Below are 55029 nucleotides of genomic sequence, written 5' to 3' on the forward strand. Positions count from 1 at the left end.
GGTCCCACCCGTGGGTGAGATCCCAATTGAGTCCCAACGGTACTCGAAAGCCAAAGTCATCATTCCACTCAGCCCACCCACCTACGCCAACATACCAAGTCACAGGGGTATCTTGATTAAACGTGCCTTTTTTGGCGAGGTAATCAAATGCTAAACCATCATTACCAATCACCCCTCGGTACTGCTGATTCAATTCAATCACGACACTTAACTGCTGGTCAACTGCCATACCGACAGCAAGGTCGGTCTTTTGTTCTGCAGCTAGAGTAGCGAAAGGAAATAAACAAAGAGAAGCCACTAACCACTTTTTCATCTACACGTCCTATTAATAAAAAACAAAAGCTGTAAACATCGCCACAGCTCAGGTTTTGCGTTGCTCTGTAATATCAGTGATGCAATTTTGTCCGCATAGCCATATCGCCATGTCAGCCAACGGTTAGCCCTACGATAATTCGTTGCAAATGAGGTGGTGAAGATTCAGGGAAAGAGGTACCCAAATAACTTGGGTTGCTGGTAAACGGCAAATGAATGAATCCCCTTGAGTACAGATACACGATGTGAGGGTGCCTGGCAGGCGACTCAGTGAACAAACGTAGCCTGATCGCTGCAGCTTCAAGTAGGAAAGGAACAATAAAAAAGGAGGCCTCAGCCTCCTTTTGTCAATCAATGAGTGTTAGGGATTAACCGTGGTTACGGATCCACTCATCCATTTCAGTTTTTAGGTTGTCAGATTTAGTACCGAAGATAGCTTGAACACCACCTGCAACGACAACAACACCTGCTGCACCTAGCTTCTTCAATTTATCTTGGTCTACTGCTGCTGTGTCAGCAACAGCCACACGTAGACGTGTGATACATGCATCTAGACCTGTGATGTTTGCTTTACCACCGAACGCAGCAACCAATTCACCAGCAAGGTCTGAGCCAGAAGTTGCAGTTGCTTCTTCTGTTTCATCTTCACGACCTGGAGTCTTAAGATCCATCGCTTGAATAACGAAGCGGAATACTACGTAGTAGATAGCTGCGTAAACGAGACCAACACCAATCATCAGACCCATCTTCTGCGCGTTACCAGATAGAACTAGGAAGTCGATCAGACCGTGAGAGAATGAAGTACCGTGTACAAAACCTAGAGTGTTAGCAACAACGTATGCAGAACCCGCTAGTAGAGCGTGGATACCGTAAAGTACAGGAGCAACGAATAGGAATGAGAATTCGATTGGCTCAGTAATACCGGTTAGGAATGAAGTCAGAGCTGCTGACGCCATGATACCCATTACTTTCGCGCGGTTCTCTGGCTTAGCACAGTGTGCGATAGCGATCGCTGCTGCTGGTAGACCAAACATCTTGAACATGTAACCACCCGCTAGCTGACCAAAGCCATTGCCCGCAGCACGAGAAGCTTCATCTGCAACTAGGTAACACGTTAGAACACCATTTTGAGCTTCGCCTGCAGCGTTCACACAGCTACCCGCTTCGAAGAAGAATGGTACGTTCCACACGTGGTGCAGACCGAATGGGATAAGAGAACGTTCAACAATACCGTAGATACCGAATGCAACTTGTGGGTTCTGATGGGCAGCCCAATCAGAGAAAGAAGCAATAGCACCACCGATTGGAGGCCATACGATGGATAGTAGGATACCAAGAGCGATAGCCGTGAAACCAGTGATGATTGGCACAGCACGCTTACCAGCAAAGAAGCCTAGGTATTCTGGTAGTTGAATCTTGAAGAAACGGTTGAATGCCCAAGCAGCAACACCACCGACTAGGATACCACCAAGGACACCTGTGTCGATTTTTTCAACGCCCATTACGCCAGCCATAACTGCAAGTGTTGCTGTCATGATGCCGTAACCAACGATCGCAGCTAGACCTGCTACGCCGTCATTATTTGTAAAGCCAAGTGCAACACCTACAGCAAATAGTAGTGCCATTTGACCAAATACAGAACCACCCGCCTGCTCCATCAGATTTGATAAGATATCTGGAATGAAACTAAGGTCGGCAGCACCCACACCTAGTAGAATACCCGCAACTGGTAAAACTGATACTGGTAGCATCAGCGCTTTACCAACTTTTTGCAGGTTAGCAAAAAGGTTCTTAAACATGTTTATGCTCCTGATTAATTTATTAGTATTTTGGGTTCTAACGGCACACCCCCGTAGCCTAAATGTTAGCACCCTATGAAAATGTAACCACATGTTGCATTATATTTTCCGCCTCTAAATATATCTTGATGCCCCTCAAACTTTCTACAGAGTTACGAAAATTAGTTTCAAAACAAGTCACGGATCACACACAAATAAGCCTATCAATAGGCTCACATCAGATCATATATCATTGTTTTATATGAATTATTTTAATAACACTATTAATTTCGATGGGTAAATAAAATTGATTGCAATGTTATTTTTAGTAACAAAATTACATTTGATTAAATTTCGACAATTTCAATCAACAGATTTAGTTAACAAGAAAAATTAATTTACTTTATGGGGTTAAAAATAAAAAAAGAGAGCATTTGCTCTCTTTTTAATCAATATTTCTTTTTCTATCGCAAAAAAAGATTTTTAAAGTTTTGGGTGGTTTTTTCACCAACACTTGCTAAGGAAATGTTTTTAAGCTGTGCGATATATGCAGCAACTTCGATAACATAGGCGGGTTGATTCTCTTTGCCCCTATGAGGTACAGGTGCCAAGTACGGAGAATCGGTTTCGATCAACAACCGTTCCAAAGGAATGTGTTTTACAACCTCTTTAAGCTCCGTTGCTTGTCTGAACGTGACAATTCCAGAGATAGAGATGTAAAAACCGAGCGCCATTGCCGCTTCAGCAAAAGCAAGATCTTCGGTAAAACAGTGAATCACGCCACCGCATTTGTCTGCCCCCCCATTGTGAAGAATGGCTAAGGTATCTTCTCTCGCTTGCCTCGTATGGATAATCAGTGGCTTATTCAGCTCAACCGCGAGTGCAACTTGCTGTTCAAAACGTTCACGCTGCAATGCTTGCGTCTCTGGCTTATAGTGATAATCAAGACCCGTTTCACCAATAGCCACAACTTTAGAATGCGAGGCATAGGCTTTCATTTTGCCCAAGCAAAAGGGACTTTCCACGTCTAATGGGTGCACTCCACAAGAGGCGTGTACGTTGTCAAAAGGCTCAATGAGCTCAAGCATTTTTGGAAAAGAATCCAATGTCACACCGACAGACAGCAATTGCTCCACATTTACCTGCTTGGCTTTGTTGATCACGTCAGCAACATCTATGTGCAGATCATCGTAATTCAATTTGTCTAGGTGACAATGAGAATCTACAAACATAATGCCTCTCTAGTTTCGATTAACCAGTTGATGATCATCAGTTCTTCGTTTAAACCCGAAAACTGATGTAACTGTTGATTTAATTGATTGAGTTTTACCATTGAGGTTTGTAATCCGCTCAAAGGCAGTTGCCCTAGCGCGTGACTACCTTGCAATGTTTCTTCATTTTGCAAGCCAAAATGAACCTTCTGCGCATCAGAAAGCAGTAACCACAACCACGAGAGATTACGTAACGTCGCGGCTTGAATTGTCTGACATAGTGACACGTAGTCAGAATCCGCCTGAATTAAGAAATCCACAAACTGTCTTTCGAGTTTTTCATAGTGTTGAAACTCTGATTCTTTTGCCATGTGCATTGCCGTCACGGGCGAGTAATGAGCCAGTTTCAAAAAGGACTCATTCACGATGACCCCTTTTTGCTGCAACCATTGCATTGACTCCGAGACCGCAGGAGGCGTAATGCTCCACTGCTGACAACGGCTGATGATAGTGGGCAACAACCGTTTCTTATCGTGGCAAATCAACAAAAATAGGCAGCTCCCAGACGGCTCTTCCAATGTTTTCAACAACGCATTTGAAGCCGATTCGTTCATCGCCTCCGCAGGTTCGATAACAAACAAACGATATCCGTCCATTTGAGAAGATTCTTGTGCCTGACGGTTACATTGGCGTATCTGCTCAACAGTAATAGCCTTGCCTTCTTTCTCTGGCCTAATGAAATGAAGATCAGGATGGTTTTGCGACTTTAACAGCTCGCAACTATGGCAAAAGCCACAACCCTCATCAGGGTATGTCTTACACAGCAAAGCCGCCGAAAACTTTTCGATAAGCTCGTCAACACCGAGCTCAACGTCAGATTGCAACAAGATGGCACCAGGTAACCGCTGTGCCGACATGGCGGACTGCAGCCCTTGCCATGTCGATGCTAACCAAGGATAGTGTGTCAAAACCTTAATCCTGTAACTGTTCTAGCCAAAGGTTGAGCGCAGATCGAATGTCGTTTGCGACCTGCTCAATGCTTTGCTCTGCGTTAATCGTAACGATAGACGCATCGCTCTTCGCTAACTCCAAATAACGCTGACGTGTTCTTTCGAAAAAGCTGATGTCCATTTTTTCGATGCGATCGAGCTCTCCTCGCCCTCTCGCTCTCTCCAAGCCCACTTTAGGATCGATATCCATATACAGAGTAAAGGCTGGCTTAAACTCTCCTAATGCCGTGTCACGCAGATTTTTCATTAGTGTTGCATCAATTTGACGACCACCGCCTTGGTACGCTTGGGAAGAGAGATCATGACGATCACCCACCACCCACTTTCCTTCGTGTAGCGCAGGCTTAATGACATTCTCAACTAACTGAACTCGTGCCGCGTAGAGCAGTAGCAGCTCAGTCATGTCATGCAAATGCTCGCCAGGATGCTCTTCCTTCACCAGAGCTCGCATCTTTTCCGCCAAAGGTGTGCCACCCGGTTCACGCGTTTGCGCAATCTCATTAATCCCTGCTTGGCGTAATGTGTCCAAAACCGTTTGAATTGCCGTGCTTTTCCCAGCGCCTTCTAAACCTTCAATGACGATAAATTTTGCTTGCTTCATCTTTTCTTCAATTCCCGCAGATATGCTCTTACTGCTCTATTATGTTCAGCTAATGTTTTTGAGAACACATGCCCACCCTTACCGCTAGCGACAAAGTAAAGATAGCTGCTGTTCTCTGGATTTAATGCGGCTGCGATAGAGGCTTCTCCCGCCATCGCAATCGGCGTCGGTGGCAATCCGTTAATCACGTAAGTATTGTATGGCGTTGGCGTGCGAAGATCTTTCTTGCGAATGTTGCCATCGTAGGCCTCCCCCATGCCATAGATCACCGTAGGGTCCGTTTGCAAGCGCATTCGCTTATTTAAGCGGTTCACAAATACAGACGCAACTCGCTCTCTTTCTTCATCAATAGCCGTTTCTTTCTCAATAATGGAAGCTAAAATTAGCGCTTCATAACTGTTTTTTAGCGGCAACTTATCTTGACGCTGCTGCCAATGTTTATCCAGCACTCGATTTAACTTCTCATGTGCGCGTTTGAGTAACTCAACATCAGAAGTGCCGTAGGTATAGTGATAGGTTTCCGCAAGAAAAAGGCCTTCAAGCTTTTCATAGGGAATCTCCAGTCGCTTGGCAATTTCTGCTTCGCTCAAACCTGCCAATTCATGAACCAAATAAGGGTCTTGTGCCATCTGCACCATCCACTCTTGGAAACGACTTCCCTCGACAAATGTGATAGTAAATTGATGTTCTTTGCCAAGATTGAACACTTCCAACGCTTGATAAAGCGACATCTCTGATTCGATTTGGTAGGTACCTGCTTTTATTCGAGTAATTTCTGGGTAGAGTTTTGGAATTAAGCGCGCCAGAGATGTGGGTTCATCAATCCAGCCTTTCTCTGTCAGTATGGCCAATGTGCGGCCAAAACCACTTCCTGAAGGAATGGTGATGATCTCACTGCCCTCGAGTTTGAGCGGTTGGTTAACGTAGGTTTTGGTTTGCGAATATGCCCAAAAAGTAGCAACGCCTATCATCAACGCGGCAATAAAGAGCAGCCCTATTATTTTTTTTATCACGAGTTAAAAATTCCTTGAAAATATCGTGTTGTGGTACCAATTGGGTAACGGGTTTCGAGAATCTGATTGATCGGAGCAACACTCAGTAAAGAGTTGGTCATGAATACTTCCTCAGCCGCCAATAAAGAGGACAAGTCTGCTTTGATTTCCTGACACGCTATCGCACGACGTTGTGCTTCGCCCATCACCAAGCGACGCATCACACCAGATACGCCACTTAAAGTGAGATCGGGAGTAAAAAGTACGCCATTCTTAACCCAAAAAAGATTGGCTATTGTAGTTTCAATCACATGGTTTTGCACATTAATCGTCACCCCATCTAGGTAACCCAACGCATCGAGTTCCCCTTTGCAAAGAACTTGCTCAAGACGATTATTATGCTTGTGTCCTGCAAGAATAGGATTGATACCGAGTGGTGTTTGACACACACCGAGCTCTACACCATGTTGTTGCCATTGGGAATAATGAACAGGATAGGAAAAACTCGAGATGGTAACATTTGGCGTAGCAACACCACTGGGACTGTAACCGCGACCGCCTTCTCCGCGGCTAATGTGCAATTTCAACCCACCTCGTGCATCCGGTAACGCGGCCTGGTGTAGCCACTGTTCAACCAATGCCCAATCAGGGAGAGGAATAGAAAGAACCTGTAAGCACGCTTCCATACGTTCAATATGTAATGGCCAATGCTCGATTTGGCCATTCAATGTTTTCATGGTGGTAAAGCAGCCATCACCATACTGGAATGATCGGTCTGAGAGAGAAACTTCCGTTGCTACAACGCCATTGACCCAATACATGCTATCTATATCCCAATAAAAACAAAACGGCTTAATGCTAAGCATCAAGCCGTTTAAATACAAGTTTCAGAAACCTAAATGAGTGTTAGATTTTCTTAAATACGAGTGAGCCGTTTGTTCCACCGAAGCCGAATGAGTTACAGATCGCGTATTCCATATCCACTTTCTTCGCAGTATGTGGAACAAGATCAATATCCAAACCTTCTTCTGGATTATCCAGGTTAATGGTTGGTGGAACGATCTGATCAACCAACGACAACACGGTAATGATCGCTTCAACAGAGCCAGCAGCACCAAGTAGGTGGCCGGTCATAGATTTTGTTGAAGATACTTTAACTTGTTTTGCGCCCTCTTCACCAAGAGCACGTTTTACGCCTTTAATTTCAGCCACATCGCCTGCTGGTGTTGATGTACCGTGAGCGTTCACATAACCCACTTGTGTACCAACAATACCTGCGTCACGCATTGCCGCTTCCATCGCTAGAGCGCCACCAGAGCCGTCTTCGCTTGGTGAAGTCATGTGATAAGCATCACCCGACATACCAAAGCCAACCAGCTCAGCGTAAATTTTTGCGCCACGTGCTTTTGCATGTTCGTACTCTTCAAGTACCATGATGCCAGCACCATCGCCTAATACGAAACCATCGCGATCTTTATCCCAAGGACGAGACGCTTTTTGTGGTTCATCGTTACGAGTAGAAAGAGCTTTCGCCGCACCAAAGCCAGCCATACCAAGCGGTGTTGATGCTTTCTCAGCACCACCAGCAACCATAGCATCAGCATCGCCGTAAGCGATCATTCGCGCTGCATGGCCGATGTTATGCAGACCAGTAGTACATGCAGTAGAAATCGCGATGTTCGGACCGCGCATGCCACGCATGATAGATAGATTACCTGCAACCATGTTTACAATAGTTGAAGGAACGAAGAATGGGCTAACTTTACGTGGGCCTTTTTCAACTAAAGCGGTGTGGCCAGCTTCAATAAGATCAAGACCGCCGATACCAGAGCCGATCGCAACACCAACGCGGTGTGCGTTTTCATCCGTAATTTCAAGACCTGAATCGTCTAAAGCCTGAATACCTGCTGCAATGCCGTACTGGATGAAGAGATCCATTTTACGTGCATCTTTTTTAGACATGTATTCTTCGCAGTTGAAGTCTTTTACCAAACCGGCGAAACGGGTAGAGAAGTTAGTTGCATCGAAATGTTCGATATTGACGATACCACTTTTGCCTTCAAGCAGGGATTTCCAGGATTCTGCTACGGTGTTGCCAACCGGTGACAACATACCCATGCCAGTGACAACTACACGACGCTTGGACACGATATAATTCTCCGGGGATTGAATTTCTATGAGAGGATAGAAGAAGTTAGAAAAAACACAGGCGGTCTAGGTGACCGCCTGGGGGAGATGATTACTGAGCGTTCGCAGTTACGTAATCGATCGCAGCTTGAACAGTTGTAATCTTTTCAGCTTCTTCGTCAGGGATCTCAGTGTCGAATTCTTCTTCTAGTGCCATTACTAGTTCAACGGTGTCTAGAGAATCAGCACCTAGGTCGTCTACGAAAGAAGCTTCGTTTTTAACTTCAGACTCATCAACACCTAGTTGTTCAACAATGATTTTCTTTACGCGTTCTTCGAGGTTGCTCATTTTTCTTTTCCTTTACAGAGTTCGCTTTATGCGATGTTTTCCGTAGTTTATTCAAACTATTAAAAGTTGCAAGACCAACTTTTCTGGTCAAACCACAATTTACGCGATTTTAACCGATTTTCATTACATATTTGACCTAAATCATGCACAGACAGTGAACATAATTTAGACCATATACATTCCGCCGTTGACGTGCAGTGTTTCGCCAGTGATGTAAGCAGCAGCTGGCGACGCCAAAAATACCACAGCTTCCGCAATTTCACGAGGATCACCAAGACGACCTGCTGGAACATTCGCCAAAGTGGTCGCACGTTGCTCATCATTTAGAGCACGAGTCATATCTGTCTCAATGAAACCTGGCGCTACAGTATTGACCGTTACACCACGAGATGCAACTTCACGAGCCAATGATTTTGTGAAACCAATAACACCCGCTTTCGCAGCCGCGTAGTTTGCTTGGCCTGCGTTACCCATTGTGCCAACAACAGAACCAACGTTGATGATGCGGCCATCACGTTTTTTCATCATGCCACGCATCACTGCTTTAGAAAGACGGAAAATAGACGTTAGGTTAGTGTCCATGATGTCGTTCCACTCGTCATCTTTCATACGCATAAGCAGATTATCGCGTGTGATACCTGCATTATTAATCAAGATGTCGACAGCGCCGAATTCATCATTAATCGCTTTTAGTACGCTTTCAACCGATTCAGCATCCGTCACATTCAGAGCAAAGCCTTTGCCATTTTCGCCTAGGTATTCTGAAATTGCCGCTGCGCCGTTTTCTGAAGTCGCGGTACCAATTACTGTCGCGCCACGTGCAACCAGAGTTTCTGCGATTGCGCGACCGATACCTCGGCTCGCGCCCGTTACTAACGCAACTTTACCGCTTAGGTTTAATAAGTCAGTCATTTTTATTCCCTATTACTTTACAGCGTCAAGCGATGCAACATCGTTTACTGCCGCTGCTTCTAGTGATTTGACAATACGTTTTGTCAAACCTGTCAATACTTTACCTGGGCCCATTTCAAGCAATTTTTCGACACCCTGTGAACTCATTAGTTCCACACTTTCAGTCCAACGAACTGGGCTGTACAGTTGACGAACTAGGGCATCTTTGATTTTCGCAGGGTCGGTTTCTGCAACCACATCCACGTTGTTGATCACTGGCAGCTGTGGGGCTTTGAATTCGATAGATTCCAGTGCAACCGCAAGTTTCTCTGCTGCTGGTTTCATTAGTGCACAGTGTGAAGGCACAGATACTGGAAGAGGAAGAGCACGTTTAGCGCCCGCTTCTTTACACAGTGCACCCGCACGCTCTACTGCGTCTTTGCTGCCTGCAATCACCACTTGGCCAGGAGAGTTGAAGTTCACTGGAGAGACCACCTCGCCTTGCGCTGCTTCTTCACAAGCTTTGGCAATCGCTTCATCATCTAGGCCGATGATCGCGTACATCGCGCCAGTCCCTGCTGGTACGGCTTCTTGCATAAGTTGACCACGAAGCTCGACAAGTTTGATCGCTTCTTGGAAATCAATCACGCCAGCACACACTAATGCTGAGTACTCACCCAAGCTATGGCCTGCCAAGTTTTCTGGTTGAGCAAGACCTAATTCTTGCCACACTCGCCAGATCGCTACCGACGAAGCCAGCAATGCCGGTTGAGTGCGGAACGTCTGATTCAAATCTTCCGCAGGACCGTTTTGTACCAGTGCCCATAAATCGTAGCCAAGCGCTTCTGACGCTTGTGCAAATGTTTGTTTAACGATTTCATACTGTTCGCCAAGATCTGCCAGCATACCAACTGCTTGAGAACCTTGACCTGGAAATACGATAGCAAACTTGCTCATAGTAATTTTCCTTAACCGAAGCTAAATAAAATGCTGTTACTACTCACGAGCAACAGCAAAATTAGAATTCTTAATTAAAAGCGAACTAATGCCGAACCCCAGGTGAAACCGCCACCAAAGGCTTCTAGTAGTAGCGTCTGACCACGCTGAATACGCCCATCACGCACGGCCTCATCTAATGCCGTCGGTACGGTTGCCGCAGAGGTATTGCCATGACGATCAAGGGTAATTACCACTTGTTCGAGCGACATAGACAGTTTTTTCGCCGTCGCTGAGATGATCCGGTAGTTCGCCTGATGTGGAACTAACCAATCCAACTCAGATTTATGCATGCCGTTCGCTTCTAGAGTATCTTTCACCAGTTTCGATAACTGAGTCACCGCTACTTTGAATACTTCGTTACCCGCCATGTGTAACCATTTGTCGGCATCTTTGCCGCGCTCAGGTACTTCTAAGCTAAGAAGATCGCCAAACTCACCATCCGCGTAGATGTGAGTAGACAGAATACCCGGCTCTTCGCTTGCTCCAACAACCACAGCACCGGCACCATCACCGAATAAGATAATGGTCGAGCGGTCCGTTGGATCGCAAGTTTTCGATAAAGTATCAGAACCAATAACCAGTACGTTTTTACACATACCCGTTTTAATATGTTGATCAGCAATAGAAAGTGCGTAGACAAAGCCAGAGCACGCAGCAGCTAAATCGAATGCAGGACAACCTTTGATGCCAAGCTTTGCCTGCACCTGACATGCAGATGAAGGAAAAGTATGGCTTCCACTTGTCGTCGCGACGATGATCAGGTCAATATCATTTTTGTCGATACCTGCCATCTCAATCGCGTTTTGAGCCGCATAAAAACCCATATCAGCTACCGTTTCATTTTCAGCAGCAATACGACGCTCTTTAATACCAGTTCGGGCAACAATCCACTCATCACTTGTCTCTACCATTTTCTCTAGATCGGCATTGGTGCGGATCTGAGATGGCAGGTAGCTGCCAGTACCTAAAATTTTGCTATACATGAAGACTAATAATGCCTCTCGAGTAAAACCGCTTCCAAACGATCGCTTATACGGCTTGGTACTTGTCGTTTGACCTCGTGTACCGCCTCACCAATCGCATTAACTAAGGCAGATACATCAGCACTTCCATGACTTTTTATGACAATGCCGCGCAATCCTAGCAAACTTGCGCCGTTATACTGGTCGGGGTTCAGTGTTTTTAGTTCATTAAATAGCTCAGAAAACAATATTCTGGCTATCCAACCCTTGATCGACGAAGCCATCATGCTGGTTTTTATTTTTTCGATAAACAGCTGCGCAGTTCCTTCGCTGGCTTTTAGGCAGACGTTGCCAACAAATCCATCGCATACAATCACGTCTGCTGCGTTTTTTAAGATTTGGTTTCCTTCAATGTAGCCGACAAAGTGAACCGCTTGCGTTTGTGATAGCAGTTCAGCGCAACGCTTCACCAAATCATTGCCTTTCGTTTCTTCTTCACCCACGTTCAACACCGCGACTCTTGGAGCACGGTTTAAGTGCTCTTCAGCAAGCGCAGAGCCCATGACAGCAAACTGAAATAAGGTATCCGCATCACACGAAACATTGGCACCAAGATCCAACATCCAACTGCGACCACCCGTTACGGTTGGTAAAGCGGAGATCAATGCAGGTCGGTCGATTCCCGGCAGCAATTTGAGAATAAAACGAGAAAGCGCCATGAGTGCGCCGGTGTTGCCACCGCTGACGCATGCATCTGCGGTTGAGTCCGCAACAAGCTCGATTGCGTGTCGCATTGAACTGCCTTGGCTGTTGCGCAGGGCTAAAGAAGGCTTTTCGGAATTAGAAATCATTCGATCACAATGCTGAACGCTCAGACGAGCATCAGGTTTGCAACCTAATAAGGAAAGTTGGGACGTGATCTGTTGTTGATCACCTGTAAGAATCACTTTTAGCTCTGGGAAATGAGACAGTGCCTGCACGGCGGCAGGCACTGTGACGCGTGGACCGAAATCCCCGCCCATTGCATCAAGTGCAACGGTAATACTTTGCAAAGGGTCAACCTTACTTGTTGATAACCTTTTTGCCACGGTAGTAACCTTCAGCGGTTACGTTGTGACGTAGGTGAGTTTCACCTGAAGTCGCGTCTACAGATAGTGCAGCTGTAGTTAGCGCATCGTGTGAACGACGCATGCCACGCTTAGAACGTGTCTTACGGTTTTGTTGTACGGCCATTGACCCTACTCCTATGTTATGGTTCAGCTTAAAGCTTAGCGCTTTAGGCTTTTTAAAACGTCGAACGGATTTGGTTTTGTTTCCTCAATTTCTTCAGGAATCTCACCAAAAACCATGTTATTTGAATCAACGCTGCAATCCGCTTCGTCATGCATTGCAATTTGAGGTAATTCTAAGATGAACTCGTCTTCAACAAGTTGAATAAGGTCGACTTCGCCATATTCGTTAAGATCTACCAAATCGTAACATTCTGGGGCATCTTGCTCACTTTTCTCACTGTAGTAAGGAGTATAAGTGAACTCTACTTCACACAGATGCGTGAAGGTCTCATTACAACGTTGACATTCTAAACCGACTTCGATGTTAGCTTTACCAGAGATAACAACAAGTCGCTGTTCATCTATCTCAAACGACAAATAGACTTCTGCGTCGCGTTTTACGCCTTCGGTCATTTCAGCTAGACGCTTAAACAGACTGGCTTGGATGATGCCATCGTAATCCAATCTCTTCTGCGCGGCTTTGGCTGGATCCACCGTTCGCGGTATTTTTACCTTTTGCATAGGGCGCGAATATTATCTTCCAAAAAGAATTTAGTCAAAGGAAAAGGCAAAAAAGTTGTACTTTTTTGCGCTTGTTATACAGAGCATTAGCATGCTCCAACGGGAATCCGTTATGCTATGAAGAATGCTCCGTCAAATTGTAAGCCAAAATGGAAAATTACCAACTAGTTTTAGCGTCTACCTCACCATTTCGTCAGCAACTGCTGGAAAAACTGGCAATTCCTTTTTCAACTCTCTCTCCAAACTGCGATGAGACCCCACTGGAAGGCGAGTCCCCACAACAGTTGGTCTTGAGACTTGCCGAAAGCAAAGCGCAATCCTGTCAAATCAACCAACCAAGCTTGGTGATAGGCAGCGATCAAGTGTGCGTTATTAACGGTAACATTGTTGGTAAACCTCATAATCGACAAAATGCCATCGCACAACTGACCGCTCAAAGTGGCCAATCCATTGTGTTTTATACCGGGTTGGCGGTTTACAACAGCGAAACCGGAGAAACACGCTCTTGTATTGATGAGTTCAAAGTGCATTTTCGCCCACTGACTCAAATTCAAATTGAGCGCTATGTGGATAAGGAGCAGCCATTCTACTGTGCCGGCAGTTTCAAAAGCGAAGGATTAGGAATTGCTTTGTTTGAGAAGTTGGAAGGCAAAGATCCCAATACCTTAGTTGGCCTCCCCTTAATCGACCTCATTGACTTACTGGCTCAACAAGGCATGCAGGTTTTGGGTTGATACAAAAAAGGGATGATTCACTCATCCCTTTTTTCCTTATCGACTGATTCGCAATGATTGAACGACCTTTTCCAACTGCTCACCCATCGGCGCGTTGATTTCCATTGGTTGTTCTGTCGCCGGATGTGTAAAACGAATATTGGCGGCATGAAGGAACAAACGGTTCAGTCCATGCTGAGCGGTATAAGCATCGAAACGTCGATCACCGTATCTGTCATCCCAGGCAATTGGATGACCACTGTATTGTGTGTGCACTCGGATTTGGTGTGTGCGCCCCGTAATTGGGCTGGCTTGCACTAGGGTTGCCTGTGGAAACTTTTCAATCACTTTGAAACGCGTTTCCGATGGCTTACCGTTTGGATTGACGCGCACAATGCTGTTCACTTCGTTTTTCAGTAATGGGGCGTTAACCACTTTACAGCTGTTTTTCCACTCTCCCATCACCAGCGCAAAATAGTATTTCTGTACTGTTTTCTCACGAAACTGCGCTTGCAAATGACGCAGAGCTGACCGTTTTTTTGCCACCAAAAGAATACCAGAGGTATCACGGTCGATGCGATGCACTAGTTCAAGAAAGCGCGCTTCTGGTCGCAGTGCACGTAGTGCTTCGATAGCACCAAACTTGAGACCACTTCCACCGTGGACGGCGGTACCTGACGGCTTATTTAACACCAACAGATGATCGTCTTCATAAATGATCAAATCTTGCAATTCCGCGACTTTGTTTAGTTTCGTACTCGGTGCCGTTTCAGGATCTTTTTTCTCAAGTGTAACCGGTGGAATGCGAACAACATCACCAGCAGCCAATTTATACTCGGCCTTAACTCGCTTTTTGTTTACGCGCACTTCTCCCTTACGCACGATTCGATAAATCATGCTTTTCGGAACATCTTTCAGTTGGTTGCGTAGAAAATTATCAATACGCTGCCCTGCCATATCTTCATCAATATCGACGATTTGGACTTTAGTTCTTATTTCATTCATGGCGCTATTCTAAAGGTGAATTTGCTGGGCCTGCTGACTTGTTGTGATACAAGCATCGAGCAAGTCATTATTATGGCAAACTTGTGCTATCTGTTCGCAAAGCCGCACATTTTAGCGGTTTTCCACGACTAGGAAAACCGTAGAATTTTTGCTGGCCGTGTAACAGAGCAGTTCAAAGTTACTCACAGGTTACTAATAACCCAATCGTTGTTTATTAAACAATCAGTTAGCGAACGCAAAATTGAATGAAACACGAAAAAATTTCATCGTTTGCCGCAATGCTCGTTGCTGATATTAGCGTCCACTGCTATAGTTCACAGCTGCGAAGGTAGGTCTGGTTGAATTTTATGCAAAACCGACCATTTATCCACAAGCAAATGAGTAGTTTGTTGGTGTTTGAATGCAGCAATTGGCGTAAGACATATCAAAACCGACATAACTGTCACGCTACTCATCGCACACTCATGTTGAGTAATTACCGATATTAATGCGGCTCACAGGCAATTTTTTGTTTGTGATGACTGACGTGCCCTTAGAGCATCCCCTTCCAGCCGGGAGGCTGCAACGCGTAAACCACGGGATCAGGCACCATGAGATAGCGATATTCAGTGACAGGTAATTAAAGACAATAAAAGATAAAGACAACGAGAAATTATCAATGAAAAGAATGTTGATTAACGCAACTCAAAAAGAAGAGTTGCGTGTCGCTTTGGTTGATGGCCAGCGACTTTACGATCTAGATATCGAAAGTCCTGGACATGAGTCAAAAAAAGCAAATATCTATAAAGGACGTATTACCCGTGTTGAACCTAGCTTGGAAGCTGCATTTGTAGATTACGGTGCTGAGCGTCACGGTTTCCTTCCTCTAAAAGAAATTGCCAAAGAATACTTCCCAGATGGTTACTCTTACCAAGGTCGCCCAAGCATCAAAGAGGTGCTGACTGAAGGTCAAGAAGTCATCGTTCAAATCGAAAAAGAAGAACGTGGTAGCAAAGGTGCAGCACTGACCACCTTTATTTCCCTCGCGGGTAGTTACTTAGTTCTTATGCCAAACAACCCACGTGCTGGCGGTATTTCCCGTCGTATCGAAGGAGATGAGCGCACCGAATTAAAATCTGCATTAAGCACACTGGAACTGCCTCAAGGTATGGGTCTTATCGTGCGTACGGCAGGTGTTGGTAAGAGCGCTGAAGAGCTAGAGTGGGATTTAAACGTTCTGCTTAAGCACTGGGCCGCCATCAAAGATGCTTCTGAATCCAATCCAGCACCTTTCTTGATTCATCAAGAAAGTAACGTCATCGTTCGTGCGATCCGCGACTATCTACGCCGTGACATTGGTGAAATCCTTATTGATAGCAACACCATCTATGAACGTGCCAAAGAACACATTCAGTTGGTTCGCCCAGATTTTGTTAATCGCGTGAAGAAGTATGACGGTGAAGTGCCACTGTTTAGCCACTACCAAATTGAAAGCCAAATCGAATCGGCTTTCCAACGTGAAGTGCGTCTGCCTTCCGGTGGCTCTATCGTTATCGACCCAACAGAAGCACTGACGTCTATCGATATCAACTCTGCTCGCGCGACAAAGGGCGGCGATATCGAAGAAACCGCACTGAACACCAACTTAGAAGCTGCAGACGAAATCGCTCGCCAGTTGCGTCTTCGTGACCTTGGTGGTCTTGTGGTGATCGACTTCATCGATATGACCCCAGTACGCCATCAACGTGAGGTAGAAAACCGTCTGCGTGAAGCCGTTCGTCTCGATCGCGCTCGCGTTCAAATCGGTCGTATTTCTCGCTTTGGTCTATTAGAGATGTCTCGTCAACGCTTGAGCCCTTCTCTTGCAGAAGCAAGTCATCATATCTGTCCTCGTTGTAGTGGTACAGGTGTGGTTCGCGATAACGAATCTCTTGCGCTTTCTGTTCTTCGTCTTATCGAAGAAGAAGCACTGAAAGACAACACAGCACAAGTATTGGCTGTTGTGCCAGTGCCTATCGCCTCTTACCTTCTTAACGAAAAACGTCGCTCTGTGAACCACATTGAACGTATTCAAGAAGTGAAGATCACCGTTGTTCCAAACTCGGATATGGAAACGCCGCATTTCGAAGTGATTCGTGTACGTGAAGGCGAAGAAGTGGATCTGCTTTCTTACCTGCTACCGAAGAAACTCGAAGCAATGAAAGAAGCGGAAGGCAAAGAGAGCCCAGAGACTGAATACAAACCGAAGAAAATCGAAGAGCCGGTGCTTAAAGGTTTTGCTTCTCCAGCTCAATCTGTACCAGCACCTGCGCCAAAAGCAGCAGTTGCTAAAGTGGCAAATGAAAAACCACAGGCAGAAGAGAAACCAGGTTTGTTTGGTCGCTTAATCAAAGCATTGGGTAGCTTCTTATTCGGTTCTGCTGAAGAAAAAGTAGAAGCAGAGAAGACCGAACGCAAAGATGAGCGTGAGAAAGGCAACCGTCGTCAAAAACGTGACCGTAACGATCGTCGTCGTAATAACCGCGACAACAGCCGTGAAAGCAATCGTGATCGTGATGGCAAACGTCGTCAACGCAATCGTGATGAAAACGTCGTTGAGACTCAAGACGAAGCAATCAAACCACGTTCTCAGCAAAAGCGTAAGCAAAAACCTGCTCAAAACAAAGCAGACAATGCAGTAGAGAGCAAAGCAAACGCGAAAGTGGCAGAGAAAGGCCTACAGCTTGCAGCCGAAGCACAGGGTGCTTCTAAGCAAGAAGGTCAGAAAACGCCAAGCAAAGCGGAGAAAGTGAAAGAGCGCCGTCAGCGCCGTAAACTCAACAAACCTGTTCGCGTGAAAGATCAGCTAGAACAAGCTGAAGAAACGCTTATGGATGCAGCTCCGGTCGTTGAAGCAGAAACCTTTAACAAGCAAAACACACCTGCATCTGAGAAAGCAGAGAAAGTGGTTGCTGACACTGTCGATGCAATGGACAACAGCGAAAGCGAAGAAAAACCACGTCGTAATCGTCGTTCTCCTCGTCATCTACGTGCAAGTGGACAACGTCGTCGTCGCGGTCGTGATCGTCGCCCTAACCCATTCCGCCTACGTAAAGGTGGGGTTGCTTCTCCAGAAATGGCCATGGGCAAAGTGATGCCTCGTTACATTCCAAAACCAGTTGCTAAGAAAGAAGAGATGGTTAAGGAAGAGGTTGTAACAGCCGTTGCTGCAGTACCTGCAATGCAAAGTGGCGTCGCATGTCCAGAAATGGCGATGGGTAAAGTGATCATCCGTCGCGATATCACCGCGGCTCAAACACCGACTGAAACGAAACCAAAACGTTCTAAATCTCGTAACAACAAGCCAGCGAAAGCAGCCGTTGTTGAAGTGGTTACTGAAGAACCAACGGTAGAGAACGCGGTTGTAGCACCGATTCAAGAAACTGAAGTTCAGAAAATCGAGCCTCAAGTTGAAAGTGTTTCGCAACCAGTAGAACAGGTTTCTGTAGAAATTACAGAAGTGGTGGCAGAAATCGTTGAAACTACTGAGGTTGTCGCTGAGGTGGAAAGCGCAACGGAAACAGTTGCAAACGAAACTGAAGCAACTGTGGCAGTAGTCGAAAGCTCTATCAAGGTAATTAAAGCGCAAGCTTCAGCACCGATGACTAAGGCACCTGGCCCTCAAGAGCTTATTGAGATCCAAGTTGTCGCGGCACCATTTAAAGCAGAGCGCTATGCACAGCGTGGTGCGGGTAGCCAAGTGGCGACAAGTCAAGCCTCAGCGGCAATGACAAAGCCAGAAATGGTGTAACGCTTTAAGCTAAATGAACAAGGGCCATCTTCGGATGGCCCTTTTTATTGCTTGTAAATATCCATTCATCGTCCTAATCATTATTGAACTTAATCACACTTTTCTGTAGCATCTTGCGACTCAGCTTTTCGGCACGGGTGCAAACAAGCTCTTTTTTCCTCAATCAGCGAATCTCAATCGCGGATCAAGGATAGGTTTCAGTTTTAATGCTTTGCGAACTTGTGTCGGGTAAATTCATTTAACGATATTAGCCAAAACACATGTTCGAATTTCCTCAATTTTCAAAGCACTCAGTAAAAAATGATGTGCTCTCAGGGCTCACCGTTGCGCTAGCATTGGTGCCAGAAGCCGTTGCTTTTGCCTTCGTTGCTGGCGTTGACCCTATGGTTGGCCTCTACGCAGCCTTTATTGTTGGTTTAGTCACTTCGATTTTCGGCGGACGCCCTGGTATGATTTCCGGCGCCACAGGCGCAATGGCGGTTGTCATGGTTTCGCTCGTTTCTTCACATGGTGTTCAGTATCTGTTTGCCGCTATTATGCTCGCAGGTATTTTGCAGATTGCTGCTGGTCTATTTAAACTCGGTAAGTTTATCCGTATCGTGCCCCACCCAGTTATGATCGGCTTCGTCAATGGTCTCGCGATCGTGATTTTCCTCGCGCAACTCGGTCAGTTTAAAATGGCAGATGCAGCAGGTGGACTCACTTGGTTACCTCAAGATCAGATGTTGCTTATGTTAGGCCTTGTGGCGCTTACTATGGCCATCATCCACTTCTTACCGAAACTAACCACGGCCGTTCCTTCGTCTCTTGTTGCCATCGTGACGGTAACAGGCTTAGTGATTGGCTTTGATCTTGAGACTCGCACGGTGGTGGATTTCCTACGCACCATGTCAGGAGACGAAGGCGCAACTCTCGCGGGTAGCCTGCCGACCTTTGCTTTACCTATGGTTCCTTTTGATCTGGAAACCTTACAAATCATCTTCCCATACGCGGTGATTCTTGCGGCTATTGGTTTGATTGAATCACTATTAACACTCACCGTGCTGGACGAAATGACCAACACCCGTGGTCAGTCAAACCGTGAGTGTATCGGTCAGGGTATGGCAAACATGACCTGTTCCGTCTTCGGAGCAATGGGTGGCTGTGCAATGATTGGTCAATCGATGATCAACGTCAATTCTGGTGGCCGAGGCCGTCTGTCAGGCATCGTTGCTGCTGTGGCGCTGCTGATGTTTATCTTGTTTGCTGCCGCACTGATTGAAATGATCCCTCTTGCTGCACTCGTTGGGGTAATGTTTATGGTGGTAATCGGTACCTTCGAATGGGCCACCTTCAAGCTGGCACGCCGCGTACCTAAGCAAGACTTCTTTGTTATCGTGCTCGTGACGGTCGTAACGGTGATGACAGACCTAGCGGTGGCAGTTGCGGTTGGCGTGATCGCTTCAGCGCTGATGTTTGCTTGGAACCATGCTAAGCACATTTACGCAGATACCCGTATTAACGAGGAAGGTTCCAAAGAGTACAAGATCCACGGTCCTATCTTCTTTGGTTCAACAGCTAATTTCCTTGAACTATTCAACGCGCAGCAAGACCCAAGCGATGTCATCGTTGACTTTGCCGATTCTCGTGTTACCGATCACTCGGCAATCGAAGCGATCGAAACATTGGCCGAACGATACTCTGCCGTTGGCAAAACGCTGCACCTACGTCATTTGAGCCCAGATTGCCGTAAGTTGCTTGATAAGGCGGGAAGTTTGGTCGAGATTAACGTCAAAGAAGATCCAAGCTATAAAGTCGCGACCGACGTACTCGCGGGATAATCACTTTAGGGGATGAATTCACGTCATCCCCTTTTTTGTTGGGTCGTTAGTTCTTTGCAACGTTTTCAAGAATCGCTTCTGACGCGGCTTCGATAAGATCCAGCACCAAATCAAACCCTTCCTCACCGCCGTAATAAGGATCAGGAATTTCATCCACATCCAGCTCTGCATGGCTGAGAAACAGTGACACTTTGTGACGATACTCCTTTGGGCAAATATCGAAAAGGTCAGCTAAGTTCGCTTTGTCTGCCGCTAGAATCATATCGAAATTAGCAAAATCTTCGGGGGTAACTTGACGCGAACGAATGCCACTAAAAGAGTAACCACGTTGCTGCCCTGCCTGCATGGCCCGATGATCCGGTGTATTGCCTGCGTGGTAACCTATCGTCCCTGCAGAATCCACTTCTACGTCAACCCCCAGTTGCTGTGCTTTTGCTCTTAATACGGCCTCTCCAGTTGGGGAGCGACAAATGTTTCCCATACAGACAACCAAAATTTTCTTCATTTTATCCCCTGTAATATCAGTGGTTTTTCTTCCATTCGACATGGTCTATCATAGCCGCAAAATCGAAAAGCTGAAAAGGGATGTCTATGTCTGACGAAAGCGCATCAAGCGAAAACCTATCCACAGAGCAAGTAAAAGCTCAGCGACACAAAGAGCGCCAACAAAAAGTGAAAGAGCAAGTCGACGCTAAAATTGCTCAAGCTCAGGAAGAAAAGGGACTGCTTCTCGTCATTACGGGCAATGGAAAAGGCAAATCAACCTCCGGTTTTGGGACGATCGCTCGCGCAGTTGGGCACGGGAAAAAATGCGCCGTCGCTCAGTACATTAAAGGGACTTGGGACAATGGCGAGCGTAATCTTTTAGAAAAACTGGGCGTTGAGTTTCAAGTGATGGCGACGGGGTTCACTTGGGAAACACAAAACAAAGAAACCGACACTCAAGCCGCTCAAACGGTATGGAAAGAGTGTCAGCGTATGCTGCAAGACGACTCGATCGATGTGGTGCTCTTTGATGAACTAACCTACATGGTGAGCTATGGCTATATCGAATTAGAAGAGGTGGTTGAAGCGCTCAATAACAGACCAAGAATGCAATCGGTCATCATTACTGGACGCGGTGCCCATCGCACTTTGATTGAGATGGCCGATACCGTCTCCGAAGTAAAAAACGTGAAACATGCGTTTGAATCCGGTATCAAGGCACTAAAAGGTGTCGACTGGTAATGGAAATGCTTTTCCAGCTCCAATCTATAAGCAGGGCGACATGATGTCGCCCTGCTCTTTCTATGACTTAGCTAGTTAAACAAGCCTTTAAGTAAACCATCGACCGCCTCTTTGGTTTTCTCATCTTTGATCTTATCGGTCAACTTCTCGACTCCGCGGTCAATCTCTTTTTGGGCTTTTTGCTTTAACACATCATCAAACACCAACTTGAATTTTGGATCCGCCCAACTGCCTGAAATGTTGATAGGAATTGTCACGTCTCTCAGTTCATCGATGTCCTTACCGCCTTGGCCTTCTAGCGATCCCACAATCGAAGTACTGACCGTAAAATCAACCGTTTGATTGATGTAGTTTGCTTCTCCTTTCCCACGAATACGCAGTAGCGGAGATTGCATGTGCATGTTATTGGTTGTCACCTTGCCTTTGTTCAACGTCAACGTTGCCGTCATTGAACTGAAGTCGGTTTTTTGCACCCCTTCGGTGGCGTCTAACTTTTCACCTTTAATCTTGGCGTAGTTTTCACGAATCATCTGCGCGACGTTAATGCCGTTGACGGCACCATCAGCAAAATTGATTTCAACTGTACCGACGAGGTTTTTCTGAATACCGCTTGGCGTTAAGCTTGATCCCTTAACATCAACATCGATATTGCCAGTACCTTCCAACTTGTCGTTTTGTGCCACGTCCACCAACAGCGGTTGCACCTGAACACCTTTGATGCGCTTTTTCACACTATAGGTGGCGGGTGATCGACGTGCATCCAGTTTTGCGCTGGCGTTGATAGAACCTTGATACAGATTGGCATCAAAACGATCTAAAGTCGCGATACCACGGTTCACCGTGAACTTGGTGATGACATTTTGCAGCTTGGCATTATTGGCTTTGAACTTATCAATACTCACTTGGCCAATCACATCCAACGTTTTTAAAGCGCTCAGGTCAGGCTCAACTTCGTTGTTTGCCTCTGGATGCGCGTCTTTGTCATTGCTGCTGTTTGTGCTTGCCGTTTCTTGCGATGGCTGCGTTAGGCCGAGAAATTTATCGAGATCAATCTCTGGGCTGTGCAGTGAAAAGCGTACTTTAGGAATCTCAGCTAACGTCACATCGGCTTTACCATCTAAAGCAATGTCGTTGGCGGTCAGTTTATTAAGCACAAGCGATAGATGGCTGCGCGGCACATCAAAGGTCACCTCAGAGCTCATTGCCACCTTCATCGGCGATTGAGGCAGAGATTCCCCATTTAGTTGCGATTCCAACTGGAATGCCTTCACCATCACGGTGCTGATGGCTGCATCCACATGCAACTGCGCCGAGCCATTGGCCGAAAGATCCATACCGGATGCTTGGCCTTTGATTTCAAATGTCAGTGCGTTGTCTTTATCAAACTCGAAGGTGTCCAGCACCAACTTGAAGTGATCCATCTTCGTGGCTGGATCGCTAAACTGGCTGTTTAGCTCAATATTGCGCAGAGCATAAGAAGAGAAATCTTGCGTCAGCTGAAACTCAAGCTTGCCGTTTGCACTGAACTGCTGCTGGTTGTTTTTTCCTTTGGCTGAAAATTCCGCTTTGGTCCATTGCTCAAAGGCGAATTCTGAAAGTGAGAAATTCACATCATAGAGTTCAAGTGAGGTACCCGCTTGTCGATCTTGATTAACGAGTTTGGCATTGCTCACCGAGATCCCAGCCAACTCAATACGCCACTCTGCCGCTGCGCCAGCTTGCTGTGGAGCATCCGTAGTGGGCTCCGAGCTCACCTCTTGCTGAGCCGTTTCTTGTTGCGCTTTCTGCTGCTGAGTTAGCGCATCAATATTCTTTTGCCCATCTTTACGCGTCTCTAGATGGAATTCCGCACCATCTAGGCGAACATCACCAATCTGCAAAACTTTATCAAGCAGAGGCATCACCGAGATATCGATCCCAACGCTCTCAACTTTAAACAAGTTTTCTTGAGAAAAGCCCTGAGGATTCTTTAATTCCGTTTTGCCTAGAGAAAAACCAATCGAAGGAAAAAATTGCCATTCAATGTCGCCTTCAATCACCAACTCTAAACCCGTTTGCTTGGCCACTTGTTCGGTGATCAGCGGTTTAAATTGATTGGGGTTTACTAAGGTCACTAGCGCTATCGCAGCCATCACGACAACCGCGATAGGCGCAGCCAAAATAAGGAACAGTTTTTTCATATGCGTATTCCTTTGCATCAAGAGTTGAGACAAGAACAGAGAAAACACGTATTTTACGCGGTTCTTGCTGCAAAAAAAGAAAGTGGCACCTAAAGTGCCACTTTCTTAATTAAAAATAAAGCTCGCTGACAAGACAATGACTTAAGCTTTCAATAGTTTTGCAATGTGCGCTTTCAGTACGTCAATCGCGATGCGGTTTTTACCACCACGAGGAACGATGATATCTGCGTACTGTTTAGACGGTTCAATAAACTGCATAAACATTGGGCGAACTGTTTTTTGATACTGTTTGAGTACCGATTCCATCGTACGACCACGCTCTTCCACATCGCGTTTCACACGGCGAAGTAGACAGATATCCAGTGGCGTGTCCATAAACACTGTCGCATGCATCAAATCACGCAGACGAGGATCCGTCAGAAGCAGGATGCCTTCAAGAATGATCACCTTCTTTGGTGTCATAGTGGTGGTGTTTTCAGTACGAGTGTGCTCCGTGTAGCTGTATTCAGGTACTTCAACCGACTCGCCTTTCATTAACTTTTCTAAGTGTTCACAAAGAAGATCGTGATCAAGTGCATTTGGGTGGTCATAGTTCGTTTTAACGCGCTCTTCCATACTCAGATGGCTTTGGTCGTTATAGTAGCAATCTTCCGTAATCACACCGATTTGATGGTCTCCCACCTTTGCACGTAGTTCGTTATAAATCGTACTGGCGATGAGGCTTTTACCAGAAGCAGAAGCGCCAGCAATACCGACGATGACGCATTGACTTTTTTCAGACATTAGTTGCACCCGATGATGATTTTTTGCAGTGGGAATAAGATAAACCGCCTGATTATAAGGAGTTCACTCATTAGATACTAGTCGCTTTTCCCAGTTTCGTGGTGCATTGTGTGTACTACGAAGAATAATAAACCAGGCAAACGTTTACCTGGTCATTATTTATTCTTTAACTCGTAATAAAATCATCCGTCTATACGGGTAAACAGGATCGTTTCAGGCTTCGCCTTACCATTCCAATACATCGAGCTGCATATCTGCAAAGCAAGCTGACGGTATAGTCTGCCGTGCTCGCTCTCTGGCCTTGCGACCACCGTTGGCACACCCGAGTCGAGATCTTCACGAACGCTGATATGCAATGGCACTTGCGCCAACAAAGATAAGCCAAACTGTTGCGCCATCTGTACCGCGCCGCCTTGACCAAAAATGTGCTCTTTGGCACCGCATTGACTGCAAATATGGTAACTCATGTTTTCTACAATCCCTGCCACGGGAACGCCAATCTTTTCAAACATCGCGGCGCCCTTCTTCGCATCGGCTAACGCTAGGTCCTGCGGTGTGGTAACGATAACACTGGTAGTAACGGGAATTTGCTGTGAAAGAGTTAACTGAATATCCCCAGTGCCGGGAGGCATATCGATCACCAAATAATCCAAATCTGGCCACTCAGTTTCATTCAGTAATTGAGAGAGCGCTTTTGATGCCATAGGTCCACGCCAAATGGCGGCTTCATTCTTATCCACCAAGTAACCAATAGAGTTGGTGTAGATGCCGTGCGCGAGGATCGGCTGCATCCATTTGCCGTCACGAACATCCGGTCTTTGATCGACACTCCCCAGCATGATAGGCAAAGAAGGTCCGTAGATATCCGCGTCTAGCAATCCCACCTTTGCGCCTTGAGAAGCGATCGCTAGTGCCAAATTCACCGCTGTGGTTGATTTACCCACACCGCCTTTAGCGGACGTGACGGCAATAATATTCTTAACCCCACGAACAGACTGAGAAACTTGAGTTTCTAACGCCTTAACTTGCTGACCTACCGTGAAAGCAAACGGTGGAACCGCACCACGCTGCTGTTGCTGAACAATCCACTCGCTGAGCGCGTCTTGAAGTTGCTGGGCAGCAAATGGGAGCTGAATGGCGAAAGTGCCATCGGCTTGAACCATCACAACACCATGCACTTCGCTCCATCGTGGAGCTAACGTTTCGTGCTCAAACTGATTCAACCAATGACAAAAATCTTGTTTAGAAGTGAACTGATGCATAACTCCTCCTTTTTCGACATCCTATCACCGAGTCTTGTCTGACTGAACCCCAAAAAAACCAGGTGATTATCCTTGTCAGCACCTTGGACTTAAAGGTTTCCTGAGTTAGTATTACCAATCAATTTTTATACCTATCGAGATAAGCGAATATTAAGTATGGCAAACGATCCAAGAAACTTTCCCCAAAGGAAATTGCTGGTAACTTGTGCCCTTCCGTACGCTAACGGTTCGATCCACCTTGGCCATATGCTTGAGCATATCCAAGCGGACATTTGGGTTCGTTACCAACGCCTACGCGGCAACATTGTAAACTTCATCTGTGCTGACGACGCTCACGGCACGCCAATTATGCTTAAAGCGCAACAGATGGGTATGTCTCCAGAAGAGATGATTGCTGCGGTGAGCATCGAGCACCAAAAAGATTTCGCTGGCTTTGACATTAGTTTCGATAACTATCACAGTACGCATTCCGATGAGAACCGTGAACTGGCGTCTCACATTTATCTGCAACTGAAAAAAAATGGCTTTATTTCAAGCCGTACTATTTCTCAGTTGTTCGACCCTGAAAAAGAGATGTTCCTACCCGATCGTTTCGTGAAGGGAACGTGTCCGAAGTGTAAGTCTGAAGATCAATACGGCGACAACTGCGATGCTTGTGGCGAAACCTACAGCCCAACAGAATTGATCAATCCAAAATCTGCCGTCTCAGGCGCAACGCCAGTGATGAAAGATTCAGAGCACTTCTTCTTCGACCTGCCTCAGTTTGAAAGCATGCTAAAAGAGTGGACTCGCTCTGGCTCTCTGCAAACTGAAACCGCAAACAAAATGCAAGAATGGTTTGAGTCTGGTCTTCAGCAGTGGGATATCTCACGTGATGCACCTTACTTCGGTTTTGAAATTCCAGGCGAAAAAGACAAGTTTTTCTACGTTTGGCTAGATGCGCCAATCGGCTACATGGGTTCATTCAAAAACCTATGTGATAAGCGTGATGATCTTGATTTTGATGAATACTGGAATAAAGACAGTAAAACAGAACTTTACCACTTCATCGGTAAAGACATCGTTTACTTCCACAGCCTGTTCTGGCCAGCAATGCTAGACGGCTCTGGCTTCCGCAAGCCAAACAACGTTTTTGTTCACGGCTACGTAACCGTAAATGGTGCGAAGATGTCGAAGTCTAAAGGTACATTCGTGAAAGCGAGCACTTACCTTGAGCACCTTGATCCAGAGTGTCTGCGTTACTACTACGCAGCGAAGCTAAACAGCCGCATTGATGACCTAGACCTTAACCTTGAAGACTTTACTCAGCGCGTAAACGCTGACGTCGTAAACAAGATTGTTAACCTAGCATCGCGTAATGCGGGCTTCATTGCGAAACGCTTTGAAGGCAAGCTCGCTGAAAACTTCGTCGAGCCAGAGCTTTACAACGAATTTGTTGCTGCGGCAGACCGTATTGCTGAACTTTACGAAGCGCGTGAGTTCGGTCGTGCGATCCGTGAAATCACCGCGTTGGCGGACAAAGCTAACCAATACGTTGATGAAAAAGCGCCTTGGGTTGTGGCAAAACAAGAAGGCAAAGATCAGGAACTTCAGGAAATCTGTTCTGTTGGTATTAACCTGTTCCGCGTTCTAATGACTTACTTGAAGCCAGTTATGCCTGCTCTTGCAGCTCGCACTGAAGCCTTCTTGAATGAAGAGCTAACCTGGGAAGGTGTTGCTCAGCCATTAACAGCACACGAAATTACTGCGTTTAAAGCGCTATTCAATCGTATCGATCCGAAAAACATCGAAGCCATGATTGAAGCATCAAAAGAAGATGCGGCGGCTGAAATGGCGGCAAAAGAGAAAGCAGAAGCCTCTAATGCAGCTCAAGAGACCGAGCTAAGCAAAGATCCCATTGCCGAAGAAATTGAGTTTGATGACTTCGCGAAAGTGGACCTTCGTATTGCCAAAATCGTTTCTTGTGAATCGGTGCCAAAAGCTGACAAACTGTTGAAATTCCAATTGGATATCGGCGGTGAAATGCGTCAAGTCTTCTCTGGTATCAAAGCGGCGTACAATCCTGAAGATCTTGTCGGCAAGTACACAGTGGTTGTGGCAAACTTGAAACCACGTAAGATGAAGTTTGGTATGTCTGAGGGCATGATCCTAGCGGCAGGCCCTGGTGGCAAAGATCTTTGGATCCTTGAACCACATGAAGGCGCGCAGCCAGGCATGCGCGTGATGTAATTCAACGCTTCAATCTTTCAAAGCCCTGCACCCGCAGGGCTTTTTTGTGCCCAAAATCACACTATTAGTGCATTTGATGCACCAAATTAACCATAGACTCAAGTCAGAATATTTCATCTCATTGTTTTATAAAGAGATTTAATATGGCATTAAAACTGCTCCTATTATGTCATGCCCAAGTCAGTTGGTACTGCTGGTCGATAGAATGTGAGTGATTCCCCTTACGCATAGTGAGCTTTTGTCGTAGAGAAACACAACGCACCGCAGTAGATCCAACACGGAAGGGCTGAGTATCATGCATACAAGGAGTCTGCTATGTTCGTTCTACTCTCATCTCTCATTTCAATTGCAATCTTGCTCGTACTGTTTTATCTCTCCCACAAACGAGAGCGTCAACAAGAGCAAAAATATCAAGTGATCAGCACACTACGCGAGATTGTGCAGCTTTTGAGACAGCATCGTAGCGCAACCCACTTGAGCCTTTTGTATAAACAAGTGCACTCTAGCGAAATCCATCATACCCAAACGGAAGTACTGGCCAAATGCCAAGCACTGATCGAGCTTGCTTCAGGAGAAAGCAAGCCGTTGTATCGGATTTTACTCAGTCAATATCAAACTCTGTTCTCACAGTGGCAGGAACAAAGCATTGCCAAGAATCAGTTTTTGCACGGCAAAATGCTGCGCCACACATTGTTTCTTGTCGATGAAACGACCGTGGCTTGGCTAGCGGAATCTGAGCGCGACGAATTAATTGATGAGTATCATTGTCATTGGCAGGTGATCATTGAAAATCTCGATGCATTGACGCAATTGCGTATTGCTATTCAAGACTTACATCAACCACAAGGAAGGGAACGCTTTGCCCATTGTGCTCAGCGCATGGTTAGGCGTTTGAATCAGCTCACTTTGCTTAGCCCTTATCACATTGCAGCCCCTGCGAGCGTCGAAGTCATACGCGAGCTAGAGATGTACGCTAGCTTGCAGCAGGAAAAATTGAATAAGACTAATGCCTATGAGCTAACCTCGCTCATCTCAGCCACTATTTTCCGTTGCTACGATGAGATGCTGGATGAAATGATTGAAAGCCTCTACTTGCCGTTACCCAAATTAGCACTACGTTTTACCTAGCGTGCACTTGCTGCGAAGGACAAATGCACCTACGAGATGCTGAGAAACAAAAAACCTCAAACATGGTTTGAGGTTTTTTGTTTAAATTCGTTTGCTTTTAATGTGTTTGGCTTTTCTTCCAAACCACCAATTCAATCCATAGCGCTTCAAGTTCACTGATTTCTTCTTCTGTGAGTAAAGCAAGTGTTGAAGTCGTATGCGACGATGCACTTGATTGCAGTGAATAAATTTGCGAATAAAAATCCTTTTTTAATTGCGTCTTAATTGTATCCACTCTGATTACCCGTCAGTAAACCTACAATAACTGAATTAACTATTTCATATAATTTTCAAAAATGATAACAGCTTGCATGATAATTGCACAATTAATTGCTTATTATGGAATAATTGTCACATTCTTTTTGTGTGAATATTTCGGATCGAAATAACAAAGAAAATGATCAAAATAACGACAGGAAAGATCCAAAGTAATAATGTACTGCTATTTATTGGCGGATTATATAACACCATATTGCCATATCGGCTGGTCATAAAGTCCACCACTTCTTGATCGCTTTTCCCATCATTTATTTGGCTATACACAATAAAACGCAGATCTCGAGCCACTTGCGCATTCGACTCGAGGAGATTCTGATTCTGGCATTGGGGGCAGCGCAATTCCTTGGATAAACGTATTGCTCTCTCTTGCAGCTCGACACTATGAAACTGAAACAAATCAACGTGATTAGAGCTTGTATTCTCGTTCTGTGCCTGACTAGAGAAAGAGACAAAAGCGACGAATAAGACGAGCCATGTCGATAATAATGTTCTATTTAAAATACGTAGCAAAATGTTTATTCCACTGTTTTTGATCTAATTTACCTCGAAATTTGATCATTATTTCCCCATTAGGGTTTATTAAGTAGGTTTCCGGTGTGCCAATCACGCCAAAATCGATTGAGACGATCCCGTCTGGATCATAAATCACCTTGGAATAAGGGTTACCTTCGCTCTCCAAATAGCCCAACGCTTCTTGCTTATTATCACGATAATTTAAGCCAATCACGTCAATACCCTGCTGTTTAAGCGACATAATAAACGTATGCTCATCTCGACAAATCCCACACCAAGATGCCCAAACGTTCATCACACGGTATTGATCGGAAATAAGATCTTGCGTTGTGATCGTATTCGCCGAAAAAAGATCTTTTGCTTCAATATTGGGCAAGGGAATCACAGTGGCAGGCGTTGTGTGACCAGCATTTTGTCGTTCAATGCCCAAGACTGCGGTAAACGTAACGATGCCGACGATGCTCACCAACACAAGCAACTTAGTAACTTTGTTGTTCACAGTAGCGCTCCACCTTAACGCGTTGCTGAACTGGCTGTAATGCAGTGAACACCGCAGCAACAACCATCAAACCGCCTAGCCAGATCCACCAAATGTAAGCACGGTATTGGATCTTCAACGCATAGGCTTTAGGCCCGACTTTCTCACCCAGAGTCAGGTAGTAATCCCCATGCCAAAAAGACTTGATTGCGGGCTCTGTCATGTTCATGACCCTCACCGGGTAATGCCGTCTTTCGGGTAACAATTGAAATTGTCTATCGGCAAGGATAAGTGAGACCGACGCTCGCTCCGCGGTGTAGTTTGGTCCAATGGACCAGTCAATTCCTTGATAACGAATGGAAAAGCCATCGAACTGATGGTACGAGTTAGGTTCCACACGAACATTTCGTTCAAACGAATGTTGGGCATTCATCATCGCGCCGAGGCACACCAATGCAATACCAATATGAGAAAGCACCATTGGCAGTTTTTGGCGCCTCTTTGTTGGTGGCATAACAAACAATAACCGAAGGTGGCTAACAATCACCCAGGTCGTAACACACCAGAACAACAAAGTCATTGGCGCCCATACCTGCACTTGCAGCAAATAGAGCACGGCACCGAGTACAGCGGAGACCACAAACTCCGTCAAAACGCGTTTGCGGCGCTGAAACAGGCCTTGCTGCCATTTTAGTAACGGCCCCCACCCCATTGCTAGCAGCCCTAAAAGGCTTAATGGCGCAATCATTGTATTGAAATACGGAGCACCCACTGAGATGCTCCCAAGCCGCAACAGCTCATAAATCATTGGGTAGAAGGTGCCAAGGAACACGGTACTGGTTGCGATCAGTAACAAACCCATCGCCACCAGCGTAAGGTATTGGCGACTTAGCCAATGGGTAATGGCTTTAGCGGGGATGCTATCGCTTTTGAGGATCAATAATGCAAAAGTGAGTAGAAAAATGAACGCCATGACCAGCAAAAGTACAATACCTTTGGTTGGATCCACGGCAAACGCATGTACCGATGTCAAAATCCCCGAGCGGACAATAAAAGTACCGAGAACACTGAAACCGAAGGTCAAAAACGCGAGCATATAGCTGGATTTATTGACCCCACCTTGCCGCTTTGATTGAACAAGTGTGTGTAACAAGGCGGTTGCTGTTAACCAAGGTAGCAAAGAGGCATTTTCAACCGGATCCCAGAACCACCAACCTCCCCAGCCTAATTCATTGTATGCCCACCAGGAGCCGACAATAATGCCTAAGGTGAGAAAGCCCCACGCAACCATCGCCCAGTCACGGCCTGCCTGAAACCAATGATGGATGGCCGATGGCTGTAACAACGCCGCCACGCCCAACGCTAGGATAGAAGCGAAACCGACATAACCAAGGTACAGTAGCGGGGGATGCAAAATGAGCCCAACATCTTGCAACATTGGGTTGAGATCGCGTCCATCGCTGGCCAGTGATGGCGCGTACTCGAATGGGTTCGAGGTTAACAGAGTAAACCACGCGAAAATGGCGGTCAGCATGAGCATTGCCGCAATATAATCCGCTTTATACTGCGATGAGAACTCATCACGAGATCGAATCAAGCAAGCCCACAAACTTAAGGTGACGACCCAAAACAGCATCGAGCCTTGATGTCCTCCCCAACTTGCCGCAATTTTAAAGATCACGGGTAATTGGCTGTTGGAATGGCTTGCCACATAAGCCAATGCGAAATCATCGGCAACAAAAGCAAGAATCAGATACAACAAGGAAAAAGCAGAGCTGAGCGCCACTAAATACCCACAACCCAACATCAATGCGAGGGGTGTTTGCTTCGATAACAGTCGATTCATGGCATGCAATATCACTGCGAAGCTACTGCCGACTGCCGCAAAAATCAGGAAAATTAGGCCCAGTTCTGCCTCCATCTATACTCCTTTATTAGACAACCGTCATCTGGCCAGCGTACAAAATAAACGTACGCAGCATCAAAACGCCAACCATGCTAAGTGTCGTGACCACAAAAATATAAGCATGTTTATGTCTCACTTCGGCTGGCACTAACCAGTTGAGTGTCAGCGGTAGCAACATACCAATCAGCACCACACCAACCCAAAACCACTGCGCCCAAAATCCACCAGAGATAGCATTCCAAGCCGCCATTTCCGCTTGTCCACCCGCAAAGATCAACCCGGTAAAGAAGGTGACCAATACAAACAACTCAAACAAGACCACAGGACGCTCAAAACCATGTACCCAACTGACACTTGGATCTTTCACTGACTCTTTAAACACCAAAATACCGAACATCAAACACGCTGCAGCGCCTGAAGACAAACTGGAGAAAAGAAACAGCAGTGGCAACACTGGATTATTGAGCATCGGGTACGTTTTCAATGCAGACAGTAGGAACCCCGTATAAGCCGCAAGCACTAACGCCAAAAAGGCTAAGAACAACTCGATGCTGTTTTCAAAACGTTTGAACCAGGTCAACAAGCCATCAACAAAGGTCAACTTATCACCGAGAAAATCAACGATCGTTTTCTGAAAAATAATCCCAATCCAAACGAACAACACGGCCATGTACACTTGGAAGAGAATAACCCCCATCGACATAACGGAAGTTGGATTGTAGAAAATCATGATCTTCCAAAACTCAAGAGGTTTGGTTAAGTGGAAAATCAAGATCGTTAAACCCGAAATGATGCCAAACGGCGCCAGCCAAGCCATCGCTTTCATGATGCCATTTTGTGCTGGATCGCCGACAATCACCTTGCGTTTTAAGTACACAGTGATCATCACCGCTCCTGCAGACATACCGGCAAGGAAAAGATAGATCGCAATGATCCAATCCCAGACCAGAGAATCAAAGTGGAATGCAGATTCAAATCCGTTCATGCTACACCTCCCCTTTTTGATGTGGGATTTTGAATAATTTGGGTTTCGTGCCTAAGTGCACTTTATCTCGGTAATAGACCTTGTCAGTCAATACTCGATTCACGTCACTTTGCGGATCATTTAAATCACCAAAAATCAGTGCCTTAGTTGGACAAGATTCCACACAGGCGGGTAGCTTGCCTTGCGCCAAATTGGTGTCTCGACAGAAATTGCATTTGTCGGCCGAGTGATCCACTGGGTTAAAGAAGCGCACTTGATAGGGACACGCGGCAAGGCAATAGCCGCAACCGACACATTTTTCTTTGTGGACATCCACGATGCCGGTTTTTTCATCTTTGTACGCCGCACCGGTAGGACAAACATAAACACAAGGTGGGTTTTCACAGTGTTGGCAAGATTTACGGGTGAAACGGTAATCGACATTCGGGTACTCACCGTGCGGCTCACTGCGTATGATCTCCAATCGACTTACGCCTTCAGGGACTTTGTTCACCTCTCGGCAGGCATCGGTACAAGCCGTACATCCGATACAGGCGGTCTCGTCGTGGATCATGCCATAACGAATTGCTTGGCCCTTATCCTCTTCCGCAAATGCTAAGCGCCCAGTCACCATAGAAGTGCCAGCAATGCCCGTTGTCATGATCAACGCGCCACCACCAGCAAGGAAATTTCGTCTTGAACAACTCATATTACCTCTCCTCTTCTTTCTGGTTAAAGTCAGAGTGGCAATCCACACACATCTTGATTTTCTCTTTGCGCTCCAAGCCCAACACTTTGGCTTTATTGGCATGAACATCATGACAATTCGAGCAGGTTAGATTTTTCGCATGCACATCATGGGTCCAACTGGCTTGTTGGAGATCCTGAGGTTGATGACAATCGGTACAAGCACCATTGGCTTTCAGGATAGCACTGGTGTCCATGAACACTTTTTCCGTCCCTTCTTTCGATTGCGCTGGAGAGTATTTCGTAACAAGTGGTGCGCCTTCCCGATGGTCTGGTCCAATGTTGTTGTGACATTCCGTACAATTGACTTCGCGACCGAGAATTTTATGCGCATCTTCACCATGAGAACCGGACAACGTTTCCTTCGAGTCCTTATGGCATTGAACGCATTTGTAATCACGGTCACGGATCAGTTCGACCTGGAATCGCGACGAGTCAGTGGCTTCTGTGGCTACAGAAGTGTCTGCTATCGCTGAGAATGAATAGCCATAGAAAGAGAATGCGAGAATAGATTTCAGCATTATGACTATGGCCAATTTTATATTGCCCATTTTATCCTTTCCTTATCCAAATAATAATTAAGAATCATTTTCAATTATTTCTTTGGTGATAAATTAATTCCTTCGAAATAACACGATTATTTCAAATGACATCAATTCTTATTTCGGAAAAGCCACAACGCTATACCTGTCAATTATCATACCCCTACTACTCTTTAGTAGTATCTATTTTTTGCTTAAAAAGCGACCTTAGTCACTCATTTTCCATTGTGAAATTTTGCTAAATCATTGAGTTAAAAAAGAATAAACCTACCCCTTTAGGGGTATATGGATCTTATCGTGATAGCGATCACCTACCTAAATTGATCTAAAGCAATGAATAGATTTTCGCCAATTCTTTTCTAAATGTTACTGACCTAATATAAACATCAGATCTCCAATTCTTATTTGGAAATAGCAAACTCACAACGCTGCTAATAAAAACGAATATGGAGATAACACCGTGAGCATAAAACACTGGATGGCTTCCTCAGTCTCAGTTACTGCCCTTGTGATGACAGCGTTGCTGAATATCACTGCAGTCTCTGCAGAAGAAAAAGGACTGGTTGATCCGCGTAACGACGCATTTGAACAAAATCACCCAGACCAATATCAATCTTGGAAAAAAACCTCTGAAAGCGTCGAAATTGAAGATGCCTTAGCAGAAGATCCAAATATGGTGATTCTCTGGGCTGGCTATGGCTTTGCTAAAGATTACAACAAAGCGCGCGGCCACTTTTACGCATTGGATGATGTCAGACAGACACTACGCACTGGCGGGCCCCAAGATGCGAAATCAGGCCCAATGCCAATGGCTTGTTGGAGCTGTAAAAGCCCAGATGTTGCCCGCGTCATTGATGAGCGTGGCGAAGATGGTTACTTTGAAGGTAAGTGGGCACGTTTAGGAGCGGAAATTGCTAATCCTATCGGCTGCGCCGATTGTCATGATATCCGAAGCGAGAAATTCAAAAATGGCGAACCTGAGCTAGCGCTGACCCGCCCTTATGTAGAACGCGCTTTCCAAGCGATCAACAAACCGTTTGAGCAGCAATCCCGCTTAGACAAACAAGCATCGGTTTGTGCTCAGTGCCACGTTGAATATTACTTTACTGGCCCAACCAAAGCCGTCAAATTCCCCTGGGATATGGGCACTGGCGTACAACAAATGGAAGAGTACTATGACGCTCTAGGCTTTGCTGACTGGACGCATGCGGTCTCGAAAGCACCCATGTTAAAAGCGCAGCACCCAGGTTTTGAGACATGGCGTGAAGGCATTCATGGCAAGAACAAAGTCGTCTGTGTGGACTGTCACATGCCAAAAGTGAAGAAAGAAGATGGTACCGTCTACACCGATCACAAAGTCGGTAATCCTTTCGACCGTTTCGAAGATACCTGTGCACAGTGCCACACTCAGAGCAAAGATCAGCTACGTGAAATTGTCTCTACCCGCAAAGCACAAGTACTAAACATGAAGTTGACTGCGGAAAAACAAATCGTTGCGGCTCACTTTGAAGCGGGTGCAGCTTGGAAAGCTGGCGCTACTGAAGAAGAAATGAAACCGATTTTGCAAGATATTCGTCACGCTCAATGGCGTTGGGACTACGCGATTGCATCACACGGCGTCCATATGCACGCACCTGAAGTGGCACTTGAAGTGTTAGGTACTGCGGTCGATCGTGCAGCAGATGCCAGAACCAAGCTTGTTCGTCTCCTTGCTACAAAAGGCATCACCGAGCCAGTTCAAATTCCAGACATTTCCACCAAAGCTGCAGCACAAAAAGCACTCGGTATGGATATGGAGAAAATGAACGCCGAGAAACAACACTTCTTAAAAACCGTTGTGCCTGACTGGGATAAAGCCGCAGCAGAACGTGAGTCTAAATACTAACAAAGTACAATTAACCAAAAACGTCAGCCTTCAGGCTGACGTTTTTATTTATCGATTGTTGCTTATTCTGGTTTGAACATTTCAAGCAAACCTGCGGCGTGAAAAGTTTCTGTCTGGATATGCGCAATCATGAAAATCAAAAGAATCAACGAAAATCCATAGTTAAAACGATTGGTTACTTTGACTTTCGTAACCTCACATCCGTTACTGGCTGCTTTTAAACCAACTAAAACAAACGGATAAGCAATGAGCATTGCCATAATGATCGTAAGATAGGTTGAGAGTAATTCCATCCTGGTCACCTCCCTATAAGAATACTTCCATATATACCTTAAACAGTACCCTAGCAGCTTAGCGTTACAGTTCACGTTCAGGCCATCTGTTTAAACACAGCAAACTCTTTGCTTGGAGTGAGTAAGCCAAACAACAACGTTTCTGACACTTGTGCCAAGGAGTTACCTGAGGAGGATAGCAGAGTTGGTTAGGAAAATGGTCATATGGCAGCACTCAGTTTCAAAAATACCGAAACGCATCCCATGTTTGGCAACATTTACTTGAACAACGCTAATTAATGTATTGCTTAGCCACAATACGCTTAACGAGTTGAAGTTTGCATCAATGCCTTGGCTTGATCAATGGAGCGGATAACCGATTCTCTGTCCAATTTAGGATCATTAGAATCCAGCAAATAGGTCCATGTATCAATCGCTTGCTGAAAACGAAAAGAGATAAAATGATCATTCGCGAGCAGCGATAAGGCGGCTTCATTGTAAGGTTCAAGTTGTAAGGCTTGCTCAAGCAAAAGGCTTACCTCACCACTCATTTGCTGAGATCCAAGGTAGTACAATGCGGTTGCTTTTGCCGCAAGTTGAGTAGAGGAAGGGCGCTCGGTCAGCTGTATTGCATAGTCGAAACAGATCAAAGCAGCATCCAACTCTTTATTGAGCAGATACCCTTGCCCAAGTTGAAACCACAACCCCGCATCATTCGGATTCTCTTTTAATTGAACTTGCAGTTGCGCCATCAAATCCTCTGCCGTCATGCTCTTGAACATCGCATTTTCTGGCTTTGTTTCGGGGCGGGGGCTCTGCAGTACACCATAGGTAATTACAGCGCCGATCATCGTTAATAAGCTAAGTAAATACCATTGTTTCGCTGCCCATTTCGCTGCCGCCATCCAGATACTGATCAGAAAAAACAGCATCATAATTGTCGCGATAATTAACCAGCTATCCATATGATTATCCTTTAGAAAATGAGCAGCCAGCTTAGCAAACTTTTTAAGCAACTGCTTTGACCCATTGCCAACTTCCTATCGACAAAAATGAAAAAAGCCAGATAGTTTGCACTATCTGGCTTTGTTATGTCGTTGCTAAGCAAGATTACTCTTGGTCGGCTGCGTCATCGTTGTCTGCTTGAGGATCTTGTGCCTGAGGTGCTTGCTCAGTCGCTTCCGTTGCGTCCGCTTCTTCGCCTTCTGGCAAGTCAGTTTCTTCAACTTCATCAATGCGTTGTAAGCCCACGACCGATTCGTCTTCTGCAGTACGGATCAGGGTGACACCTTGAGTGTTACGACCCACTTGGCTCACTTCCGCCACACGAGTACGTACTAGTGTACCAGCGTCCGTGATCATCATGAATTCGTCACCGTCTTCAACTTGAACCGCACCAACAACACTACCGTTACGCTCAGAAACCTTGATAGACACAACACCCTGAGTGCCGCGGCCTTTGGTTGGGTACTCTGAAAGCACAGTACGTTTACCGTAACCGTTTTCAGTCACAGTAAGGACATCGCCGTCATTCTTCGGTACGATCAGTGACACAACTTGATCGCCATCAGCGAGTTTCATACCACGAACACCTGCCGCGGTACGGCCCATAGGACGCACGCCTTTGAACTTGATCTCTGGCTGACCGTTCTCATCAAGAACTGGGTTACCATTTTCATCCAGTACTGGGCTCTCTTCTGCTTCTTTGAAGCGCACCACTTTACCAAATTTAGAGAACAGCATGATTTCGCTTTCGCCGTCAGTGATATCAACACCAATCAGCGAATCTTCATCACGTAGGTTCACAGCGATAAGACCATTTGCACGAACGTTGGAGAATTGATCAAGTGAGGTTTTCTTCACCGTACCATCGCCAGTTGCCATGAAGATAAACTTGTCAGCACTGAACTCTGTTACCGGTAGAATAGCCGTAATACGTTCGTTTTCTTCCAGCGGTAGTAGGTTCACAATTGGCTTACCACGAGCCGTGCGGCTTGCGAGAGGCAATTGGTATACTTTCATGCGGTAAGTCTTACCACGCGTTGAGAATAACAAAATGTTGTCGTGCGTGTTCGCGACCAATAGACGTTCGATGTAATCTTCATCTTTCATCTTGGTTGCGCTCTTACCCTTACCACCACGACGCTGTGCTTCGTAGTCGCTTAGAATTTGGTACTTAACGTAACCTTCGTGAGAAAGCGTCACAACAACGTCTTCACGAGCGATCAGCTCTTCAAGATCAATGTCATGGCTCGCAGCGGTGATTTCAGTACGACGTACATCGCCGAATGCATCACGAACCATTTCAAGTTCTTCGCGAATCACTTCCATCAAACGTTCAGTGCTTGCAAGGATATGCATCAACTCTTTGATTTCGTCTAATAGCGCTTTGTACTCGTCTAGGATCTTCTCGTGCTCTAGGCCTGTCAGTTTATGTAGGCGTAGATCAAGGATCGCTTGCGCTTGGGTTTCCGTTAGGAAGTACTGACCATCACGGATGCCATATTGAGGTTCAAGCCAATCTGGACGAGCAGCGTCAGTCCCGGCGCTTTCAAGCATGGCAGCTACGTTGCCCAGATCCCAGCCACGAGCCACTAAGCCCGCTTTCGCTTCTGCTGGAGTCGCGGCGTTACGGATCAATTCGATGATTTCATCGATGTTCGCAAGAGCCAGCGCCAACGCTTCAAGGATATGGGCACGATCGCGTGCTTTCTTCAACTCGAAGATAGTACGACGAGTGACGACTTCACGACGGTGATCAACGAAGCACTTCAACATCTCTTTCAAGTTGAATAACTTTGGCTGGCCATTATCAAGCGCAACCATGTTGATGCCGAAAGTCGTTTGCAGCTGAGTTTGGGCGTAAAGGTTGTTTAGAACCACTTCACCCACTGCGTCGCGCTTACATTCAATAACAATGCGCATACCGTCTTTGTCCGACTCGTCGCGCAGTGCACTGATGCCTTCTACTTTCTTATCTTTCACTAGCTCAGCGATCTTTTCGATCAAACGAGCTTTGTTCACTTGATATGGGATCTCAGTAACGATGATGGTTTCTTTGCCATTCTTCTCGACTTCGATTTCCGCTTTTGAACGCATGTAGATTTTGCCGCGACCAGTTTTATACGCGTCAATAATGCCTTTACGTCCGCTAATCAAAGCAGCCGTAGGGAAATCTGGACCAGGAATGTAATCCATCAGCTCATCAATCGTGATAGCTTCGTTATTGATGTATGCAAGGCAGCCATCAATAACTTCCGTCAAGTTGTGCGGAGGAATGTTGGTTGCCATACCTACTGCGATACCGGAAGAACCGTTGACCAGCAGGTTTGGAATTTTCGTAGGAAGAACCGCTGGGATCTGTTCTGTACCGTCATAGTTCGGCACGTAATCCACGGTTTCTTTATCTAGGTCAGCCAAAAGCTCGTGGGCGATTTTCGCCATGCGAACTTCGGTATAACGCATTGCTGCCGCGGAGTCACCATCGATCGAACCAAAGTTACCTTGGCCATCGACCAGCATGTAACGTAGCGAGAACGGTTGTGCCATACGCACGATGGTGTCGTATACCGCACTGTCACCATGAGGGTGATATTTACCGATTACGTCGCCGACGACACGGGCAGATTTTTTATATGGTTTATTCCAGTCGTTGCCTAGTACATTCATCGCGTAAAGCACGCGGCGGTGTACTGGTTTTAGGCCATCACGCACATCCGGAAGAGCACGACCCACGATAACGGACATCGCGTAGTCAAGGTATGAACCTCTTAGCTCATCTTCAATGTTTACGGGCGTGATCTCTTTAGCTAGATCGCTCATAGAGCCATTATCCCTCTATTTTCTGATCGTATGTACAATACGTGTAAGGTGCAAAAATATAACACACAATTCCCTAGTTCGGCATCACTTTCCCTGTCCTTTTATCAGGTTGTGACCTCGGTTGAGAATCAATCGAAGAGAAATTGCACATTTTTTGTCTATGCTGCTGATAGAGGGTGTAATTTTGACCAGTTCAGCACAAAAAGCAGTTTCTCTATGGAGGAAAAAAGCGAAGGCGTTATAATGCCGTCCTATTTTCAAGGAAGCAGAATCACCCAGAGCAGCGCTTATGACTAAAACACAAAACGTTGACCCAAACGAAATCAAAAAATTCGAAGACATGGCTTCTCGCTGGTGGGACTTGGAAGGTGAGTTTAAACCACTTCACCAAATCAACCCGTTGCGTCTGGATTACGTACTGTCAAAAGCAGATGGTTTATTTGGCAAGAAAGTGCTCGATGTCGGCTGCGGCGGTGGCATTTTAGCCGAAAGCATGGCAAAAGAAGGCGCTGTTGTGACGGGATTGGACATGGGCAAAGAACCCCTTGAGGTTGCTCGTCTTCATGCTCTTGAAACCGGTACCAAACTCACGTATATCCAAAGCACTATTGAAGATCACGCGGCTGAAAATGCACAAATGTACGATGTCGTGACATGCATGGAAATGCTAGAGCACGTTCCCGATCCACTGTCTGTGATTCGTTCTTGTGCTGCCCTGGTTAAACCGGGTGGCCACGTGTTCTTTTCTACCTTAAATCGCAATATCAAATCGTATCTGTTTGCGATTGTTGGTGCGGAGAAACTGTTGAAAATCGTTCCCGAAGGGACGCACGACCATAACAAGTTCATCCGTCCTTCTGAATTGATTAAGATGATCGACCAAACCGATTTGTGTGAACAAGGCATCACAGGCTTGCACTACAACCCTCTGAACGACACCTACAAATTGGGGCGTAATGTTGATGTCAATTACATCGTTCACACTCAGAAATTCTAAAGTAAAGTGAATGTAATTTTTAAAGGCAGTAGCACAAAACTACTGCCTTTTTTAGTTAAAGCATGCACGTTTTTTGTGCTTGCGATTCCATTTTAACCAAGCCAGTTTTCGCATACAAAAAAGCATAAAGATCAAGAAAAATATTTTCGTTTGCGGTTAAGAATAAACCGATCCAAAAATCACACTTTTCTTCATCCAAGTGCGCTCTTTTCTCATCGGTAAGTGTTTACTTACAGTTTTTTGTAATTTTGCAAGTTATCCACAAGTCATCCAGAGTCTGTGCCTTGAAAACCGATGCCAATAGCACTATCTTGTAACCCGAAAACATTAGTACCCCTATATGTTGTGTTTGAACTACAATATGTAGATAGACTTTGATCACAAAGCCACGAAGAAATTTACAGTTGTTTCAATAGAAACACACAAAAATAAGGCTTTTATCAGTTTTGTTAGGGAAAGAAAGCAGAATGAACCAACAACTTACCGTCACCAAGCGTGATGGCCGTAAAGAAAACATCGATCTAGAGAAGCTCCATCGCGTGATTACTTGGGCCGCCGAAGGCCTAGACAACGTCTCTGTTTCACAAGTAGAACTGCGCGCTCACATTCAGTTCTATGATGGCATCACGACGAGCGATATCCACGAGACTATCATCAAATCTGCTGCTGACTTGATTTCTGAAGAGACGCCAGATTACCAATATTTGGCGGCTCGTCTTGCAGTCTTCCACTTGCGTAAAAAAGCATACGGCCAATATGAGCCACCAACGCTGTACGATCACGTTGCGCGCCTCGTTGATATGGGTAAATACGACAAGCATATCCTTGAAGACTATACCAAAGCAGAGCTCGATGAGCTGGATGCTTACCTCGATCACAAACGTGACCTCGATTTCTCTTACGCGGCTGTAAAACAGCTTGAAGGTAAGTATTTCGTGCAAAACCGTGTAAGTGGTCAAATCTACGAAAGTGCACAGTTCCTGTACATTTTGGTAGCCGCTTGCCTATTTGCAAAATACCCAAAAGAGACACGCCTAGATTACGTTAAGCGTTTCTATGACGCGACATCAACCTTTAAGATTTCGCTACCAACACCAATCATGTCTGGCGTGCGTACACCGACTCGTCAGTTCAGCTCATGCGTTCTGATCGAATGTGGTGACAGCCTAGATTCGATTAATGCGACAGCAAGCTCTATCGTACGTTACGTTTCTCAACGTGCGGGTATCGGTATCAACGCAGGTCGTATTCGTGCGTTGGGGTCTGAAATCCGTGGTGGTGAAGCGTTCCACACGGGTTGTATTCCGTTCTACAAGTACTTCCAAACTGCCGTGAAATGCTGTTCTCAAGGCGGTGTGCGTGGTGGTGCAGCAACGGTGTTCTACCCAATGTGGCACGGCGAAGCTCGCTCACTCATGGTACTGAAAAACAACCGTGGCGTTGAAGAAAACCGTGTCCGCCACATGGACTACGGTGTTCAGTTAAACAAACTGATGTACCAACGTCTGGTTGAAGGTGGCAACATCACGCTGTTCTCTCCGTCAGATGTACCAGGGCTTTACGATGCGTTCTTCGAGAACCAAGCGGAATTTGAACGTCTGTATGTGAAATACGAAAACGATCCGTCAATTAAGAAAGAGACGGTAAAAGCGCTAGAGATGTTTACCTTACTCATGCAAGAGCGTGCGTCTACTGGCCGTATTTACATTCAGAACGTGGACCACTGTAATACACATAGCCCATTTGATGCAGAAGTCGCGCCGGTGCGCCAATCAAACTTGTGTCTGGAAATTGCGCTGCCAACCAAACCACTTGCTAACGTTGAAGATGATTCAGGCGAAATCGCGCTCTGTACCTTGTCTGCTTTCAACCTTGGTGCAATCAACACACTTGACGATCTTAAAGAGTTATCTGAATTGGTGGTGCGTGCTCTTGATGCTCTGCTTGATTATCAAGATTACCCACTACCAGCGGCGTACAAATCAACGATGAACCGTCGTACTTTGGGTGTGGGTGTGATCAACTACGCTTACTACCTTGCCAAACACGGTGTGAAATACTCGGATGGCAGTGCCAATGGTTTGACTCATCGTACTTTTGAAGCGATTCAGTACTACCTATTGAAAGCATCGGTTGAGTTGGCGAAAGAACAAGGTAAGTGCCCACTGTTCCACGAAACCAACTACGCGAAAGGCTTAATGCCGATTGACACGTACAAGAAAGACATCGATTTGATCTGTGATGAGCCCCTTCATTACGACTGGGATGCGCTGCGTGCTGAAATCATGGAACATGGTCTACGTAACTCGACACTCACCGCGCTAATGCCTTCTGAGACCTCTTCTCAGATTTCTAACGCGACGAACGGTATCGAGCCACCACGTGGTTATGTGTCGGTCAAAGCATCAAAAGATGGTATTTTGAAGCAGGTTGTGCCTGACTTCATCGAGTTGAAGAACAACTATGAGCTGTTGTGGAACATCGGCTCAAACGATGGCTACCTACATCTTGTTGGTATTATGCAGAAGTTCGTTGACCAAGCCATTTCGGCAAACACGAACTACGATCCTGCTCGTTATGAGAGCGGCAAAGTGCCAATGAAGAAGCTGCTTCAAGATTTGCTCACCGCGTACAAGTTTGGCGTAAAAACGCTTTACTACCATAACACCCGTGATGGCGCGAAAGACGAGCAAAAAGACGCAGTTCAACCACAAGATGACGATTGTGCAGGCGGCGGTTGTAAGATTTAATCTTCCCCACTCATAATCGAAACCAATACAGACTATCGAATGCCTCCCCTGTAGGGGAGGTTAAAAGGAATTGAGGCATCATGGCTTACAGTACTTTTAACCAAACTAAAAATGACCAGCTCAAAGAACCGATGTTTTTGGGCCAATCGGTTAACGTTGCACGTTACGACCAGCAAAAGTTCGAGATCTTTGAAAAGCTGATCGAAAAACAATTGTCTTTCTTCTGGCGCCCAGAAGAAGTCGACGTGTCGAGCGATCGCATCGACTACAACAAACTGCCTGATCATGAGAAGCACATCTTCATCTCAAACTTGAAGTACCAAACGCTGCTTGATTCGATCCAAGGCCGTAGCCCGAACGTGGCACTGCTTCCTTTGGTTTCTCTTCCTGAGCTAGAAACATGGATTGAAACTTGGTCTTTCTCTGAAACGATTCACTCTCGTTCTTACACGCACATCATTCGTAATATCGTCAATGATCCAAGTGTCGTGTTTGATGACATCGTCGAAAACGAACACATTCTTAAGCGTGCGAAAGACATCGCGCACTACTACGATGATTTGATTCAATTGACCAACGACTACCACCGCTTTGGCGAAGGTGAGCACGTGGTGAATGGCGAAACCATTAAAGTTAGCCTGTATGAACTGAAGAAAAAACTCTACTTGTGTCTGATGTCAGTTAACGCGCTCGAAGCCATCCGCTTCTACGTGAGCTTTGCATGTTCATTTGCTTTCGCGGAGCGTGAGCTTATGGAAGGCAACGCAAAAATCATCAAGCTGATCGCTCGTGATGAGGCCCTGCACCTTAACGGCACTCAGCACATGATCAACTTACTGCGCAATGGTCAAGATGACTTCTCCTTCATGCAAATTGCAGAAGAAGCGAAGCAACAGTGTTTTGATCTGTTCAAAGAAGCGGCTGAGCAAGAGAAAGAATGGGCAGAATACCTGTTCAAAGATGGTTCGATGATTGGCCTGAACAAAGACATTCTTTGTCAGTACGTTGAGTACATTACCAACATTCGCATGCAAGCAGTTGGTCTTCCTGTGGCGTACCCGAATGCAACCTCGAATCCAATTCCTTGGATCAATGCTTGGTTGTCTTCAGACAACGTGCAAGTGGCACCACAAGAAGCGGAAATTTCCTCTTACTTGGTAGGCCAAATTGACAACGAAGTTCACTCTGACGATTTTGAGGGTTTTGAACTCTAATGCCAAAAATCCGCATCAACAAGCTACACAGCATTGAGTCTAACCGTGCTAACACCATCTTGGAAACGATGGAACAAGCAGGGTTGCAGCCAGAATATAACTGTCGTGACGGGCACTGTGGTGCATGTCGCTGCAAGCTTGAGTCTGGCGAAGTGGAGTATGTGGGTTTTGCCATGGCCTATACACAAGGCAATGAGATTTTGCCGTGTATCTGCCGCGCGAAAACAGATGTGGTATTGAGTGACGTCAATTACGTCCTAAAAGAAAAACGCGCTTAATCTTTTTTGACCAAGAAACAAAGAGCCAGCAAAAAATATGCTGGCTCTTTTTCTTTCTGTGTGAACGAGTGAACGAAAACAAATCGCGCTTAACTCAACATATTTATTTCACTAGACTGCTCGGTACAAACATTTCTTTGACTTTCGTAACGGAGAAATAGTCCCCAAACATGGGTTTCTTTTCTAAGTAACGACGCAATACATCCGCCGCGACCGTGCTGATCACCTTATTCGCTTCCTTTCTCGCATACTCACGGTTTAACTCCAGCACCATCCCCCACTCACCACCATGCGCTGATAAAGCCACAGAGAATTGTTTTCCGTTGAGTTTACCGGTCACCAAAGCAAGGTCTGTCGCGCATTTTTCACGCGTCGCACCCGCTAAAGCGAACGCCGCAGCAAGAGGATTACTGTGATCGATGGTCTCACTGCCTTTGGCCGAAAGCACCCAGCCATGGCCACTCTGCTCCGCAATATTCTGCTCAGATTGCAGCCAACTGGTTAAGTAACCATAGCTACTCTGTTCCGCCGTCGCTAAAGTTAAGTCTTTCTCTTTCAACATATGGCCAATGTGTTCTAGCATCGGCTCGTCCACGCTCACTACGTTACTTTCCAGTAATTTGTAGATCAACTGCATCACTTTGACGCGCTCATCAAGGGCATCTTTTGGTCCAAACAGTTTCACTTCAATAAATGGCAAACTGGAGCGGTAACCTAACTCGTAGCCTTGTGGCAATTTCAGCGCATCGAGCTTATCTGAAATACCAGATTCAGACAGACCAAAGGTATAAAGACAGCTACATTGATACGCTTCATTATTGGGCCATTGGTCTTTGAGATCAGGCAAAATCTGCGTTTCAACCATAACTTTAAATTCACGAGGGACACCCGGCGTGAAATAGAACAGGGCATCATTGATGTGCATCTTGAAGCCGCAAGCCGTACCTATCGGGTTGTCTACAATTTCGGCTATTTCAGGCAACATGGCTTGCTTGAGGTTACTGTCTGGCATAGGGCGATTACGCTCACGGTACATCTCTTCCATGCGAGTCAACCACGCTTTAAACAGCACAATTTTGCATTCGGCGGCTTTGGCTGCCGCTGCCGCACTCATATCGTCTGTGGTTGGTCCTAAGCCACCATTGACGATGACAACATCGTTGTTAAAGCTCAACATGAGTAGCTCTTCGACCAAGGCATTCATTTGATCCCCAACGGTCGAACGCTTAGTCAGGGCAAAACCTTGCTCATACATGACGCTTGAAAGCCAAGCGGCATTCGTGTCGACAATGTCACCGTGAAGCACTTCTTCACCCGTACTCAACATGGCAATTTTCACGAATCGTATTCCTTAAATAATCTGGAGTCATTCACTCTTAAAGCGATATATTTCGGTTAGACCAAACTCTTATGCCAATTGTTTCGGCTAAATTGATGACAACTGTTCCCATAAAGGTCACTTTAAGGGATAATTGTGAGCTCGATCATCTAACACAACTTGGAGACCCTTTGTGTCAAAGCAAATCTTAAAAACTACAGCTTTGAGTGGACTCATTCTTACCGCTTCTGCATCTGCTACCGAACAATACGACTTCAGTAAGCACATAGAATTTTCGTACAGCACCAACTGTCTTCAAGAGTACTGTGTCAGCGACAACTTGTATAGCTACAAGCCTACGACTACGTTGTCTTTAGATGAGCCGAGTAATGAACTGAATTTAGACGCAGGTACGCAACCTAAGCACTACATTGTCCCACAAGATAAAGACTGGGACTATCTGATGGGTCAAACCTACACCATTCTCGGTTTGAGTGTGGCGACAGTAGGCTTGATGACTTTGTTACCAGAAAGCATTACCAAGTGGGATGACGATGCTCGAGACATCAGTAATCTAGGTAGCAAGTGGAAAGACAACGTTTCCTCTGGCCCAGTATGGGACCGCGACGAGCACTTCTTAAACTACATCATGCACCCTTACTTTGGTGGTGTGTACTACACGGCGGCACGCCACGCCGGATACAACGAATTTGAGTCGTTTCTTTACTCTTCTGTCATGTCGACCTTCTTCTGGGAATACGGCGTAGAAGCGTTTGCAGAAGTACCATCATGGCAAGATATCTTCATTACGCCATTTTTCGGTGCCGTGGTTGGTGAAATCATGTTGGAAACGGAGCAAAATATTATCGCCAATGGCGGTGAAGTTTTAGGCTCCGAAACCGTGGGCAATGTGTCACTGTTTTTCCTTAACCCTGTTGGTCATATCCATTACTGGGTCAGTAACGCATGGGGTGGCAGTGCTGAAGTCAACTTTGTTTCTAATCCTTGGTTTGGTAATCAGGATGCGGCCAAATATGCGTTGGATTCTGGCTACGCTTACGATAACCAGTTCTACGGGTTTGATTTCAAAGTCACATTCTAACCAGCCATTTTTGTATCGGGCGACCTCTACGGTCGCCCTTTTTGTGCCCTACCACTGAATTTCTCCATCCACTTTGGGGATTAGGTAAAAAACTTGACCTTAGTCAAACCTGTCATACATCGATAGCTTCTACACTGAAATCAGACAAGGATTATTTCTTTTAATCAACAAGTTGCTTGATGTGTCAGGGGGAAGTTATGAACAGTGTATTCATCGTTAATTTCGTTGGTAGAGCCTCTCCAACAACGATCAAACAGTTAGCGGCTATTACTCATGAAAATGGGGGGAAATGGCTAATCAGCAAGGTTAACTTCATTGAAGACCAAGTGGCCGCAGTGATTAAAATTGACATGCCATCACAGCACGTTCAAACCGTTAAAGATGCCTTCAGCTCTCACCCAGACTTGGTTGTTCAGTTTGTTGATTCAGACTCAACCACTCACGACAAAGAAACCATCTTCCAACTTCGTCTCGATTCGAATGATCGTGCCGGCATTGTCAATGAGATTACCCACGTGCTCGACAATCAAGGCATCAGCATTCTTGATATGGACTGCCAACGCGTATTTATTGCTGGCGGCGGTGGTGTCAGCTCCAGTTTGTTTACCGCTAATATGGCGATTAAATTGCCTGTCGAGCTTGATATCGAAGACGTCGCCAACGAGCTAGAATCCTTGAGTGAAGACACTCGCGTGATTATCGAGTCTTAACAAACAAAAAGAGCAGCCAACTGGCTGCTCTCCTCTATTATCTATATAACCGGACTTACTGTACCGACCATAGTGATAAACTACGTTTGAAATCTTCGTAACCAAACTCGTTGAGTTTTTGAATCTCACCATTAGTGCGCTCACAGTATACGGAAGGCATCTTCAGACCGTTGAACCAGTTCAGTTTCACCATAGTGTAACCTGCACTATCAAGAATGTGCAGACGCTGGCCAACGTGCAGAGGCTGGTCAAACTTAGCCACACAGAATTGGTCGCCTGCCAAACATGAACAAGAACCAATCACGTACTCATGTTCACCATTTTCTGATGCTTCAAGCACTGATGCAGGTTCTTTGTAGATCAGCGTATCAAGGCGGTGTGCTTCTGTTGCAGAATCTACGATTGCCGTTTTCATGCCGTTTTCAACCAAATCCACCACGGTCACAACCAAATCGGTGGTTTTAGTGATGATCGCTTCACCTGGCTCTAAATACATCTGTACGCCGTGCTTCTCAGAGAACGCTTTCAGCGCTAGACCCAGCTTTTCTACATCGTAACCTGGCCACGTGAAGAACACGCCTCCGCCCATGCTGACCCAATCAAGTTTGTTGAGATAAGCACCGAAACGCTCAGAGATGGAATCCAGTAGCGCGATGAAGACGTCCACATCTTTGTTCTCACAGTTCATGTGGAACATCACGCCATTAATGCTATCGAATACCGCCGGATCAATATGGTCAGCCTGTACACCCAAACGTGAGAACTGGCGAGCAGGGTTTGCTAAATCTTGGCTTGCGTAACTCACACCTGGGTTCAAACGCAGACCGATAGACGCTTTGCCTTCAACGATATGACGGTGCGCTGCCAGCTGAGACTGTGAGTTGAAAATGATTTTATCGCACAGATCCGCGACTTCACGAACATCATCTTCGCTATAACCCACACTGTAAGCGTGCGTTTCGCCACCAAACTTTTCATAACCTAGCTTCACTTCGAACGGCCCTGAGCTCGTCGTACCGTCTAGGTAAGGTTTGATGATGTCGAATACACCCCAAGTAGAAAAGCACTTCAGTGCCAATACCAACTTAACCCCAGAAATTTCTTTTAACTGCTTAGCAATCTCTAGATTTTGGATCAACTTTGCTTCGTCAATCATGAAAAATGGTGTTTTCAATTGCTCTTTGTTCATATTTATCATCACTTTAACTGAACAAAGCCGGTGCAACGCACCGGCTTGAAGATAGGACTGAATAATACAGCGAAAGGCTTACTTCAGTGTATGAATCGTTGGTTGACCAGGAGCTAGCTCTAGCACATCCCAATCCAAGCCGATAGCTGGCATGGTTTCTAGGAACGGATCTGGATCCAACTGTTCCATGTTGAATACGCCAGCCTCAGCCCAAGCACCGCGGAAATACTGCAGTGCAGCAGTAATCGCAGGAACACCTGTGGTGTAGGCAATTGCTTGGTGCTCGACGTCTTTGTAAGCGACTTCGTGGTCTGCGTTATTGTAGATAAACACGCTACGCTCTTTGCCGTCTTTCTTACCTTGAACCCAAGTACCGATACACGTTAAACCGGTGTAACCTGGAGCCAAAGACGTTGGATCTGGCAGCATCGCTTTCAATACTTGCAGAGGCTGAACCACCGTACCGTCATGGAGTGTTAGTGGCTCTGGACTCAACAAACCAATGTCACGCATGCAGTTGAAGTAGTTTAGGTAACGATCACCAAAGCCCATCCAGAATTCAATGCGCTTAGCAGGGATGAACTCTTTCAGCGAGCGAACTTCATCGTGCGCCATTGAGTACACTTTGAAGTTGCCACATTTCGGGAAATCAAACTCTAGCATACGAGTGTGGCAAGGAACGCGCTTCCACTCTTCATTTTCCCAGTAGAAAGAATCCCCTTGGATTTCCAATAGGTTCGTCTCTGGGTCAAAGTTGGTTGCAAATTTCTTACCGTGATCGCCTGCGTTGATGTCCATCACGTCAATGGTGTCGATCTCATCAAATAGGTGCTTCACTGCATACGCAGCGAAAACAGAAACAACACCAGGATCGAAACCTGCACCAAGGATACCCGTGATGCCCGCTTCTTCGAACTTAGCACGGTATTTCCATTGCTCGTCATAAGCTTCTGGTACTTGCTGACCTTCACTACATAGGTCAACCGCTACCGATGTATCTAGGTAAGACACTTTCGCTTGGTAACACGCTTCCATAATGGTCAGGTTTACCCAAGGAGGACCTGCATTGATAACCAAATCAGGTTTTACTTCCTTAATTAGTGCAACCAGCGAGTCCACATCGTCAGCATTCACAGCACGAGCTTCAAGTTTCTTACTTGAATCTTTCAGGTTGTTACGACCATGAATCGACTCAATGATCTTTTCACACTTGTCTAAAGTGCGAGAAGCGATAGTAATGTCACCTAGAACATCGTTGTTTTGTGCTGCTTTGTGTGCAATTACCCAGCCTACGCCGCCTGCACCAATTTGTAAAATTGCCATAGTTTTCCGTTACCTTTATTGCGCTAGCTCAGCCGCTAGAGTGTTGATTTTAGATAGTAAAGATTCAAAATCTGACATCTTCAGACATGGGTTAAGAATCGTGAATTTCAGCGCTGTTTTGCCATCTACGATTGTTTCACCCAGGACTGCCACACCGCGAGTCAGTGCCTCCAGTCTCAGCGTTTTATTCAACTCATCCAGATCCGAACCTAGAGTAGAACGGAACAAGACAGTGGATAGTGAAGGTTCAGCCAATAGCTCGAAGCCCTCTGTATTACGCACTAAATCAGCCACCTCAAGTGTTTGACCTAGAATGTGGTCGTACATCGCGCCTAGCGCTTTCGGACCCACGTTTTGCATCGTCATGAAGACTTTCAAAGCGTCAAAACGTTTAGTGGTTGCGATCGATTTGTCCACCAAGTTTGGCAGTTCGTCGTGTTCGCGGTTTAAGTAATCGGCATGGTGCAACAAGAACTTGAAGTTCTGCTTGTCGTTAACAAGCACAGCACCACAACTGATTGTTTGATAGAACAATTTGTGGAAATCAACACTCACTGATTGCGCACGTTCAACGCCTTTCAAGCGCGCTTTCTGACTGCTCAGAATCAGAGCACCACCGTAAGCACCGTCAACGTGCATCCACAGATCGTGTTTTTCTGCCACGTCAGCAATGGTGTTCAAATCGTCAATCGCACCGTGGTCTGTCGTACCTGCCGTACCCACGACAGCAAATGGAATCAAACCTTCAGCTTTCGCCTGCTCTACCGCAGCTTCCAGCTTAGTCACATCCATTGTGCCATTTGCGTGTGCATCAATGGTCAGAACGGCTTTTTCGCCCAAGCCCATCCAAGAAGCGGATTTTTGCACTGTGAAGTGCGACTTCTTAGAACAGATAATGCGCAGTTTGTCAGCGTAATCTGGAAGACCATGCTTCTGGATTGAGTGACCACTCAACTTGTCTGCAATCCAATCACGAGCCAGCATTAGGCCCATTTGGTTGCTTTGAGTACCGCCACTGGTGAAGATACCGTCTGCTTTCGCACCCAACTCATACTTGTCGCACAGCCAGTTAATTACTTTCTGTTCAACGTAAGTAGCTGATGAAGATTGATCCCATGAATCCATCGATTGGTTCAGTGCCGCGATCATTGCTTCTGCAGCCACCGCTGGCATAAGTGGTGGCGTGTGCAAATGCGCAATACAGTCAGGGTGCTGAGTAAAGATAGAGTTCTTAACAACGAGCTCTGTTGTTTCGTCGATGATCTCTTTTAGTGGCGCGTTTTTGTTATCTAGATCAACCGCGTAAATCGCGGATTCTAACGCTTTCGGATCCATACCGGAGTACGGTGCATCCACTTCTTCAAACGCGTTCTTTAGTGCCGCAGTCGTGTGGTTCATCACCGAGGCGAACTCTTTACTGCCGTTTACGCCTGTGTGGATAAAGTGTTTTTTCCACTCGGCATTTTCTTCAACAGTTTTCAAATTGCCACCCGCAGCGAGAATCGCTTCTTCCAAAATACGTAGGGCAAAATCAATCTGCTCAAAAGAGATGATGAGAGGAGGAAGGAAACGGATAACCGAACCGTCACGACCACCTTTCTCGACCATCAAACCGCGCTCTAGCGCAGCACGTTGAATGGCAAGAGTCAGCTGACCGTCAGAAACAGGCTCACCAAACTTATTCAATTCTGAGCCTGGCTTACGAATTTCAACGCCCAGCATCAAGCCTTTGCCACGAACTTCCGCAATACAATCCACGCGTTGTTGAATTTTTTCCAAGCCGTGACGTAGGTACTGACCTGCCACATTTGCGTGTTCAACAAGGTTATCACGCGTGATAATTTCAAGCGCTTTTGCACCAGAAACCATCGCGAGCTGGTTACCACGGAAGGTACCCGTGTGTTCACCCGGACGCCATGTGTCATGCTTTTTGTTAATCACTAGTAGCGACATTGGTAGACCACCACCAATGGCTTTAGATAGACACAATACGTCAGGAACAATGCCCGCTTCTTCAAACGCGAAGTTATAACCTGATTTGCCGACGCCACACTGGATTTCGTCGAAAATCAATAGCATACCGTGTTCGTCACAGATACGACGAAGTTCACGTAACCAAAACGCTGGAGCAGGAATAACACCGCCTTCACCTTGAACAGGCTCAACAATGATTGCTGCAGGTTTCATGATACCTGCCTCGTCATCGTTAAGCAGACGTTCGATGTAGCGAATACTCGCTTTTGCACCTTCGTCACCACCCAGTCCAAACGGACAGCGTAGGCTGTATGGGAAAGGCATAAAATGCACATCCGACATCAAACCAGTACGACGAGCCTTGGTATTCAAGTTACCCATCATACCCATGGTGCCGTTAGTCATACCGTGGTATGCACCGCGGAAAGCAAACATGGTATTACGACCAGTGGTTTGTTTCGCCAGTTTGATGGCCGCTTCCACAGCATCCGCGCCAGATGGGCCACAGAACTGAATCACACAGTTGTTGCCAAGCTCTTCAGGTAGGAAGGCTTTCACCGATTTGATGAAATTGGTTTTTGCTGTCGTCGCAATATCAAGCGTTTGATATGGAAGACCAGAATCGAGCTGCTCTTTTAGCGCTTGATTGATTTCCGGGTGGTTGTAACCCAGTGCCAAAGTACCCGCACCAGCAAGACAGTCCAAAAAGATCTGACCGCGAGTATCTTCCACTAGACAGCCATAAGCCTGCTTAATTGCGATAGGCAAACGGCGTGGGTAAGAACGTACTTCTGACTCGTGCTCAGCCTGATCAAGTAACACTTGATCTGGCGTTAAATCATAAATTCCTTCAACAACAGGAACTTGAGAAGAAAAGATAGTCGCGATAGTGTTAGTATCGACTTCAAAGGCGGTGCTCATACATTTTCCCTTGAAATAAAAAAATGATTCTCGCCCCCGGCGCACTCAGTAACTCTTAGTACGTAATTGGGACATGACCAAGCCTTCCGATTGGCGTTAAATAACGGGTACGGAATAGCGACCATTACATCGAATGGTAAAGTATCGGTCTTAAAATCAAGGCTCGGTAATGCTTCTGTTTTGCAAAACAGGGCATTCAGGAAGTATGAAGCTGATTAATGTGTGATTATTAAAAAAGTTCAACGTTGGGTTTCCCATTTACATGCCGCTGCTTAAGCAACATTAGTATCCCGTCTATCGACAAAAGGCTCTGTCGATACCTACCCTACGTAGTGTCACAATCAGCTTGAATGGTCACTACGCGTGTCCCCCAGAACTACTGTCCGAGATTGCGCGCGAATTTAGCACAATTAGAAATAGACTGGCAACAAGTTTTAATAATAATTTTGCCGATTAGCTCGCACTACGAAATGCAAGAATAGAGAATAACAAGAAGAAAACGGGACGAAACGAAGCACCACAGGCAACATCGACTTGAAGAATCGGTGAAAACAAAAAAGCCCAGCATTTCTGCTGAGCTTTCGTGTTTGGAGCGACACACGAGGTTCGAACTCGTGACCTCAACCTTGGCAAGGTTGCGCTCTACCAACTGAGCTAGTGTCGCA

47 protein-coding genes and 1 tRNA gene (1 of these 48 only partly in view) are annotated in these 55029 nt (G+C 45.9%); 13 read left to right on the forward strand and 35 right to left on the reverse strand.

Annotated features, from left to right (window positions below; genetic code table 11):
* The 15 genes from PQQ36_RS11330 to yceD all read right to left on the reverse strand — a co-directional run.
* Window positions 1–313: the 5' portion of a hypothetical protein gene (locus PQQ36_RS11330; RefSeq protein WP_225470698.1), read on the reverse strand. 89 nt of this gene lie to the left of the window's left edge; only the first 313 of its 402 coding nucleotides appear in the window; the start codon lies at window positions 311–313; its stop codon lies off the left edge, out of view.
* A gap of 367 nt (window positions 314–680) precedes the next feature.
* Window positions 681–2111: a PTS glucose transporter subunit IIBC gene (gene ptsG, locus PQQ36_RS11335; RefSeq protein ID WP_011080811.1), complete on the reverse strand. Its 1431-nt coding sequence runs from the start codon at window positions 2109–2111 to the stop codon at window positions 681–683.
* 443 nt (window positions 2112–2554) lie between these two features.
* Window positions 2555–3322 (reverse strand): TatD family hydrolase, encoded by a 768-nt coding sequence (locus PQQ36_RS11340; protein ID WP_273661222.1) that lies wholly within the window; start codon window positions 3320–3322, stop codon window positions 2555–2557.
* Window positions 3313–4269: a DNA polymerase III subunit delta' gene (locus PQQ36_RS11345; protein WP_011149972.1), complete on the reverse strand. Its 957-nt coding sequence runs from the start codon at window positions 4267–4269 to the stop codon at window positions 3313–3315. The genes PQQ36_RS11340 and PQQ36_RS11345 overlap by 10 nt, the downstream gene beginning before the upstream one ends.
* A gap of 4 nt (window positions 4270–4273) precedes the next feature.
* Window positions 4274–4912: a dTMP kinase gene (gene tmk / locus PQQ36_RS11350; RefSeq protein ID WP_011080814.1), complete on the reverse strand. Its 639-nt coding sequence runs from the start codon at window positions 4910–4912 to the stop codon at window positions 4274–4276.
* Window positions 4909–5925 carry an endolytic transglycosylase MltG gene (gene mltG / locus PQQ36_RS11355; protein ID WP_047109075.1) on the reverse strand — a complete coding sequence of 339 codons (1017 nt, stop codon included), beginning with the start codon at window positions 5923–5925 and terminating at the stop codon, window positions 4909–4911. Before mltG ends, tmk begins: the two co-directional genes overlap by 4 nt.
* The gene (gene pabC, locus PQQ36_RS11360; protein WP_047109074.1) at window positions 5922–6725 is read right to left on the reverse strand and encodes an aminodeoxychorismate lyase; all 804 of its coding nucleotides are present in this window, start codon (window positions 6723–6725) and stop codon (window positions 5922–5924) included. Before pabC ends, mltG begins: the two co-directional genes overlap by 4 nt.
* An 85-nt stretch (window positions 6726–6810) precedes the next feature.
* The gene (gene fabF, locus PQQ36_RS11365) at window positions 6811–8052 is read right to left on the reverse strand and encodes a beta-ketoacyl-ACP synthase II (protein ID WP_011149969.1); all 1242 of its coding nucleotides are present in this window, start codon (window positions 8050–8052) and stop codon (window positions 6811–6813) included.
* 91 nt (window positions 8053–8143) lie between these two features.
* On the reverse strand, window positions 8144–8380 hold the full coding sequence (gene acpP, locus PQQ36_RS11370) for an acyl carrier protein (protein ID WP_011080818.1): 237 nt from the start codon (window positions 8378–8380) through the stop codon (window positions 8144–8146).
* Between the two features lie 165 nt (window positions 8381–8545).
* Window positions 8546–9292 carry a 3-oxoacyl-ACP reductase FabG gene (gene fabG, locus PQQ36_RS11375; RefSeq protein ID WP_011080819.1) on the reverse strand — a complete coding sequence of 249 codons (747 nt, stop codon included), beginning with the start codon at window positions 9290–9292 and terminating at the stop codon, window positions 8546–8548.
* A 12-nt stretch (window positions 9293–9304) separates the two neighbouring features.
* Window positions 9305–10228, reverse strand: coding sequence for an ACP S-malonyltransferase (fabD, locus tag PQQ36_RS11380; protein ID WP_011080820.1), 924 nt, complete (start codon window positions 10226–10228; stop codon window positions 9305–9307).
* 74 nt (window positions 10229–10302) lie between these two features.
* On the reverse strand, window positions 10303–11253 hold the full coding sequence (locus PQQ36_RS11385; RefSeq protein ID WP_182290006.1) for a beta-ketoacyl-ACP synthase III: 951 nt from the start codon (window positions 11251–11253) through the stop codon (window positions 10303–10305).
* A 5-nt stretch (window positions 11254–11258) separates the two neighbouring features.
* On the reverse strand, window positions 11259–12284 hold the full coding sequence (gene plsX / locus PQQ36_RS11390; protein ID WP_013572068.1) for a phosphate acyltransferase PlsX: 1026 nt from the start codon (window positions 12282–12284) through the stop codon (window positions 11259–11261).
* 10 nt (window positions 12285–12294) lie between these two features.
* Window positions 12295–12465 (reverse strand): 50S ribosomal protein L32, encoded by a 171-nt coding sequence (gene rpmF, locus PQQ36_RS11395; RefSeq protein ID WP_011080823.1) that lies wholly within the window; start codon window positions 12463–12465, stop codon window positions 12295–12297.
* A 35-nt stretch (window positions 12466–12500) separates the two neighbouring features.
* A complete protein-coding gene (yceD, locus tag PQQ36_RS11400) occupies window positions 12501–13025 on the reverse strand; it encodes a 23S rRNA accumulation protein YceD (RefSeq protein WP_011080824.1) in 525 nt (174 codons plus the stop codon).
* 149 nt (window positions 13026–13174) lie between these two features.
* Between yceD and PQQ36_RS11405 the strand changes: the two genes are divergently transcribed.
* Window positions 13175–13759, forward strand: coding sequence for a Maf family protein (locus PQQ36_RS11405; protein WP_047109073.1), 585 nt, complete (start codon window positions 13175–13177; stop codon window positions 13757–13759).
* A gap of 36 nt (window positions 13760–13795) precedes the next feature.
* Here the strand turns inward: PQQ36_RS11405 and rluC are convergent, their stop codons facing one another.
* Window positions 13796–14743, reverse strand: a complete 948-nt coding sequence (gene rluC / locus PQQ36_RS11410; protein WP_225470697.1) for a 23S rRNA pseudouridine(955/2504/2580) synthase RluC — start codon at window positions 14741–14743, stop codon at window positions 13796–13798.
* A gap of 658 nt (window positions 14744–15401) precedes the next feature.
* Between rluC and rne the strand changes: the two genes are divergently transcribed.
* Window positions 15402–18512, forward strand: coding sequence for a ribonuclease E (gene rne / locus PQQ36_RS11415; RefSeq protein ID WP_225470696.1), 3111 nt, complete (start codon window positions 15402–15404; stop codon window positions 18510–18512).
* A 260-nt stretch (window positions 18513–18772) separates the two neighbouring features.
* Complete coding sequence (locus PQQ36_RS11420) at window positions 18773–20332, forward strand: SulP family inorganic anion transporter (protein WP_013572072.1); 1560 nt, start codon at window positions 18773–18775, stop codon at window positions 20330–20332.
* Between the two features lie 46 nt (window positions 20333–20378).
* Here the strand turns inward: PQQ36_RS11420 and PQQ36_RS11425 are convergent, their stop codons facing one another.
* Window positions 20379–20837, reverse strand: a complete 459-nt coding sequence (locus tag PQQ36_RS11425) for a low molecular weight protein-tyrosine-phosphatase (RefSeq protein WP_039553272.1) — start codon at window positions 20835–20837, stop codon at window positions 20379–20381.
* A gap of 80 nt (window positions 20838–20917) precedes the next feature.
* On the opposite strand from PQQ36_RS11425, the gene cobO reads away from it, so the two are divergent.
* The gene (cobO, locus tag PQQ36_RS11430) at window positions 20918–21559 is read left to right on the forward strand and encodes a cob(I)yrinic acid a,c-diamide adenosyltransferase (protein WP_043921052.1); all 642 of its coding nucleotides are present in this window, start codon (window positions 20918–20920) and stop codon (window positions 21557–21559) included.
* 71 nt (window positions 21560–21630) lie between these two features.
* Here cobO and PQQ36_RS11435 read toward each other — a convergent pair whose 3' ends face one another.
* The 3 genes from PQQ36_RS11435 to apbC form a co-directional block, all read right to left on the reverse strand.
* The gene (locus PQQ36_RS11435) at window positions 21631–23739 is read right to left on the reverse strand and encodes an AsmA family protein (RefSeq protein ID WP_157401510.1); all 2109 of its coding nucleotides are present in this window, start codon (window positions 23737–23739) and stop codon (window positions 21631–21633) included.
* A 141-nt stretch (window positions 23740–23880) separates the two neighbouring features.
* Window positions 23881–24522: a uridine kinase gene (gene udk / locus PQQ36_RS11440; protein WP_011080832.1), complete on the reverse strand. Its 642-nt coding sequence runs from the start codon at window positions 24520–24522 to the stop codon at window positions 23881–23883.
* Between the two features lie 182 nt (window positions 24523–24704).
* Window positions 24705–25784, reverse strand: coding sequence for an iron-sulfur cluster carrier protein ApbC (gene apbC, locus PQQ36_RS11445; RefSeq protein ID WP_157401509.1), 1080 nt, complete (start codon window positions 25782–25784; stop codon window positions 24705–24707).
* Between the two features lie 156 nt (window positions 25785–25940).
* Here apbC and metG point away from each other — a divergent pair, with 156 nt between their 5' ends.
* Complete coding sequence (gene metG, locus PQQ36_RS11450; RefSeq protein WP_011149956.1) at window positions 25941–28013, forward strand: methionine--tRNA ligase; 2073 nt, start codon at window positions 25941–25943, stop codon at window positions 28011–28013.
* Between the two features lie 315 nt (window positions 28014–28328).
* Window positions 28329–29141: a hypothetical protein gene (locus tag PQQ36_RS11455; protein ID WP_072612076.1), complete on the forward strand. Its 813-nt coding sequence runs from the start codon at window positions 28329–28331 to the stop codon at window positions 29139–29141.
* Window positions 29142–29238: 97 nt separating this feature from the next.
* Here the strand turns inward: PQQ36_RS11455 and PQQ36_RS11460 are convergent, their stop codons facing one another.
* The 7 genes from PQQ36_RS11460 to nrfB form a co-directional block, all read right to left on the reverse strand.
* Complete coding sequence (locus tag PQQ36_RS11460; RefSeq protein WP_011149954.1) at window positions 29239–29415, reverse strand: hypothetical protein; 177 nt, start codon at window positions 29413–29415, stop codon at window positions 29239–29241.
* Between the two features lie 116 nt (window positions 29416–29531).
* Window positions 29532–29969 carry a heme lyase NrfEFG subunit NrfF gene (gene nrfF, locus PQQ36_RS11465; RefSeq protein ID WP_044023905.1) on the reverse strand — a complete coding sequence of 146 codons (438 nt, stop codon included), beginning with the start codon at window positions 29967–29969 and terminating at the stop codon, window positions 29532–29534.
* Window positions 29950–30471 (reverse strand): DsbE family thiol:disulfide interchange protein, encoded by a 522-nt coding sequence (locus PQQ36_RS11470; protein WP_273661224.1) that lies wholly within the window; start codon window positions 30469–30471, stop codon window positions 29950–29952. The genes nrfF and PQQ36_RS11470 overlap by 20 nt, the downstream gene beginning before the upstream one ends.
* Complete coding sequence (locus PQQ36_RS11475) at window positions 30452–32371, reverse strand: heme lyase CcmF/NrfE family subunit (RefSeq protein WP_039553262.1); 1920 nt, start codon at window positions 32369–32371, stop codon at window positions 30452–30454. Before PQQ36_RS11475 ends, PQQ36_RS11470 begins: the two co-directional genes overlap by 20 nt.
* Before the next feature lie 13 nt (window positions 32372–32384).
* Entirely contained in the window at window positions 32385–33341 is a 957-nt protein-coding gene (gene nrfD, locus PQQ36_RS11480) for a cytochrome c nitrite reductase subunit NrfD (protein ID WP_011080838.1), read from the reverse strand.
* Window position 33342: 1 nt separating this feature from the next.
* Window positions 33343–34029: a cytochrome c nitrite reductase Fe-S protein gene (gene nrfC, locus PQQ36_RS11485; RefSeq protein ID WP_039553260.1), complete on the reverse strand. Its 687-nt coding sequence runs from the start codon at window positions 34027–34029 to the stop codon at window positions 33343–33345.
* 1 nt (window position 34030) lies between these two features.
* A complete protein-coding gene (gene nrfB, locus PQQ36_RS11490; RefSeq protein ID WP_043921054.1) occupies window positions 34031–34618 on the reverse strand; it encodes a cytochrome c nitrite reductase pentaheme subunit in 588 nt (195 codons plus the stop codon).
* 451 nt (window positions 34619–35069) lie between these two features.
* Between nrfB and nrfA the strand changes: the two genes are divergently transcribed.
* A complete protein-coding gene (gene nrfA, locus PQQ36_RS11495; RefSeq protein WP_130191352.1) occupies window positions 35070–36494 on the forward strand; it encodes an ammonia-forming nitrite reductase cytochrome c552 subunit in 1425 nt (474 codons plus the stop codon).
* 62 nt (window positions 36495–36556) lie between these two features.
* On the opposite strand, the gene PQQ36_RS11500 is transcribed toward nrfA, so the two are convergent.
* The 3 genes from PQQ36_RS11500 to gyrA all read right to left on the reverse strand — a co-directional run bounded on the left by PQQ36_RS11500 (window position 36557) and on the right by gyrA (window position 40588).
* Window positions 36557–36787, reverse strand: a complete 231-nt coding sequence (locus PQQ36_RS11500; protein ID WP_011149948.1) for a hypothetical protein — start codon at window positions 36785–36787, stop codon at window positions 36557–36559.
* A 302-nt stretch (window positions 36788–37089) separates the two neighbouring features.
* Window positions 37090–37731, reverse strand: a complete 642-nt coding sequence (locus PQQ36_RS11505) for a TPR domain-containing protein (protein ID WP_225472151.1) — start codon at window positions 37729–37731, stop codon at window positions 37090–37092.
* A gap of 145 nt (window positions 37732–37876) precedes the next feature.
* Window positions 37877–40588, reverse strand: a complete 2712-nt coding sequence (gyrA, locus tag PQQ36_RS11510) for a DNA topoisomerase (ATP-hydrolyzing) subunit A (RefSeq protein WP_013572086.1) — start codon at window positions 40586–40588, stop codon at window positions 37877–37879.
* A gap of 289 nt (window positions 40589–40877) precedes the next feature.
* Here gyrA and ubiG point away from each other — a divergent pair, with 289 nt between their 5' ends.
* The 4 genes from ubiG to yfaE all read left to right on the forward strand — a co-directional run bounded on the left by ubiG (window position 40878) and on the right by yfaE (window position 45827).
* Window positions 40878–41585, forward strand: a complete 708-nt coding sequence (ubiG, locus tag PQQ36_RS11515) for a bifunctional 2-polyprenyl-6-hydroxyphenol methylase/3-demethylubiquinol 3-O-methyltransferase UbiG (RefSeq protein ID WP_013572087.1) — start codon at window positions 40878–40880, stop codon at window positions 41583–41585.
* A 467-nt stretch (window positions 41586–42052) separates the two neighbouring features.
* Window positions 42053–44335 (forward strand): class 1a ribonucleoside-diphosphate reductase subunit alpha, encoded by a 2283-nt coding sequence (nrdA, locus tag PQQ36_RS11520; protein WP_011080846.1) that lies wholly within the window; start codon window positions 42053–42055, stop codon window positions 44333–44335.
* Between the two features lie 80 nt (window positions 44336–44415).
* Window positions 44416–45549 carry a class Ia ribonucleoside-diphosphate reductase subunit beta gene (nrdB, locus tag PQQ36_RS11525; RefSeq protein ID WP_011080847.1) on the forward strand — a complete coding sequence of 378 codons (1134 nt, stop codon included), beginning with the start codon at window positions 44416–44418 and terminating at the stop codon, window positions 45547–45549.
* Window positions 45549–45827: a class I ribonucleotide reductase maintenance protein YfaE gene (gene yfaE, locus PQQ36_RS11530; protein WP_011080848.1), complete on the forward strand. Its 279-nt coding sequence runs from the start codon at window positions 45549–45551 to the stop codon at window positions 45825–45827. The genes nrdB and yfaE overlap by 1 nt, the downstream gene beginning before the upstream one ends.
* A 103-nt stretch (window positions 45828–45930) precedes the next feature.
* Here yfaE and PQQ36_RS11535 read toward each other — a convergent pair whose 3' ends face one another.
* Window positions 45931–47166 (reverse strand): CinA family nicotinamide mononucleotide deamidase-related protein, encoded by a 1236-nt coding sequence (locus PQQ36_RS11535; protein ID WP_225472153.1) that lies wholly within the window; start codon window positions 47164–47166, stop codon window positions 45931–45933.
* A 184-nt stretch (window positions 47167–47350) separates the two neighbouring features.
* Here PQQ36_RS11535 and PQQ36_RS11540 point away from each other — a divergent pair, with 184 nt between their 5' ends.
* Together PQQ36_RS11540 and PQQ36_RS11545 are read left to right on the forward strand one after the other, a co-directional pair.
* Window positions 47351–48247: a DUF3943 domain-containing protein gene (locus PQQ36_RS11540; protein WP_225472156.1), complete on the forward strand. Its 897-nt coding sequence runs from the start codon at window positions 47351–47353 to the stop codon at window positions 48245–48247.
* 197 nt (window positions 48248–48444) lie between these two features.
* Entirely contained in the window at window positions 48445–48957 is a 513-nt protein-coding gene (locus PQQ36_RS11545; protein WP_011080851.1) for a glycine cleavage system protein R, read from the forward strand.
* A 55-nt stretch (window positions 48958–49012) separates the two neighbouring features.
* On the opposite strand, the gene nspC is transcribed toward PQQ36_RS11545, so the two are convergent.
* From nspC to PQQ36_RS11565, 4 genes are all read right to left on the reverse strand, one after another.
* The gene (nspC, locus tag PQQ36_RS11550; protein ID WP_273661229.1) at window positions 49013–50146 is read right to left on the reverse strand and encodes a carboxynorspermidine decarboxylase; all 1134 of its coding nucleotides are present in this window, start codon (window positions 50144–50146) and stop codon (window positions 49013–49015) included.
* A 78-nt stretch (window positions 50147–50224) separates the two neighbouring features.
* The gene (locus tag PQQ36_RS11555) at window positions 50225–51469 is read right to left on the reverse strand and encodes a carboxynorspermidine synthase (protein ID WP_011080853.1); all 1245 of its coding nucleotides are present in this window, start codon (window positions 51467–51469) and stop codon (window positions 50225–50227) included.
* 15 nt (window positions 51470–51484) lie between these two features.
* Window positions 51485–54364, reverse strand: coding sequence for a pyridoxal phosphate-dependent class III aminotransferase (locus tag PQQ36_RS11560; RefSeq protein WP_273661230.1), 2880 nt, complete (start codon window positions 54362–54364; stop codon window positions 51485–51487).
* A 588-nt stretch (window positions 54365–54952) separates the two neighbouring features.
* Window positions 54953–55028 (reverse strand) — tRNA-Gly (locus tag PQQ36_RS11565).
* Window position 55029: the final 1 nt, after the last annotated feature.

It is taken from the genome of Vibrio sp. CCUG 15886, from assembly GCF_028570825.1.
GTDB lineage: Bacteria > Pseudomonadota > Gammaproteobacteria > Enterobacterales > Vibrionaceae > Vibrio > Vibrio vulnificus_B.

Bases quoted from the DNA above. Each gene is read 5' to 3' on its own strand.
- ptsG (WP_011080811.1), bottom strand. From the start codon at position 2,111: ATGTTTAAGAACCTTTTTGCTAACCTGCAAAAAGTTGGTAAAGCGCTG.
- PQQ36_RS11340 (WP_273661222.1), bottom strand. From the start codon at position 3,322: ATGTTTGTAGATTCTCATTGTCACCTAGACAAATTGAATTACGATGAT.
- tmk (WP_011080814.1), bottom strand. From the start codon at position 4,912: ATGAAGCAAGCAAAATTTATCGTCATTGAAGGTTTAGAAGGCGCTGGG.
- pabC (WP_047109074.1), bottom strand. From the start codon at position 6,725: ATGTATTGGGTCAATGGCGTTGTAGCAACGGAAGTTTCTCTCTCAGAC.
- acpP (WP_011080818.1), bottom strand. From the start codon at position 8,380: ATGAGCAACCTCGAAGAACGCGTAAAGAAAATCATTGTTGAACAACTA.
- fabG (WP_011080819.1), bottom strand. From the start codon at position 9,292: ATGACTGACTTATTAAACCTAAGCGGTAAAGTTGCGTTAGTAACGGGC.
- fabD (WP_011080820.1), bottom strand. From the start codon at position 10,228: ATGAGCAAGTTTGCTATCGTATTTCCAGGTCAAGGTTCTCAAGCAGTT.
- PQQ36_RS11385 (WP_182290006.1), bottom strand. From the start codon at position 11,253: ATGTATAGCAAAATTTTAGGTACTGGCAGCTACCTGCCATCTCAGATC.
- rpmF (WP_011080823.1), bottom strand. From the start codon at position 12,465: ATGGCCGTACAACAAAACCGTAAGACACGTTCTAAGCGTGGCATGCGT.
- yceD (WP_011080824.1), bottom strand. From the start codon at position 13,025: ATGCAAAAGGTAAAAATACCGCGAACGGTGGATCCAGCCAAAGCCGCG.
- PQQ36_RS11405 (WP_047109073.1), top strand. From the start codon at position 13,175: ATGGAAAATTACCAACTAGTTTTAGCGTCTACCTCACCATTTCGTCAG.
- rluC (WP_225470697.1), bottom strand. From the start codon at position 14,743: ATGAATGAAATAAGAACTAAAGTCCAAATCGTCGATATTGATGAAGAT.
- rne (WP_225470696.1), top strand. From the start codon at position 15,402: ATGAAAAGAATGTTGATTAACGCAACTCAAAAAGAAGAGTTGCGTGTC.
- PQQ36_RS11420 (WP_013572072.1), top strand. From the start codon at position 18,773: ATGTTCGAATTTCCTCAATTTTCAAAGCACTCAGTAAAAAATGATGTG.
- PQQ36_RS11425 (WP_039553272.1), bottom strand. From the start codon at position 20,837: ATGAAGAAAATTTTGGTTGTCTGTATGGGAAACATTTGTCGCTCCCCA.
- cobO (WP_043921052.1), top strand. From the start codon at position 20,918: ATGTCTATGTCTGACGAAAGCGCATCAAGCGAAAACCTATCCACAGAG.
- PQQ36_RS11435 (WP_157401510.1), bottom strand. From the start codon at position 23,739: ATGAAAAAACTGTTCCTTATTTTGGCTGCGCCTATCGCGGTTGTCGTG.
- udk (WP_011080832.1), bottom strand. From the start codon at position 24,522: ATGTCTGAAAAAAGTCAATGCGTCATCGTCGGTATTGCTGGCGCTTCT.
- apbC (WP_157401509.1), bottom strand. From the start codon at position 25,784: ATGCATCAGTTCACTTCTAAACAAGATTTTTGTCATTGGTTGAATCAG.
- metG (WP_011149956.1), top strand. From the start codon at position 25,941: ATGGCAAACGATCCAAGAAACTTTCCCCAAAGGAAATTGCTGGTAACT.
- PQQ36_RS11455 (WP_072612076.1), top strand. From the start codon at position 28,329: ATGTTCGTTCTACTCTCATCTCTCATTTCAATTGCAATCTTGCTCGTA.
- PQQ36_RS11475 (WP_039553262.1), bottom strand. From the start codon at position 32,371: ATGGAGGCAGAACTGGGCCTAATTTTCCTGATTTTTGCGGCAGTCGGC.
- nrfD (WP_011080838.1), bottom strand. From the start codon at position 33,341: ATGAACGGATTTGAATCTGCATTCCACTTTGATTCTCTGGTCTGGGAT.
- nrfC (WP_039553260.1), bottom strand. From the start codon at position 34,029: ATGAGTTGTTCAAGACGAAATTTCCTTGCTGGTGGTGGCGCGTTGATC.
- nrfB (WP_043921054.1), bottom strand. From the start codon at position 34,618: ATGGGCAATATAAAATTGGCCATAGTCATAATGCTGAAATCTATTCTC.
- PQQ36_RS11500 (WP_011149948.1), bottom strand. From the start codon at position 36,787: ATGGAATTACTCTCAACCTATCTTACGATCATTATGGCAATGCTCATT.
- PQQ36_RS11505 (WP_225472151.1), bottom strand. From the start codon at position 37,731: ATGGATAGCTGGTTAATTATCGCGACAATTATGATGCTGTTTTTTCTG.
- gyrA (WP_013572086.1), bottom strand. From the start codon at position 40,588: ATGAGCGATCTAGCTAAAGAGATCACGCCCGTAAACATTGAAGATGAG.
- ubiG (WP_013572087.1), top strand. From the start codon at position 40,878: ATGACTAAAACACAAAACGTTGACCCAAACGAAATCAAAAAATTCGAA.
- nrdA (WP_011080846.1), top strand. From the start codon at position 42,053: ATGAACCAACAACTTACCGTCACCAAGCGTGATGGCCGTAAAGAAAAC.
- nrdB (WP_011080847.1), top strand. From the start codon at position 44,416: ATGGCTTACAGTACTTTTAACCAAACTAAAAATGACCAGCTCAAAGAA.
- yfaE (WP_011080848.1), top strand. From the start codon at position 45,549: ATGCCAAAAATCCGCATCAACAAGCTACACAGCATTGAGTCTAACCGT.
- PQQ36_RS11545 (WP_011080851.1), top strand. From the start codon at position 48,445: ATGAACAGTGTATTCATCGTTAATTTCGTTGGTAGAGCCTCTCCAACA.
- nspC (WP_273661229.1), bottom strand. From the start codon at position 50,146: ATGAACAAAGAGCAATTGAAAACACCATTTTTCATGATTGACGAAGCA.
- PQQ36_RS11555 (WP_011080853.1), bottom strand. From the start codon at position 51,469: ATGGCAATTTTACAAATTGGTGCAGGCGGCGTAGGCTGGGTAATTGCA.
- PQQ36_RS11560 (WP_273661230.1), bottom strand. From the start codon at position 54,364: ATGAGCACCGCCTTTGAAGTCGATACTAACACTATCGCGACTATCTTT.